The organism is Sulfurimonas sp., assembly GCF_018698455.1.
In the GTDB taxonomy this organism is placed as follows: Bacteria; Campylobacterota; Campylobacteria; order Campylobacterales; family Sulfurimonadaceae; genus Sulfurimonas.
In genome coordinates, this window is record NZ_JABIOQ010000023.1 from 1 (window position 1) to 55,854 (window position 55,854).

A 55,854-nucleotide genomic window follows, 5' to 3' on the forward strand; every position below is an offset into this window, starting at 1 on the left:
ACAAGATAGAAACATCGCTATAATGAATGCACATTTAGATGGATACTCACAAGCGAGTATCGCAAGTTATCTCAATCTTTCTAAATCTTTGATTAGCAAAGTTGTAAAAAGTGGAGATTCATTCACAGGGGTGTAGTTTTAATATGAAAAAGTCAATTTTAATTTTATTCGTTATTGTATTAATAACAGATTTGGTAGCAGATAATTCTTTAAAACAATATAGGTTTAAAGTAAAGGAACATAAAAATGGTGTGTTAAAGGTTGTAGCTTTCTTACGAAATAAGGAAGCATACAAAAATCCCAAATATTATGATTTTAGAAAAATTATTGTGAAATTAGGTGATGAAATTATTTACAATGTGTCGACAAATAATAAACAATCTTCCTCGAATCTATTATATTTTTATGCCTTAGATAACAAAAGCATCTCAGAAGTTGAATTTATTATTACTGAGAATAGGAAAATAGAACATTACTTTGTAAAAATTAGAAGAAAACAAATAGGAAGTAATAGATATCCAAAACTAACAAGTAATCCTATAAGCCCATTAATCACTACAAAGGCTAGTAATGATAAGGATATAAAAAAGAAGCTTTGGAATGCAACAAATTTTACAGATGCAACAGAAATGTTTTATCAAACAAAAAAAATAATAGATATTGAATATAAAGTAGATACAAAATTTGATGATGGAAAAGGTAGAACAATTATAGATCCTGTTAAGTTTACAGAATTTAGAATATTTTCTAAAAAAGATCTAGAGTCGGTAATGATATTAACAACAAGAGGTACTTATGTTGTTAAGGCAATTATGAAGATTCCAAAAAGACAAAATATAGGTTACAGTTATATAGAAAGATGCGGGAGCCTTATAACTGATTGTGGAACTTCATTAAGTAAAGAGGTTATTTCATTTGGGTTTCCAAATATTCGTATTATGCAAAATGATTTTGTGGATATTCTTTACAAAACTAGAGATGGAAAAATATATAGGCAAAAGATTAAGAACTTTTTAAGCACTACAAGTGAAGCTTATTCAGCTTTACCAATAAATATAGAATTATAAAATACTAAAGGATATAAACATAACAATAGATACATATATAAATAAATATAAATTACCAACACAACAAGCTGCTATTTTACGAGTGTTTGCCAATAATTATAAGATTAAAAATGGTGTGGAATTAACTATTCCTTTTAAAACACTATCATCTTCTTCATATGGAGGATCTTTTGGAGGTATTTCTAACTCAATAGTAACTATAAATCTTAACTTTCGCACCTAATATTAATCAACAAATAGCATAATAAAACCAAAACCACATACTACAGAGCAATTAAACTCATAACTCTATACAAAATAGTGAAAGATATGAAGGTGTAAATATATTTTCTATATTCATTCTCAATAAAATCCTATTAATAGGGGTTTAAGAGTATAATTCTACTTCTAAATCAAATCTAAAAGAGCCAGAAATGATAGCTGAACAACTGATAAATATTCTAGAGCTACACCCCAGTGAATGAATCTCCACTTTAAAAAGGAAAAGCCAAAAATGCAACCCCTGAAAAAAGCTGCTAAATCTAATCTCTCTAGAACACTGAAAACATTACAAAGATATGGCATAGTAGAACTTCATAAACAAAACAATGCTCTAGTTCCAGAGGTTAAAGCTACTCACTTTAAAGTTGAGTTTGGGCTTGATGCTGCTTAAAAGTTAAATATAAAATATCCGTAATATATTATAGAATTATCTATATTTATGCTATAATTCTTTAATATATTACGGAGTTTTTATTTTAAAGGAATTGCAGTGAACAAGTTATCAAATATAAACAACTATGAGTTTATGACATCTAATGAAATAGCTAAAGTAATTGGCAAGCGTGTTAAAACTGTTCGTAAAAAACAGTTCAGCTCTCAAAAGATATTTGCTCAACATATTGGAATGCCTGAAGAAACATATGCAAGGTTTGAAAGAACAGGACTGATTTCTTTTACAGGATTGATTTCTGTTGCAAGGGGTCTTGAAAATCTCGAAGAAATTATAGAACTATTTGCCAAAAAAAAAGAAGTTATACAATGGTAAGGAATAAAGGATGGAAATAACAGTAAAAGCATGGGGAGAAAGGGTAGCTAAACTAAAAGAAGTTGATGGGATTAGCTATTTTTCTTTTGCTCCAGATTGTAAACAAAATTTCTCGCCTATTAAGATGCCAACAAAAGGAAAAACATATGAGTTTTCACATCTAGCTTATCAAAGAGGATTACCAGGATTGATTAATGATTCTCTACCTGGTGTATATGGAAAAGAATTTCTTGATGAATTTTTCATGAAACACTTTAAATATACACCTAGTTATCTAGAAACCTTACAATTTCTCGGTGAAAATACAATGGGTGCTCTTAGTTTTGAGCCTGGGCTAGACATAAAAGAAAAAAGAAGTAATCTAATACTTGACGCTACAGAGCTATACAGCGAAACTAAAGCAGCTCTTAGAGGTGAAGCAGACTTCTCTATTAAAGAAGTTATAGCGATATCAAACTCAGCCGCTTCTGGAGCTAGACCAAAAGCAATTGTGGGCTATAATCCTAATAACGAGAAAATGTTTGTATCACAAAAGTATAAGTCACTTCCTGATGGATACAAACATTCAATTGTAAAGTTTGACAATTTACTTTATAAAAGTAATTTAAATAGTATTTCAAGTAAAGAGATTTATTCTCAGACAAAAGCAGAATACTTATATTCTTTAGTTGCAAAAAGAGTTGGAATTAAAATGCCTAATACACACTTAGTGGAATTAGATGGACATTCTCATTTCGTTGTTGAACGATTTGATATATCACTTGAGAACTCAGAATTAAAACGATACCATATGCACTCCTTGTCCGGATTAATGCACCAAAATCCAGCAGAAACAACTTTTGATTATACAAATTTGTTTAGACTTGGGGATAATCTCAATATACCCCATCAGGATAAAATACAATTCTTTAAAACAATGATATTTAATTGGATATTTGGGAATAAAGATGACCATACGAGAAATTTTTCTTACTTAATGGATAGTGATGGAAAATGGAGAGGATCCCCTGCATATGACTTAACTTTTTCTACTAATACAAAACATCAAATGATGTTTAACTATATAGATGGATACAGTTTAACCAGAAAGGACATTATAAATATAGGTCAAGAGTTTGGGCTTAATGGAGCAGAGGAAATCATAGATACAATGATAGATGCAAAACATACTTATCTTCTTGAACTTTGCATACAGTACAATATGAAAAACTGGTATAAAGATATACTGCAATCAACTAGTCATATAAAAAAAAATGCTAAATAAAAGACTACTGATGAGAAAAAGCCTTACTAGCATAGTTGTTTTTTTAGTAGTTATACTACTTGACTTAAGTGCCTCCACATATAAATGGAGTGCACAAGCAGATAAAAAAACAGCCTATGTAAATGAAGCAATTTTTCTCAACTATGTATGTGAGTTTAGTGATGCTACTGAGCTTTATACCATAGACTTTAATCCAGTACAAGATAATGAAGACTTTACTATAAAGCTTCTAAAAGAGAGCCAAGCAATAAAAAACTCCAAAAGAGTCAACACTTATGAGTATATGGCATATGTAAAAAGAGAAGGCCCAATCTCTTTTGATTTTGACATAGCTATGAAAAAGACGACACAAGAATCAATAGAGTCAACAACCAAGGGACATTATGATGATTCTGTACGTGCATCGTTTATCTCAGTTCCTATGAAACAGTTAGCTCTCTCCATAAATATTAAAGAGACTCCCTCAAAACTAGTTGGCGAGTTTGCTTTAGAGGTCAAACAAGATATACCTAAGCTTAACGCATACCAGCCTTATCATTTGGAGATAGAGATACAGGGAGTTGGAAACTTCTTTAATATAGCTCCTGTTAGTTATATTATCGATGGTGTGAAGGTATTTACCCAAGGGGTGGTTTTAAAGACTGACTTATCCCAAGGTGGAGAAAAAGGTGTTTGGAGCCAGAAGTTTGCCTTTGTGAGTGAAAAATCATTTGTCATACCTGAAGTAGCCATCGAGTACTTTGATGTAAAAAGTGGTAAATTAAAGGTACTTACAGTTGATGGAGTAAATGTTAGTGTAGAGAAGTCTGTGTACAAAAAAGAAGACCTACTTGATATAAAAGAAAAAAAATATTTATTCTATAAAAAAGAGTTCTTGTATTTCCCATTAATCTTTTTAGTTGGTTTCTTGATGGCAAAAATTAAATTAAAGAAAAAAAAACCACAGAACTCACAAGAAAAACTCTTTTTCAACAGTATTAAAGAGACGACTTCTTTAGCAAAACTATGTTTTCTTTTGGTGAATAAAGATGCAAAAAAGTATGAAGAACTAATCTCTAAAATAGACTCAAAAGAAATTACATCTTTAAAAAAAGCTAAAAATATAGTATCAAAAAGCATCTTGTAAACTTTTTTTCAAATTTACACCCCAATTTATACCCCTGTGAGTGAATTTCCACTTTTCTAAAAAATTCTTTCAAATTGTAATATTTTCCTAGGTTACTTTATTTTTATGAAATAATATAAAAAAGATAATATTGATTTTGCAACTAAAAAATGGTATCATATCGTTATGAGTAGAAAAGATAAACTGCTTCAAAGATTTTTACATATGCCTATAAAAAAAGATTTAACTTTTAGTGAGTTAGAAACTCTTCTTGTAACGTACGGATATGTAAAAATAGAGGGGAATGGCTCTGCCGTAAAGTTTTTCAACAGAGAAAAAGATAGTTTGATAAACTTACATAAACCACACCCGGGCAATATTTTAAAAATATATCTCATTAAGCAGATTCAAGAAAAACTGAGGGAGGTTTGTGATGGCTAACACTATAGAATACAAAGGTTACATCGGGAGTATAGAGTACTCTAGTGAAGATAAATGTTTCTTTGGAAAACTAGAGATGATAGACGATTTAGTTACTTTTGAGTCTGACAACGCCAATGACCTTGAAAAAAACTTTCATAACGCCGTAGATGGGTACCTTCAAACATGTAAAGAGCTTGGTAGAGAACCGCAAAAAGTGTACAAAGGTGTTTTTAATGTCAGAATAGACCCAAAACTACATAAAAAAATATATAAAGAAGCGCTAAAGTCTGGTATGTCGCTCAATGCCTTCATACAACAAACTCTAGCGAGTAGAGTTTTCTCAACTCACTAGCAATTGTAGATGAACCTCTCAAAATCCCTATACACCAAAGGCATCCAATGCCAAAAATTACTTTGGCTTAAAAAGTATAAGCCTTCTGTTCTCACTCCTCCAAATGCAGCGGCTTTGGCCGTGTTTGAAACTGGTAATGTCGTTGGTGACTTGGCTTGTGAGCTTTTTCCTGATGGCAAAGAGATCGCGTTTAGTAGAGACTACGACTCGATGATGGCCCAAACACAGGAGTATCTTGACTCTGGAGTTAGGTACATTTACGAGGCGACTTTTGCTTATGATGGCATTTTAGTTATGGTGGATGTTTTAGAAGTAAAAGCGGATGGTGTTTGCATTTACGAAGTGAAGAGTTCCACTTCGGTTAAAGACATATATCTGCATGACGTTTCCATACAGAGTTATGTTTTACAAAAGCTTGGCTTTAATGTATCTCACTCTTATGTCGTACATATAAACAACACTTATGTTAGAGATGAAGCACTCTCGCTCGAAGAGCTTTTTAGTGTAGTCGACGTCACTGAAGAAGCCTCACCTTTAGTAGATGGTGTTCCTCGCGTTTTAGCAGAGTTTGAAGAGTCTCTAAGTGACAAAGAAAGAGAACCAGACATAGACATAGGCAAACACTGTAACAAGCCTTACGAGTGTGATGCCAAAGACTACTGTTTCAAAGTTCAAAGAGACATACCTGACTACTCGGTGTTTAACATTTTCAACCTTGGAAGTAAAAAACAGTTAGAGTTGTACGAGATGGGAATTGTAAACATACAAGACATTCCAGAAGACTTTACCATGACTCAAAAACAAGCACAAGCGGTACAAAACTACAAGTCAAACGCTGTGCATATAGAAAAGAAAGCCATTGCTGCGTTTGTCGATACTTTGACTTATCCAATCTATCATTTAGATTTTGAGACGTTCCAGCAAGCTGTGCCTCAGTTCAAAGGTATAAAACCATTCATGCAGATTCCTTTTCAGTATTCACTTCACATAGAACACGAAGATGGAACACTTGAGCATAAAGAGTTTTTAGCAGAAGATGGCATAGACCCAAGAGAAGTACTCGTTCGCAGACTTTGCGAAGACATACCGACGAACGTAACGGTTTTAGCTTACAACATGAGTTTTGAGAAGGGTGTTATAGAAAAGTTGGCATTGCGGTACCCTGCGTTGAGTGAAACTCTCCTTGGCATTAGTGCAAACATTAAAGATCTTATGGTACCTTTTGCCAAAAAGAGTTATGTCACACCAAGTATGAATGGCAGTTACTCCATAAAGTACGTATTGCCCGCACTTGTTCCCGCAATGAGCGATGCTTATGCTGAGTTAGATGGTGTGCAAAACGGAAGTGATGCTATGAGTGCATATGCTACGATGTCAAAACTAGAGGCGCAAGAAAAAAAGAAGCTTAGAGAGTCGCTTTTGGCTTACTGTAAACTCGACACCTTGGCGATGGTAGAAGTGTTGAAAAAACTAAGAGAGGTTAGTGAATGATTGATTACAGTACGAAGATAACTACAGATAGAGAGTTAAACGCGATAGAAAACTTAGATGGTTCGGTTGAGAGCGATAGAGGTCGTATACTGTCTGCTCCTGCGTTTAGACGACTTCAAAAGCGAACACAAGTGTTTGCACTAGAGTTAAATGCTTCCATAAGAACGAGACTCACTCACTCTTTAGAAGTTGCTCAGAGCGCTCGTTACATCTCAAAGAGCATTCTTACTGAACTTAAACAAGAGGGGCTTAGTTCCTATGGACTAGAAGACATGGAAAATGCTTTCGTCTCAACATCTGAGATGACGAGTCTACTTCATGACATAGGAAACCCTCCTTTTGGGCATTTCGCAGAACAGACTATAAACAAGTGGGTACAAGTAAACGCCATTGAGATGTTAGAGTCGTTTGAAGGGAGTTCTGCTAAAAGTAAAGAGCTAAAAGAGATAGTGGCTAAAGACATAACAAACTATGACGGTAATGCTCAAGCCATCAGAGTTATAACGAAACTACAAAGACTCAACCTTTCATATACTCAAGTCCTTTCGGTGTTAAAGTACACAAGAGGTGCTTATGAAGACAAACCCAAAGAGGGCGACTTAGACTACTTAAAAAAGAAGCCTGGGTTTTACTACAGTGAAAAAGATTTTATTGAGAAGCTACAAGACACTTTAGGAGTAGAGCATGGGCATAGGTTTCCGCTGACTTACATCATGGAAGCTGCCGATGACATCTCGTACCTTACTGCCGACTTGGAAGATTCTGTGGAGAAGGGCATTCTCTCTTTAGAAAAAGTATATAGTCTCATAAAAACCGAATGCGAGAAAGAGGGCGAGACATATCTTCTAGAGCTTATGCAAAGCAGGTATGAAAAGGCTCAGCAGAATGAAGAAGCCTACCAGTTTAGTATGTTCTTTACTATCTTTCGGACTTCCATCGTTGGTGCTTTAGTTCGTCATGTTGTTGGCATCTATGTAGAAAATCATGAGGCAATTTTTGATGGAAGTTTTAACTCTGCATTACTCGATTATGACAAAGAGAGTAAGTACTACAAAGCTATTAAAATCTTAGAAAAGATATCTAGCAAGTACATCTACCAAAACTTAGAAGTGCAAGAGTTAGAGTTACAAGGTTACTCCATTGTAAATGGACTTTTAGACATCTACAAACCACTTTTAGAGTTAAGTCACAAAGACTTCGAGACATTGTTAAAAGACGAGAGAATAGGGTGCTTTATATCTATGAGACTTATAAAAAGAGTTTCTTCAAAACAGATAGTGGCATACCAAAACGATGTTAAAAACCTTGATAAAGACTTAGAAGAAGAGTATGTAATCATGGAGTGGTACTACAGAGTACGACTGCTCATAGACTATGTAAGCGGTATGACGGATGATTATGCTTTACATGAGTACCAGATGTTAACAGCGATGAAATAAAGACTTATTTTCTTATGTCAGAATCTATCGCGTTTATAGCAGCTTGTAGAGTCTTCTCTTTTGAAAAGCATCTTCTAATAGTACATGAGAGATAGTCATTGTACTTAGCACTTTTAGTCAAAGTATATGGGTACTTTATGGCTTTTATTTGTTTATATCCATCTTGTAGGTTACTTTTTTGACTTTTAAGTGTGGCTATGTTTAGTTTTTGCATTAAGTAGGCAGTTGCTAAAGCTGGTGCATCTGCTTGTTTTTCTTGGAGTTCTGACTTTAGGTTGTCTAGTGATTTCACAAGTAGTTTTTCATAAGTAAAAGAAGCTTTGAGCGAGGCTAGTTTGGCAATGTTTTGTAACATTTTTGAGAGTGCCGATGTATAGTACTTATCTTTACTCCCTGCTTTTATTTTCATGCTATCATCTGAAAGGTACCAAGTTCCTTTTTTATAAAACTTACTCTTTGCCTTAGCCAAAAGATACTCTGCAAAGTCAAGTTTTCTTTCATCATAGTTATACTCATACCCACTAATCAAAGCAGATATATAAAAGCTATAGTCTTCTAGTAAACCTTTTTGTTTTGGCTGTAAACCTAAGATAGTTTGATGGTACAACTCTCCTCTATAAAACATCAACTCTTCTAGTTTGGACAAATGTAACTCTGCTTGAAGTGCATACTTTTTATCTATATAGGCCGCATTATATAGTGCTTCTATGGCTAGTGAGTTCCATGCTGTGTTTATTTTCTTGTCAATAAATGGGTACTCTTTTGTAGCACGTACTTTTGAGAGTTTTTCACGGAGTTTATAGTAGCCATTTGGTCTTTCATCTCCATAGACATTTAGATGGATTTTTCCTTCAAAATTTTCATCAAACGCGAAGCCTGTTTTTGCAATCTCTTTTGAGGTGAAAGTAAAGTACTCACCTTCTATATGGTTAGTGTCAGCATCACTTGCTCCATAAAAAAGGTCATCTTTTTTATATCTTTTATTTAACATGTCTATAGTCTCAACAACAACATCTTTATATAGTTTTTTATTGCTATAAATATATGCTTTTGTATATACACTAATGAGTTCAGACTGAGAATAAAGCATTTTTTCAAAATGAGGAATTTCCCAAGCTGCATCAACACTGTATCGAAAGAATCCACCATCTATGTGGTCATATAGACCACGAAGTGCCATTGTGTCAAGCATTTCATAACTGTACTCTTTAAGCTCTTCATCACCTGCCACAAGAGTTAAAGCAACTTACTCAAAATAAAGTACTCGTAATCCTACAAGACAACGATGATAGCTTTAAAAGAATAGTGCCTGCAATTGAAGATTTTTTTTCTACATCCCTAGGTATTGTGATAATTGACTTTGAAAAAGTACTTGGTACAGAGTTGGAAAAAGGTTACGATTTTAGAGATTTCTGTAACCAAATTGCTGATGTACAAGAGATAAAAAATAAACTTATCCAGGAGATAAAAAATGGGTTTAGGACTTAAAGTAGAAGATATCCAAGGAGCTAAGGAAAAATTAGCTCTTGGTGGAAATGAGATACCAGTAGTGGGGACTATAGAAAATATTTCTAATGAGAATTATACAATAACTCAAGAAAATAGACCAGCCAATAATATGCTTTTAGGTAAAAAGTTCAATAAGGTTACCAATCCTCTAGAACTAATAGCATACATGTTGGATTCTCTTAGTGAAGTTGATTTGATTGCAACTTTAACAGAGAAAATTGGCGATGATTTAAATAAGTACCAGAAGAAGGTAGTGGACGAAAATGGCGTCGAAACAAGTGTTATAGATCCATTGAAAGTTCCCAGAAATTTATACATTGTAGCTGTTATTGAAGAGTTGAGAATTGCTGGTGAAAAGTTTGGCTGGTCGTTGGCTCAGCAAGATAACATGTTATATCTTTACAATGGAACATATTGGGTAAGAATTGAAGATTCTGTAATGAAAAATTTTATAGCTAAAGCAGCAATAAAAATGGGTTACTACTCTCCAGCAGATGCTATGACTTCTGGCTTTGAAGTTGCAGCTTTTAAGCAATTTCTGACATCTTCATACTTACCAAGTCCAGAGGTTGATAAATCAAAAGTATTGATAAACTTGCTTAATGGTACATATGAGGTAACTGAGAACGGTGGAGTTTTACGAGAACACAGAAAAGAAGATTTTATCACATACTGCTTAGGATTTGAGTATGATCCAACTGCTACAGCACCTCTTTTTACACGCTATCTTAACAGAGTCCTACCAGATACAAGTAGTCAAATTGTCTTACAAGAGTTTCATGGGTACATTTTCACTAAAAATCTCAAGTTAGAAAAAGCAATGGTTTTAAAAGGTAATGGCCAAAATGGTAAGTCTGTTCAGTATGAAATAACATCTGCAATGCTTGGGGAACATAATATTGCAACTAAATCTCTCGGTGACCTTGTAAACAACGATAGTGGGAATGATAGCCGAGCAAAACTAAAAGATAAGCTTGTGAACTATGGTTCAGAGATAAGTGCTGCTAACATGGAGATTGATATATTTAAACGATTAGTATCTGGTGAGCCAGTTGCTGCACGTGAAAAGTATAAAACTTCATTTGATTTGCGTAACAACTGTAAGTTTATATTTAACGCGAATAAGCTTCCTTCCAATGTAGAAAATACAGAAGCTTATTTCAGACGTTTTCTTATAGTTCCTTATGATGAGACTATAACTGAAGATGAAAAAGATCCTGAACTTCATATCAAGATAATAGCTAATGAACTTCCAGGAGTTTTAAATTGGGCGATTGAAGGCTTAAATAGAATACTTAAAAATAAAAAGTTTAGTGAATGTGCTGCATCTGAAGAGGCTCTTGATACTTACAAAAAAGAGAGTAATAGTGTTGCGATGATGATAGAAGATGAGTGCTTTGTTGATGGTCGTAAATATGATAAAGACTATCGTATACCTAATAAAGCCATATACAATATTTACAGAGAATATTGTGCAGGCAGTGGCATGAGAGCATTAAACAAAATAAACTTTTCTAAAGAGCTTAAACACTTAGGTTTTGAGCAATATCGTTCCGGTGGTGAGCGTGGTTTTCTTATTGCTAAAGTAACCCAATAAAATGTTCCATGTAGTGTCATAACTGTTATATCTGTCATTTATGTTGTGACATAAGTGACAGGTATGACGCTCCTGAAGAACTTAATTTAAGCAAAAACGATTTTTTTTACAATATTTCCCTTATAATTAGTACAGAAATCCAAGTTTTATTTCATTTAGCTAAAATCATACTATGCGAACAGTAGAGTACTATGATAAAAACTCTTTAACATTAATAAAAAGATATGATAGTGCTGATATGTCACTGCTGTATCAAGTACTTCTGAAGTATATTCCAAAAAAATCAATTGTTTTAGATATTGGGTTTGGTTCTGGTCGTGACTTGAGTTTTCTAAATAATGAAGGTTATGACATATGGGGCATAGATCCATCTAATAACTTTGTAATGAACGCAAAAAAAAGATTTCCAAGCATTCAAAATCATTTTCTTCAAGCTGCAGTACCATTTGATGCAAATACAATAGGGTCGGATAAGAAGTTTGATGCTATTGTTTGTATAGCTATGTGGATGCATCTTAATCGTGATACTTATGCTGATTCAGTTGCTAGTATAGTAAGTGTGGCTAAATCAAATGCAACAGTGGTTATTAGCTATTCTGAAGGTAGTAGGGTGGATGATGAAAGATGTTTTGAAGAGGTTGATTTAAAATATATGAATAAATTATTTAAAGATAATGGTTTTACTCTTGTTGAAACTATTGTAAATGGGGATAGTCTCAATAGAAATAGCCTATCTTGGGTTACGGTTGTATTTAAGCATGATTGATACTGAAGCGTTAAGACAAATCAATTATATTATTGAAAATGATTCAACTTCTAGCACTTACAAGTATGTATTATTAAAGAGTGTTATTAATGCTTCTCAAAAGTACGACCACCTCATAAGCATAGAAAACTCTAGAGCAAACATTCCTTTAGGACTTATAGTTGAGCAATGGATACTAGACTATATGCCATTTGTATTTAAAAACATCGCCCAGCAACATAACAAGACTGTTCTTGATAAGCCTATAACTACAATCTACAATAATATATTTATGCTTCTTAATCTAGACACATCAGTAGAGTGGACATATGCATATATACAATTCACTAAAGCACTGCAAAACCCAAATATGTCAGTAGAATTATCTAAAGAGTTTTTAAAACTATCAAAAAAGATAGCAGATAAAATTGTAAAGATGCCTATGCGTTTCACTGGAAAACTAGATTATGAGTTTTTTACTCCAAATCAACTTAATTTTGGAACAGTGAAACTTGCTAAAGATGAAGTTTATAATTCTAGCTTTTTAGTCAACAGTTTTGAGTATTTTTCTATATCTGAACAACACTATAATATTTTTAGATATTTAGGCCAGACTCTTTATGGTACATCAACAATTATGTCTAAATGGAAGCAAAAAACTATATCTTTAAATGCTGATCAGGAGATTACAAGAGATATTATAGATAAACTTTCAAGTGATACCTTAGAGATTAGAGAAACATCTTCTATAAGAAAGATACTTACTGGAGAAAAAGAATGTATTTGGTCTGGTAAGGAACTTAAAGATAGTAACTATGATGTAGATCATGTACTGCCATTTTCAGTATGGTTTAATAATGATTTGTGGAATATGTTGCCAACTGATAGAGTAGTTAACCAAAAAAACAAAAGAGATAAGATACCAACTAGAAAACTTATTGAAAATAGATCTGATGTGATTATCAAATATTGGGAAAGTTACGAGAAGGCTATGCCTTTACTATTTAAGTCTCAGGTTGAGGTTTCATTAGTGGGAACTGGCATACAAATAGATAAAATGTTTGATACTGCTATTGAATCACTATGTAGGAAAAGTGATTACTTAGTTTTTGATAGAGGACATGACAGTTTTAGTATATAAAACATGTATTACTATTCAGTAAGAAAAACTAACAAAAATAAACATAAAAAATATAATAGTTGTTTATATTATCTTTAACAATCTCTAGGGCATAATAAGTTAAAAATATTATTATGGGTAAGTATAAATGTCAAAATCTAACAAATCATATACACCAGGCCAAAGAGTAATTATCCGAGATACTGAATGGACAATACGAAAAGTTGATATATTAGCTGATGATGGTTATGAGCTGACATGTGATGGAGTTTCAAACTTTGTAAAAGGTAAAGAAGCGATCTTTCTGACTACATATGAAAAAGAGATTCAGGTAGTCGATCCACTTGAGACAAAATTTATCATAGATAAGTCTAGCGGATTTACTAAATCATTACTCTATATGGAATCACTTTTAAAAGATGTAGTTCCAACGGATAACAAAATTCACAGAGCTAATAAAGCTGCTATGGATACAGTTTCTTATCAATTTGAACCAGCACTACAAGCACTGAACCAACCAAGACAAAGAATCCTTATGGCTGATGCAGTGGGTCTTGGTAAAACACTTGAAGCTGGTATTCTTGCTACAGAACTTATTAAAAGAGGAAAGGGTAAGCGTATACTTGTTCTTGCAGTTAAAAGTATGTTAACACAGTTTCAAAAAGAGTTTTGGAACCGTTTCTCCATTCCTTTAACTAGGCTTGATTCTCAAGGTATTCAAAGAGTAAGAAATAAGATTCCTGCAAACATGAATCCATTTTTCTACTATGACAAATCTATTATCTCTATAGATACGCTAAAACAAGAAGCTCTTTATCGTTCTTATATTGAAGAGTCGTATTGGGATATTATCATCATAGATGAAGCACACAATGTTGCAGATAGAAACAGTGGTTCTCAGAAGTCAAAATTGGCGAAACTTATCTCATCGAGATGTGACACCTTAATGATGCTCTCAGCAACTCCTCATGATGGTAGTGCTAAAAGTTTTGCATCACTGCTTAATATGCTAGATCCAACAGCTATCTCAAATTCTAATGATTACAGTATAGATGATTTTAAAGATAAGGGTTTAGTGATACGAAGATTTAAAAAAGATATCGCTGATCAAGTAAGTGATGAATTTAAAACTAGAGAGATCTTTACAATAAAATCAAATGCCAGTATCGCTGAAGAGGCTGTGTTTGAGTTTATTTCTACTATAAGTTTTAAATCTATTGATAACAAAAAAAGAAAAGCAAGTGAGCTTTTTAAAACAACACTTACTAAATCTCTTCTCTCTTCACCTATAGCATGTATAGAGTCTATAAAAAACAGAATCAAAAAGATAGAAAAACTAGAAGATGATTATAGTGACGATATTGATACACTAGAGCTATTACTTGAAAAACTAGAAGATATAGATGAAAATAGCTTTTCAAAATACAATGAACTTGTAAACTTGATTCAAAAACAGATGAAATGGAAAAAAGCAACTGACGATAGAATAGTTATCTTCACTGAGCGTATTAAAACATTAGAGTTTTTAAAAGAACATCTTCAACGTGATCTTAAACTTAATGATAAAGCTATCGTTACTATGACAGGCTCTACTATGAGCGATATAGAGATAAACAAAGTAGTTGAAGACTTTGGTCAAGAAAACTCAAAAGTGAGACTTCTTATAGCTACAGATGTTGCTAGTGAGGGTATAAACTTACACTATCTATCTCACAGACTTATTCACTTTGATATACCATGGTCGCTTATGACATTCCAACAAAGAAATGGTAGGGTAGATAGATACGGACAAGAACAAAATCCAGAGATCTACTACATGCAAACACTCTCGCAAGATGAAGAGTTTAAGGGTGATAACAGAATCTTAGAGATACTCATCAAAAAAGATGAACAAGCCGCTGAAAATATTGGCGATCCAAGTGCATTTCTCAATGTATATGATGTAAATGAAGAGGAAAAAATAGTAGCTGAAGCTATGGTTAACGGTAAAGATGCTGAGCAGTTTAGTAAAGAGTTGGATGATAATGCAGGAGAGGCTGAGTTTGATTTTTTATCGAGTCTAAATGAGACAGAAGATGAAGGCAGTTCAACAACATCTACAAAAGAAGAGCTTATAGAAGCACTTTCTTTTTATGAAGATGATTTAAAATACACATCAAATGCACTCAGATTTTTACAAGAGTCTCAAACTATAGATGTACGCTATGAAGAGGACAGAATAGAGCTTTTTGCAAGTGAACTTGAAGATCTCAAATACCGATTTAAAATGCTCCCTCGTGAGGTTATTCCAGAAAACTGGCACTTTGAACTTACAAATGATATAGATGTAATAAATCAAGAGATAAAAAACTCTAGAAAAGATGAATCAGCATGGCCAAATATTCATTATTTGTGGGAACAGCATCCACTTTTAGAGTGGATTAAAGATAAGCTCCTTAGCAACTTTGACAGACTGCAAGCCCCAGTTCTAAAACTTACTACTCTAGGAGCTGATGAACTCATATATATCATTAGTGGACTCATTCCAAATAAAAAAGCACAGCCAATGATAAATGAATGGGTAGGGGTTAAGTTCAAAAACAACTCTTTCGACTCCATCTTAACCTTAGATGAAGTGTTTGAGCAAACACAGATAACAACCAAGAAGTTTCCCAACTCTGCAAATGATTATGAGTTATCAAGCATAGAACAAAACCTATCAGAAGCTATAGAAGAAGCGAAAAAGCATATTCAAAAACAAAGAGATGCTTTTGATGACGTAATGAGTACGAAAGTATTAGAACAACTCGAAGAGTTAGAAAAATTAAAAATAAGACACTTAGGGCAGTTAGAGATTGACTTTAACCAAGAGTCAAAAAGATTAGAAAAGCAAAGAGATATAGATAAAATATTTAAAGATTATCATAACTGGATCAAAGACTCTATGGAGATTGAGAATGAACCGTTTATTCAAGTTATATCTGTTTTAAAAGGGAGTGAATCATGAACTTAGTAGGAATCACTAATGAAAATGAGTTTTACACGAACCACTACCTTAACGAGATATTTGAAGGCGACATAAAAGAGCATATCACTTCATGGCAGGAAAAAGAGAATGAGAGTGAGACATATAAAACTCCATTTAAAAAATTACGTGGAATTGGTCCTGGCTACTTAGAGCTATTAAAAGATCTCGGCAAAAAGACAAATACTACTCAAGAGAAACTACAAAGCACAAGAAGGTTTTATAAAACTTTTCTAGATATATTTGGCTACAGTTTTTCATATGAGACTAAAGAACTAGATGAATTTTCAGTTCCACTCCTAGCTCAAGTAGATAAAAGTGATGGAAGTCCTTATCTGTGGATAGTGGAGAGTTATTGTGATGAAAGTTGTGATGTACTTACAAGCACTATAGTAAAAGAGCAATTGAGTGAACTAGATGTATGCAGTAGTGAGTTAAACTATGATGCCATAATTACTTCACATATATTTACACTGCCTGAGCCTCCAAGATGGATTATGTTAGCCAGTCCATATCAAATAGTTCTCATTGAGAGAGCAAAATGGGCTCAAAAAAGATATTTACGATTTGACATAGAAGATATCATTGCTAGAAAAGAAGATGCAATGCTAAAAGCAGTTTCTGTCCTTTTGCATACAGAATCATTAGCCTCAAAAGATGGATTGAGTTTACTTGACACTTTAGATGAAAACTCTCATAAACATGCATTTGGTGTCACAGAAGATTTAAAATACTCTCTAAGAAGTGCAGTTGAACTACTTGGTAATGAAGCAATCTATTATCATCAAAAAAATAATCCTGCCTTTTTACAAACACCAAACCTAGAGAGTGATTTAACAAGAGAATCATTACGTTACATGTATAGAATGCTCTTTCTCTTTTACATTGAATCTCGTCCTGAACTTGGCTTTATCCCCTCAAAATCACAAGCCTTTGTAAAAGGTTATTCCCTAGAGACATTAAGAGATTTGGAACTTATGCCACTGCTTACTGACAGTGATAAAAATGGATACTATTTTAGCGATAGTATTTCTCTTTACTTTGACATGATATACAATGGAAGAGTGAGCCATAAAGTAAATATGACGGGTAAAGATATTTTTTCCATATCTCCACTTCGTTCACACCTATTTGATCCAGATAAAACACCACTCTTAAATGAAGTCAAACTTCGTAACCATGTTTGGCAAGAGATTATCCAAAGTTTGTCTCTTTCTAGAGTGAAAAAAGGAAATAAAGGAAGAGGACGAATCTCTTACGCTAATCTTGGAATCAATCAACTTGGAGCTGTGTATGAAGCACTACTCAGCTATAAAGGCTTTATAGCAAAAGAGACACTTTATGAAGTAAAGAAAGCTGGAACTGAACCAACACCATTGGAGAATGCTTATTTTGTGACAGAAAATCAGCTTAGTGAGTACAAAGAAGAAGAGAGAGTTTTTAATAAAGAAGATGGAACTATAAAAGCCTATAAAATAGGTAAATTTATTTATCGTTTAGCAGGAAGAGATAGAGAAAAATCAGCCTCATACTATACTCCAGAGGTACTAACTAAATCACTTGTCAAGTATGCACTCAAAGAATTACTTGAGATAGATGATGATGGTCGTATCGGTAAAAATGCAGATGAGATACTAAACTTAACAGTATGTGAACCAGCGATGGGAAGTGCAGCTTTTTTAAATGAAGCGATTAACCAACTAAGTGAGGCTTATCTACATAAGAAGCAAATAGAAACTGGTAAAAAAATACCACATAGTAGTTATAAAGAAAAGCTAAAAAATGGTGAAGTAATAAAACATAAAGGTTATATAGAAGAGCTGCAACGTGTAAAGATGCACATAGCAGACAACAATGTATATGGAGTTGACCTTAATCCTACAGCTGTAGAGTTAGCAGAAATCTCTTTATGGTTAAATGCTTTGAGTGGCTCATTTGTACCGTGGTTTGGCTTCCAGCTTGAAAATGGAAACTCACTTATAGGTGCAAGACGTGAAGTGTATGAAACACATCAATTAACTGCTACAAAAAAAGCACTAATTTGGTATGAAGACGCTCCAAAAAGATTAACTCCTACAACAATTTTAAAAGGTTTTAAGAAAGAGACTCAACCTGAAAAACCAAAACAACAAAAATTTGATGTATTTACAAAACCAAAACAACAGAAACTTGATTTGGAAGAGACAAGAAGTGCAGGAAGAAAAAAAGATACTCAAATCTATCACTTCTTGGTTGGTGATAAAGCGATGGTTAACTATACTGATAAAGTAGTCAAAACTCTTAAAAAAGAAAAAATTGAGCATATCAACAAGTGGCGAAAAGAGTTTATAAAACCTCATGTAGATACAGAAGTAAATGTACTGTTAAAGCTCTCTCTAGCCATAGATAAACTTTGGCAGGAACAAACAAGACACCTAGACGATATGAAGAAAAAAACTACAGATACTCTGTATGTTTGGGGACAACCAAAAGCTAAAAAACAACAAACCAATATAGAATATAAAGATACTGTTTTTATGCAAGAAAAACTCTCGGCTGATGTAAAAAGTTCATCTCCATATATGAGACTAAAGATAGTGATGGACTACTGGTGTAGTTTATGGTTTTGGCCTATAGAAAAAGCTAAACTTCTACCAACAAGAGCAGAATTTTTACATGATATATCTCTACTTGTAGAAAAAAGAGATGACATCATCATGAACTTTGATAAAGACCTCTTTAGCGATACCATAGATGATGAGATAAGAACTACACAACTAACAGAACTAGGTTTTATAGATGTAGCAGAACAGATAGAGAAAAACCCACGACTTCAAGTAGTTCAAGATGTAAGTGCAAAACAGAAGTTTTTGCACTGGGAGTTAGAGTTTGCGGATGTATTTGCTAAAAAAGGTGGGTTTGATTTAATTCTTGGAAATCCTCCGTGGCTAAAAGTAGAATGGGAAGAAAAAGGAATAATGGGTGAAGTTAATCCACTTTTTGATATACGAAAATTTACTGCCAATAATTTGAACTTATTGAGAGAAGAGACTTTAGAAAATTATCCAAATCTTTTGAATGAATATATAAATGAATATGAAAGTGCATCAGCAACACAAAATTTTTTAGGTTCAAATTCAAATTATGCATTACTTGATGGAAAAGCAAATCTTTATAAATGTTTTTTGCCTCTTGGTTGGAATATAGCAAATACTAAAGGAATATGTGGATTTCTACACCCTGAAGGTGTTTATGATGATCCTAAAGGAGGACCATTACGAAGTGAAATTTATAAACGGTTGAAGTATCATTTTCAATTTGCAAATGGCTTATTTTTATTTCAAGAAGTACATGATCAAGTGCGATTTGGAATAAATATTTTTGCAAATTCAAATAAAGAAGTCGATTTTAAAATAATAGCCAATCTATTTTTGCCCCAAACTATTGATGGAAGTTTTGAAAATTTTTCTAATGAAGTAGTAGGTGGTATTAAAGATGACAACAATAAATGGAACATTGAAGGACATCAGAATAGAATTCTACGTATCAATAAAGAGACGCTTAAGCTGTTTGTAAAACTTTATGATGATGAAGGTACATTATACCTTCAAGCAAGACTTCCAGCACTTCATTCCATTGAACTCATAAGTGTACTTGAAAAATTTTCAAATTATTCACAAGTATTAGGGGGTATTAATGGTAAATATATCTCATCAGTAATGTTTGATGAATCAAAGTATCAAAAAGAAAATAAAATAGAAAAAAAATCACAATTTATTGATGATATTAATGATTTGATTTTAAATGGTGTTCAATTTCATATATGTAATATATTATCTAAAACACCTAGGAAAGTATGTACTCAGAATTCACACTATGATTCGATAGATATATCTAATGTAAATATTGATTATTTACCACGAAGTAATTTTGTTCCTACGGTTGACTTAGCAAATAATGTACCGAGTGTCCCTTGGGATTCAACTAGAAAGTTTGATTCATTTTATCGAGTTATTAATAGAGAAATGATGAGTAGTCCGGGTGAAAGAACCTTTATAAGTAGTATAATCCCTAAAAATACAAAGCATATTTTATCATGTGTCTCAACTGCATTTGAACAAAGATCTCACATGTTAGAATATATTTCGTTTGGAGCCTCAATAGTAGGGGACTTTTTTATCAAATCTACAGGAATGGGACATACTGGTACAAATCTTTTAAGAAAGTTAATTTTAGTAAAAGATAATATAACAGCTGATATGAAAGTTAGAATATTAATTTTAAGTTGTCTTACTTCTCATTATAAAGAACTATATGAAGATCAATATGAGAAATTTTTTATAAATAATAGTTGGACAAAAAAAGATGATCCAAGATTAAATCATAATTTTTTTACAAACCTCACAGCAACTTGGCAAAGGGATATAGCATTAAGAACTGACTATGAAAGAAGACAAGCATTAGTAGAGATAGATGTACTTGTAGCTCAGGAGCTAAAACTCACACTAGAAGAGCTAAAAACCATCTACCGCATCCAGTTCCCAGTTTTAAAACAAAATGAAAATGAAACATTTTACGATATGAACGGACGAATAGTATTTACAGTAAGTAAAGGCTTAACAGGAGTAGGCTTACCAAGAAAAGCAGTAAGAACTGCAGCCCCATATAAGATAGTAGTAAGTGGAGAAACAACCGAAGAAAAACCACTAGGCTGGGAAGACATAATAAACATGCAATCAGGAGAAATCCATAGAACTATCCAAGATGACACCATGCCAAACGGCCCAATAGAAAGAACCATAATCTACAAAGCCCCATTCGCCAAATGCGACAGAGAAAAAGATTATGAAGTAGCATGGACTGAGTTTGAGAAGAGAAACAACTCATGAAAAAAGCAATCTATTTACCCACCAACACAAGTATCATAATACTCAATGAGATAGATGAAAATTATGTAAATGTATTTTTAGATGGGGAAGAGAAAACTGTTTCTCGTAGAGATATTGAACTCAAGTCTGAAGCTAAAGGTATTTCATTTGATGCCATGAATGCAGCTGTATTTTCAACACTAATATCTAACCCTGTAACTGATCTTTTATACTCATATAACTCTAGTCGTTTAGTACCAAAACATTATCAATACCGACCACTTATTAAAATGTTAAACTCTCCAAACAACCGTCTTTTAATAGCGGATGAAGTTGGTTTAGGAAAAACAATCGAAGCAGGGATTATCTATAAAGAGATTGATAAAAGAGATGACGTAGAGATTGCTTTAATCGTCGTACCTTCATCTTTAACTCTCAAGTGGAGAGATGAGATGTATATGCGTTTTGGAGAAGAGTTTGAAGTTAAAAAAGTAAATGAATTTAGAGCATTTTTAAAAGAATATGATGCCTATAGCGATAGTAAACTCTTTACAAATAAAATCATTATTTCATATCATACCTTACGTGATGAAGTGATTACAAGTATGCTTCAAGATACTCTGCTTCATATAGATATGCTAATAATGGATGAAGCGCATAGTTTTAGAAACAATGAAACATCAACTTTTGAGGGCGCAGCACTAGTAACTGGATTATCTGAGAACATATTATTTTTAAGTGCTACACCAGTTCAAAACTCGATTCGTGATCTTTTTAATATTTTGTCACTGCTTGATGAAGACACTTTCCTTGACGAAGACTACTTTTTAAAAACAATCAAACCTAATAGTTTGATTCATGAGGTAGTAGCTAATTTAAAAAATGGGCAACCATTAGAAACATTAAAGTCTCTGATAGCTAAAAAAGATCTCAAAACTCTACATTTAAATCAACATCAAGAGGTTTTATTTCAAACTTTTTCTAGAGAAAATGAATTAACACAAGAAGAGCGAGTTGACTATATAAAGCAATTTACTGAAGCTGATAATCTAAGTTATATCATCAATAGAACAAAGAAAAAAGATGTAGGCATGTTTATACCTAGAGAAGCTGTCTCACAAACTATACCTGGTACTGAAGAAGAGATTGCTTTTTATGAAGAGGTTGTTGATTTTGTGAAGCTACTGTTTAAATACAGAAACCCTAAAATACCATCAGGGTTTATAACGATTATGCCTGAACGTATGGCTTCTTCATGTATGCTCGCTTCTATTGAGAGTTTTGAAAATATGCGAAAAACAAAGAAGTTTTTTGTAGGGGATATTGATGATCAAGATGATGAACTCATTGATGTTGATTTAGAAGAATTTTTACTTGCAAAGCTTGACATCTTAATTGCTAAAGGTAAAGAGATAGGAAGTGAGGACTCTAAATATAAAGCGTTTGAAAGCACTATTGATAAGTTAATATCTGAAGATGTAAATAAGATGATTGTGTTTTCTTTTTTCAAAAAAACATTGGCTTACCTTGAAGAAAAACTTATTAAAAAAGGTTTGCGTGTTGGAAAAATAGATGGAGACTTGACTCCAGAAGAACGTTATGAAAAAATCAATGAATTTAGAGATGATAAATTTGATATTTTACTATCAAGTGAGGTTGGTTCTGAGGGGCTAGATATGCAATTTTGTAATGTTGTATTTAATTATGATCTGCCTTGGAATCCTATGCGTGTTGAACAACGAATAGGTCGTATAGATAGAATAGGGCAGGTTGCTGAAAAGTTATTGGTATTTAACTTGTGTATAGAGGGTACTGTAGAAGATCGAATACTCAATAGACTTTATTCTAAACTAGATATTTTTGAGAGTTCTCTAGGGGAGCTTGAGCCTATTTTAGGAAATATACAAAAGACTTTTAATGTACAAAATATGATTAATCTTTCTGATGAAGAGTTAAAGAGAAAAATAGATTTAGAAGCACAATCTCTTATTAGACAGAAGAAAGATGTTTCTGAGCAGAACACTGCAATGGATGCAATGCTTAATGATGATTATAACTTTGATGAAACATATGAGAAATTTGCAAATAGCACAAAAGAAAAGTTTGTTGAAGTAGGAGTTGAAAACTTTGTATTAGGCTTTTTGAAAAAGAATAATATTAATTATTTGACAATGGCAAATGGAGTGTATAGGCTTAATGCTACAGAAGCTAAAGAGTTGTTTAATACCCTTAAACCATTAATGGCAGATTCAAGAGAAAAAAGTGCTTATATCACACAAAAGCGTGTATTAAATCGCTTACGAAAGTCTAAGTCATTTCATTTTACTTTTACTAAAGAAGAAAATCATGATTTTAGCCTTGAATATATCTCACTATCACATCCATTTTTAAAGTTGATGGAAAGTAAATCTGATGAAGTATGCTATTCAAGTGTAAATAACAATAGCTACAGTAATGGTTATGCAGTAGTATACAGAGAAGAGATATATGCACATAAAAAATTCACTACTCTTAAAACAGTTATCGTTGATGAGAATCTAAAGCTTGTTGATAGTTTAGATTATTACTCTTTTGCATCAAGCTGTAATAGCACAAGTGATATTGCTCCTGTAGATGATCTGGAGAAGAAAAAGAATGCAATAGAGTCACAAATAATTAAGCAATTAAGCATAAGCGTAGCATCTAAAACTTCAGAAACTGAACAGTTAATTAACCAGAAAATACGTGTATTACAAGAGCATTATGAAAAGAAGAAGGCTTATGCTCAAAAGATGGAAGCTAAGGTAAGCAATCTTGATGTGATTCGCATGAGACAAGCTCAAGTGGAGAATATAAAGCAATTAGAAGAACAAAAAGTCTCTGCGTTAAAAAAACAAATGGAAGTGAGTGGAAACTATAAGATACTTGGGATTGTGGAGTTAACTCATGGCTAAAGAAAAGTTTCTCAGTTACTTAAAGTATGACTATAACAAGTATATAAAAAAGCTTGATTCGCTTGAAGAAGAGATTGAAAAAGAAACAGCCACAAAAATAATTGCATCAAGTCCTGATGTGATAACAAGTAGCACTTGGCAAAATGCTCATAATGAAGAGAGTTATTCTGATGCTAAAGAAAGAATGGATGTTGTCACTGCTAAAAAGAAATCACAATATAAATCGAAAGATTTACAAAAGTGGATAGATGAAGGGTTATTTATAAGAAGGCTAACATTTGAAAATGGTGTTAGCTTTTATATTACCACTGCTCCCATAGAAGTTAATATGTCATTTGGAGATGATTTTATTATCTCTCCTTGGAATATAGAAAAAGAATGGACCGTAAAACAGTTTATGCAAATGGATTTAGGAAGTGATCCTTCTCCAAAGCACGGTGAGCTAGATATGTTAGGGTACTTTACACCATTAAAAGATGATTTAACAAAAGTTAGATACAAAAACTTAAATGGTAAAGAAGAATTTTTAAGTGCCAAGAATACATTGAGTGGAAAAGAGATAGTTGATAGTAATGAAGCATCATTAATAGACACCAGTAGTTTTTTTAGACTTGAATTTAAACTAGCAGAATTTGGAGATCAGTCTAGAGCTTTATATGATATGGACAATGCTATTATTGATGGTGCTGCAGGGACAGGAAAGTCAATAACAGCATTACAAAAACTAAAAGTTTTACATGAAAGTAAAAATATCATGCAAGACAAAATGCTTGTTGTTGTGAAAAACAGTGAAGCAATTAAAAATTTTGAAGGTTTGTTAAAAAGTGATGTACTAGCACTTGATGAAGTTAATATTTATCATGTAGATGAATTTTTTAATAGCTTAGGTATTGATTCTTCAATAAGTATTGAGCATTTAAATAGTTTGCAAAATAGTGCAGAATCTATTAAGAAAAAAATTGAAAGTATGATTCAGCTGATTAATCTAGAAAATATTCAACACCATTTCTCTATTTTAATTAATGACATTGGAAAAGAATTTTTTGTTAATACTATAGAGTCAATGATTGAAGAAATTGAAAATGACAAAGATAAAACTTTGCAAATCAGTGATCTGAGAATAGATCTAGAAGATATTAATAAAAGCTTACTAAATGAAGATGTAGATGATGAAGAAAAACTTGAACTGATAGAGTTGCTAAAATCAAAAACTAGAAAAATTGAACAGCTGAGTGGAGATAATTATAAAAAGGCTCTCAAAACTATTCATGAGGATATGGAAAGCATATCGACTTCATTGCTAACTGATATAGTTGGATACAGCTATAATTCAAAAGAACTGACTTCCTTAGAAGTGCTTCTTTGGTTAAAGACATATATAAACTTTCATTTAAATAAAATAAAAAATGAACAGCAACTTCAAGAAATTATTGAAGAGATGAAGTCCCTAAATCCAATTGCAGAAGATAAGTTAGAATTAGATGAGATTAAGAAAGAACTTGATGAAGTAGCATTTTATGCATCAGAGACTCCTAATGATAAAGAACTGCAAAAAGAGTTAAGGGCGTTAAAGTCCAAATATAAAAAGCAAACTGCATTAGTAAATAGACATGATGTGTTACCGAAAAAGAAAGTTGATCTTGAAGAGAAAACTCTTAAAACATTTACAATAGAACCTTCTGAAAAAAGGAAATATATAGGGCTTATACAAAAGATTTATTTTGCAAAAGCTTATATAATTAATACTTTTTTAGAAAGCTTAAGTGAGGCAGATAGGTATCTATCTTTATGTTATTTATTAGGTCAAGAACATGTTGTGGATACACTCATAGTGGATGAAGCACAGGATTATACTTTAGTGGAGTTAGAATTATTAAGGTTTCAGGCTAAAAGAATAATCCTTACTGGGGATATTTTACAAAACCTAGATCCTACGCATATGCAATCTTGGAAAAACATATTAAATGTTGACACTGTCTATGGCGTTGAAAATAATGTAGGCGATAAAATACTTAATATTTTTAATTTAAAGCATAACTTTAGGCAAACATACCAGTTGGCTAATGCAAGTTATAATTTTCGCCAGCTCTTGCTAGATAGTGGCTTAGAAGATATACAGCAGGAGTATTATCTAAGTGAAAAAGAGTTTAATGGAAAACCATATCGACTACCTACAATTAATCAAGTTAAGGATAGCGATAATTTATATAGTTTTATAGAAGAAAAAATTGAAAAAATTACTAATAGATATAGCTCAAAAATCCCAATAACAATTATATATAAAACAGATGTTCAAAAAGAAAGATATATGTCTGTTTTACATGATTACAAAATATCAGAGCAAAGTGATAAGCATACTGAGCTGGATATATTATTAGTTGATATATTTGATTCTAAAGGTAAAGAGTTCCCTCTTGTTATAAGTGATTTAGATTCGCTTACAGATAATGAAATATATTTAATCATGACCAGGGCTCAATTTGAACTCGATTTCTATACGGAAGAAGAAAGGTGTCCAAATAAAAATCTTCAAGCTTTAATTGATGAGAATTGGGTTGATGGGGGAAATATTTTAGACTTTGAAGCTAATAATATCGTTATAGAGGATTCCTTAAAAGAAGAAGATGTAGGCGAAAATGAGTCAAAAACTACAGCAAGCACTTCTGTCATTGATAAATTAAAAAATATAGTTAAGCACTACGGAAATGTTAAGCAAAAAAAAGATGAAATTGAACCTTCAATTATTAAAAACGAGCAGAAATACAAAAATGACTTTCTTGAGCAACTTAATAAACAACAGTTGTTACCTAGAAAAAAAGATGTTGTTTTTCTTAGAAAGGAAGTCGATAAAGATACTAGTAGAGTAAATAATGAAATTAAAGCTTTTCTATACAGCACTTACAAGGGATATTGTCAGTTATGTGGTTTTACATTTAGAAAAGTAAATGATGGAGAAAACTCATTTGAAAAATTTAATTGGAATGATAAAAGGGTTGTAAAAGTAAAAAAAGATTTTGTGTCATCAGCTGACTCATTATGTTTGTGTAGAAACTGTGCAGCCAATATCAAGTTTGGGGACTTTGAACCTATATTTGTAGATAAAATTAGTTCTATAAGCAACTTTGAAAGCCAAAGCTTTGAATTTATAATGCAAACTCTACACAGTGTAGTAGATGATGGTTTGCATGATATATTTAAAGATCACATTGACTTTGATGACATTTTTGCTTTAGAAATTAAGTTAAATCAAGAAAGTAAAAATCTGTGTTTTACACGAGAACATTTAATACAGTTTATAACATTTTTGCAGTTAGAAGAAAAAAATAGTGTAGAAAATTCTATGTATGGAGTTGATTAAATGGATATAAAAGATTTATATGAGAAAAGAAAAGCTTATGTTGATAGTGCTAGAGATAATAATTTTGAAGAGGGTTTATTAAATCTTCTCACAAAGTTATATCCAGACAACGCTCATTTTATATATGAACTTCTGCAAAACGCTGAGGATACTGGAGCAACTAAAATATTGTTCGAGCTAGATAAGGAACAATTGATCTTTTCGCATAATGGGCTAAGAGCTTTTAGTTTCAAAGATGTTGAATCAATTACTAGTATTGGAAATAGTACAAAAACAGATGATATTAATAGTATTGGAAAGTTTGGTGTTGGTTTTAAAGCAGTTTTCTCTTATACAAAAACACCTAAAATATACTCACAAGATATAAGTTTTGAAATACTTGACTTGTTTATTCCTAAAAAAATACCTTCGATCAATATAAATCAAGAATATTCTACGGTAATGGTTTTCCCTTTTGATCATAAAGATAAAACAGCCAAAAAAGCATTTGAAGAAGTTTCGAATCATTTAGATAATTTATCTGACGTAACTTTACTATTTTTAAGTAATATTAATGAAATTGCATGGGATATTGGCAATGGTATATCAAGTTTAAAGCGAGTAGATGATGTTGATAATAAAATACAAATTCATAACTCAAAGACTCTTAATACATCATATTGGTTGCAATATAAAAAGTTCTTAAATGGTAGTAGTAAGTTATATGTTGCTATTGCATATGAACTAAGACAAAATGAAGAAAAAGATATGTTTGAAATAGTACCCACTGATGGTACTGTTTCAATATTTTTTCCAGCGGAAAAAGAGACTAGTAAATTAAAGTTTCACATACATGCTCCTTTTGCTTCAACTGTTGCTCGAGATAGTATTATCAATTTGCCAGAAAACATTACTTTAATGCGTGATATAGCTGATTTAACATCAGAAAGTTTATTTGATATTAGAGATAAAAATATGTTAAATGTTGATTTCTTGCATGTATTGCCTTTCCCTGAAGATTATTTATCAAACTTGTATATTCCGATCCAAAAAAAGATTTATGAAGTTTTTCAAGAAGAAAAGTTACTTCCGACCGAATTGGGAGATTACGCTAGTGTAGAGTATTGTTACAATGTACCCAGTGATATAAAAAGAGTTCTAGCTGAAGAAGATTTAGCAACTTTAATTCAAAAGGATCCTAATCAAATATATTTTGTCAGAAGTCCATCAATGATAAATAGTAGAGCAGGGAAATTTCTTCAAAGTTTAAAGATAGAAAAATGGGAATGGAATGAATTAGAAAATTCAGTTCGTATATTAAATGATGAAATAAGTAGATTTGGTCCAGAATATATAAAATCAATTTGGCTTGAAAGTAAAGATATTGAATGGGTTCAAAAGCTATATGCATTGCTCTTAGATGCAATGAGAAAACATGATGCAAATTTTCAAGACAGAAACTATGATAAAACAGTTTATCCATTGACGTCATTAATTAAACTTGAAGATACTTTTAATTTTAAACAATTAGATATATATTTTTTAGATCATGAAAATAGACTTGATGGAATTAAATATGTAAATGACTTAGTTTATAATACTGGTACCAATAAAAAACAAAAAGAAAAAGCAAAGCAATTTTTAATTGAAATGGGTGTAAAGGAAATAACTGAATCTGAGCAATTAAAAATCTTATTAGAAGAACAATATACTTTTACCAGTTATGAAGAAGACTTTAATTTTAAGCAATACATAAACCATTTAAAAAGATTTCTTGCTTATCAAATTGCAGGTAATGATACTTCGTTTATTGGAAATTATAAAATCATTTTAGTCAAAGATGGAGATAGAAAAAAATGGGTTAAACCAATAGAAATATTTTTAGATGAACCATATGAGAAGACAGGAATTTCATCCCTTGCTGATACGTTAAATTTATATTCATTAGATGATCTTTATACTACTTTTCAAAATGATGAAGATTTTATTAAATTTTTAAAGTTGCTTGGTGCTAAGCATGAATTGAAAATAGATGAAGTGACTATAGATAATAATCTTAATTTTATGATGTTAACTGATGGAAAATCAATGAATAAGTTAACATCAAGAGCCATTAATATAGATTATACGATTAAGGATATTAATCAAATTTTAAAAAAAGCTACAATAGAAAAATCTTTACTTGTATGGAATACGATGTGTCATTCAGCACCATCTGCTCTTGAAGCTAGTTTTAGGCCCCATGGAAAAGCACCAGTTAAAACTACAAAATCTCAGTTAGTACAAGCTTTAATAAATACAAAATGGATACCTTCACTTAATGAAGAGTTTTGTTATCCAGCAGATATATCAAAAGATACTCTTCATCCACTGTTTAAGTATGAAAATAAAAATGGTTGGCTTGATGTAATAGAGTTTGGTAAAACTATAGAAAAAGAGAAAGCTGGATATAAAGAAAAAGAAGCAATTGTGCAAGAGCTTGGTTTTGAAAGTTTAGATGAATTAGACTTGTTAAAGCAATTAAAAGAGCAATATTCTATTGACCAATTGCAGAACTTAATTAGTAAGAAAAAAGCAACAGTTAAAGATGAGAAAAAAGTTCAAACATTAAAAGAAGCAATTACTTCAAAGAAATCAGATGGAGAAACGAAGCAATTTGTTGAATCTAATGATGTGGGAACTATTATTAAAGATGAAGAAAAGCATCAAGAGAATATCCATCAAGAAAATAAAAATTCTACCAATACTATTACCCAAGTTGATAGAGTGGTTAAGAAGCAAGACACTGAAGAACTTCACAAGATTGATACCTTCTTATATGAAGAATATGAAGGACATTGTCAGATATGTGGAGATACATTTGCTCATGGAAATAAAAATGTTTCTAAAAATAAATCATTAAACCTTGGAGCAAATCGTGATATTAATCGTAAAGGGAATACTATATCCCTCTGCCATAAACATTGGGAAATATTTAACCGAGATTTAGTAGGGCATTCGTATTTAGGGCGGCTAGAAGATCAAGAAAGCTTATCAATGCAATTTATAGAAGGAAGCTTTGAATCCTATGATTGGGTAACAAAAGAAGATATAAATGAAAGAGACGATGCATTTTATATGCTTGATGATGAAGATCCTTTTAGCAGGGATAATTTATATTTTCTACCTATTAAAATTTTTGGAAAAACTAAATATATGAAATTTACTAAAACACATATTATGGCATTTATTGATGTATGGAATCATAATTAATTATGGAGGTCGATAAATGATACCATCAGTCCTAGCATCGCAACTTATCAAAGGTACAAAAGACTTCCTTAATACAACCTTTCCAAGTAGCACACCAGCATTTTTTGAGATGATGGATAAGTTTGTAAGTGAAGAGGGGAAGCTTTTTAAAGGTCCCTATGTATCTGTAGCATTACCATTTAGAAAGGGTAATGAAAACACTCATTATTTCCCAGATATTTTAAGTGAAAACTTTAAACCATATTACCATCAAGAATTGGCATTTAAACGACTAGGTGGAGATGTTGCTAAACCTACACTCGTAGCAACTGGAACAGGTTCTGGTAAAACAGAAGCATTTATGTACCCTATACTTGATTATTGTTATAAAAATAAAGACAAGAAGGGCATTAAAGCTATTATCATCTACCCTATGAATGCTCTTGCAACAGACCAAGCTAAAAGGTTTGCTAAAACTATTTCGGGCACCGGGGCTTTATCAGATACTAGAGTAGGGTTATATATAGGTAGTTCTGAGCAGAATCCCCATAAAAGTATGTCAAAAGACTATGTTATTACTGATAAAGATATCTTAGGAGATAACCCTCCAGATATACTCTTAACAAACTATAAAATGCTTGACTTTATGCTTATGCGCCCTCGTGATCAAAAGATATGGAAACATAATATTGACACTGATGTTCTAAAGTTTATCGCAGTTGATGAGATACATACATTTGATGGAGCTCAAGGGACTGACTTGGCTTCACTCATGAGAAGATTAAGAGCTAAGCTAGGTGTTAAAAAGAATCATTTAGCTTGTATAGGTACATCTGCAACATTAGGTGGAGATGGCACACAAGAGATTAGAGGTTTTGCAACAAATATTTTTAGTGAAGAGTTTGATGAAGACTCTGTAGTACAAGAGTATAGAATAACACCAGAAGAGTTCTTTGAAGGTAATGAAGATGAGATACACTTTTATCCACATATATCACAACTCAAAGAGCTAAATTACAATAACTATAAAGATGTAAACGAGTATATTAAAGTGCAGTATTCGCTCTGGTTTAATGAAGAGATAGATGATGTTGATAATGATACTTTTAAAGTGGAACTTGGGGTTAAACTCAAAGAACTTTACTTTTTTAAACTATTACTTAAAACTTTAGACGGAAGTATAAAATCAAGAGATCAAATTATAGATGCCTTCATAAGAAAGATACCAGTGAAGAGTTCATCTGAGTATTTTGAGCATATGATAAATTCACTTTTAGCACTTACTTCATGGGCTAAGAATGACAAGGTAGGTAAAAGTTATCCTCCATTTCTTTTTGTAAGAGTGCAGCTTTGGCTTAGAGAATTAGCTCGTATGGTAGCTACTTTAGATGAGAAACCTATGCTTACATATTCGGATGATTTACAACCAAGTGAATTAGGTATGCATTATCCAGTTATGCATTGTCGTGATTGTCATGCTACAGGCTGGGGTGGTGTGAAAAAATCTGGAACTAGTGAGCTTCAAAGTGATCTAGATCTCTTTTATCAAGCTTTCTTTAGTCATGATCCAAGAGTAAAGTTTATCTTCCCTATTGATGAGAATCCTAAAAACCTAATAGGTCATATCTATTATATCAACAAAAGTGGTATGGAGATGCCAGATGGCGATAGTGATGGTTGTATCAAAGTGTATGAAAATGATAATATTAACAGTAGAGGTAAAAGTCATTCTAACTGCCCATTTTGTAATTCAAAAGACTCTTTAACTATTCTTGGTGCAAGAGCTGCGAGTCTTACAAGTGTTCTTATAGGTCAAAACTTCACAAGCTACTACAATGATGACAAAAAGCTTATTGCGTTTTCTGACAGTGTTCAAGATTCTGCTCAGCGTGCTGGTTTCTTTGGTGCAAGAAGTTATCAGTTTACTATCAGAGCTGCAATGCAACAAGCACTTGTAGCGTATGGTGGGACCGTTGGATTAAATGAATTCAGTGCTGTTATACACAAGTATTGGGAAAATATCTTTCAAGATGACAGCCAATATGTCTCTACACTTATAGCTCCAGATATGGAGTGGTTAAGAGAGTATGATAACTTAGTTAAAAACAATGAACTCAACTCTCCAGAAGAGTTAAAGTCTTTGATTAACAAAAGAATAGACTGGATGCTTCATAGTGAGTATGGATTTAAATCTCATATAGGAAGAACATTAGAGAGAAGTGCTGCTTCAACTCTATATGTTGATGGTCTTGAGAGTGTAATAGAGGCTATATTACCAATAATGAAAAATGAGATAGAGCTATTAAGAGATGTCACTAAAGAGGAACTAGAAAAGTTTGTATTAGGATTTGTGCTTTACTTGAAAGATTCTGGGGCTATTTATAGTCCTCATGTTGAGCCATTTATAAAGAGTGGTGGAGATAATGTTTGGGCTATTAATGAGCAGTATCCTAGAAATAAATATATGGCCAAATGGAATCCAAAGAAAGGGAATCCAAGGTTTTTAACAAATGGTGGTTTTAAGTCTTTTGATAAAGTAAGCAACAAGGGAAGAACAACTTGGTGTGATAGATGGCTAATGTATAACTTTATAGATAAAAGCACTTTAATCCCTGATACAGAGTCAGTTTATAAACCAATCATTGATGCTTTAATGAAGCAAAAAATTGTGTTAGAAACCGATGTTCAAGATAAATCGATTTGGGGTCTTAATCCCGAGAGATTATTTATCACTACTGAGACTAAACAGTTTAAATGTGACACATGTAATCACATAGTGTGTGTTGATACAAATCATGTAAATCAAGCTCTTGGAATGAAGTGTATGAGAAAAGAGTGTCCGGGAAGTTATGAGAACTATATAAGTGAAGAGAGTTATTATAATCTTCTCTATACTAATGGAGATCTACAAAGAGTCGTAGCACGAGAGCATACTGGACTTTTAGGAAGAAGTGCACGAGAAAAAGTTGAAACTGATTTTATTCAAAGAAAGTCCAATGAACCGTGGAAACCAAACCTCTTAAGTGCTACACCAACATTAGAGATGGGTATCGATATAGGGGATTTGAGTTCTGTAGTGTTGTGCTCTGTTCCACCTAATGGAGCAAACTATCTACAGCGTATAGGTCGAGCAGGTAGAACAGATGGAAATGCTTTTAATGTAACTCTAGCAAATGCAAGTAATCATGATCTTTATTTCTATGAAGAACCAAATGAAATAATGCAAGGCAGCATTGACGCCCCTGGTGTATATATAGATGCTTCTGCAATACTACAAAGACAGTTTTTAGCGTTTTGTATTGATAATTGGGTCACTAAACAAGCGGTTACTTCTCAAGAGTTACCTCATAAATTAAATACAGTGTTGAATAATATTGCTAAAAATAATAAAGATAGTTTCCCATATACTCTGTTTGAGTTTATTCAAAACAATACTAATGATCTACTGGAAGACTTCTTTGAACTCTATGAAGATAAATTGCAAACAAATTCTAAAAGTAAGTTGACTGAGTTTGTATTAGGTAGTGATGATTCTAATAGCTTAGTTTTTCTAGTGTTAAATAGACTTGAACTTGTACTTCAAGAACAGAAATCTTTGTCTAGTCAGATAAGTGCTTTAAAGAAAAGCTTGAAAAAACATGAGAATAAAGAAGCTAAAGATAAAGATCATGACGATGTAGCGAAGAAAATACAATCTGAACTAGATGGGTTAAAGTCTGTGTTACTACTTCTGAAAAGAAAAAAGACATTTGAATTTTTTGCAGATGAAGGTCTTTTACCAAACTATGCTTTTCCAGAGAGTGGAGTCATTCTTAAATCAGTTATATACAGAAGAAAAGATACGAAAGCTGATGAAAGTGGTGGGAAGTATGAAACCTACACTTACGAGTATGAAAGAGCTGGAAGTAGTGCGATAAGTGAGCTTGCACCAAACAATAGTTTTTATGCAGGTGGACGAAAAGTAACTATAGATCAAATAGATATGAGTGCTTCTGAAGTAGAGACTTGGATATTTTGTGATAAATGCTCATATACGCAAAGAGTTACTAATGAAGAGATAAGTTCTTGTCCTAAATGTTCTAGTGAGATGTTTTGTGATGATGGCCAGAAAAAAGAGATACTCAGAATGAAGCAAGTCCTCGCTACAAGTGATGATAAAAGTAGTAGATTAAAAGATGATAAAGATCAGAGGGATATAAAGTTTTTTAATAAACAATTGCTCATAAACTTTGATAAAAAGCATATTGAAGATGCTTATGCAATTATAGGAGATGAAACATCTTTTGGATTTGAGTTTATTGAAAAAGTAAACTTTAAAGAGGTTAACTTTGGAGAGACTACATTAATTGGTAATGACATTAGCATAGCAGGAAAATCAGTTCCTAGAAAAGGGTTTGTTATTTGCCGTAGTTGTGGAAAAGTACAGTTTGGAAAAACAACAGATGAAAAGTTTAAGCCAGAACACTCTTTTTCATGTGATATAGAAGATAATCTTGATCCATTAAATTACTTCGAGTCATTGTATTTATATCGAGAGTTTAATTCTGAAGCTATACGATTGATGTTACCAATATCATCGCTAGATATTGATGATGAAAAACTACACTCTTTGATTGCTTCATTTCAATTAGGACTAAAAGCGTATTTTCAAGGCTCTGTAGAGCATTTAAGGGTTGGTATCTACGATGAGGTTGATTCTATTGATGAAATGCCTAAACGCTACCTAATCCTTTACGATACGGTGCCAGGTGGAACGGGTTACCTCAAGCAACTCATGAGAGACGAGAAACCATTGTTTGAAGTGCTTGATGTTGCTCTTGAAAAACTACAAACTTGTAAGTGTAATGAAGATCATGAGAAAGATGGGTGCTACAAATGTATATATGCATATAAAAATAATTTTGATAGACCTCTCATCTCTAAAAGGAAGGCAATAGAGGTAATCAAAAATATCCTTTCTTCTCGTGAGCACATCTCAAAGGTAGAAAGTGTAAGTGATGTGAACTCTGATAGTCTGAGCGAGAGCGTACTTGAAGAGTTGTTTCTCTCTAAATTAAAAGATATTAGTCTTTCATGGAAGGCAGTTATAACTTCTAGAGGTCATAGCGGTTACTTTTTTGAATTATTAGATGAAAATAAAAATAAGTTTGCATATGAATTAGAGCAGCAGGTTGAATTAACCTCACAAGAAAATGTTGAAGTGTATTCTAAAGCAGACTTTGTGATATATCCAATTAAAAATAAAGAGTTAAAACCTATTGTTGTATTTACAGATGGATTTTCATACCATGAAGAAAGAATAGATGTAGATAGTGCACAAAGAATGGCAATTGTTCAAAGTAATAACTACATTCATTGGTCTTTAACTTGGGAAGATATTGAAGAGTTTGATAAAAAAAGACCTAGCTATAAGTATGAAAACTATTTAGAAGAAGGCTTTCTAGGTAAATATAAAGATGTCTATAAAACTGGAAGTAACTATTTACATAGTTCAAGTATGGAACTATTAGTAGAACTGTTATCATGTAAAGAGGCGGGTGTATGGACAAAAAGAGCCGAGACAATATCTACATCGATGATAAAAGGCCAATATAATATCAGTGATAAGATACTTATACAATCGCTAAATGAAGAACTATATGAAGACTTATTTGATGATGAAGCCACATATTATGCTGGAAAGTATGATAACGAAGATATTTCCATGCTTGCATTGTCGAATTTAGAATATTTAAAAATGAATGATTTCACAAAGAATATTTTTATTCTTCATATAAAAGACAAACATACAAAAATAAGTTTTAAGGCTTGGGCTGGAATACTTAGAATGTATAACTTACTTCAATTTTCTAAATTTACGTTCTTTACAACTACTAAGGCACTAGAGAATGTTTTATATGATGTAATTGACTTTAATTTAAAACCTAAAGATGTATCTGCTGATGATTGGTCTTTTGTATATGAAGAGGTATTGGATGAAGCAAAAGATTTAGTCAAGTCATTATCAAAGATAGCAGAGATTCCTATTCCAACTGTTGGGGAAGAGATTGTTGATAGCTCAAGTACAGTAATTTGTGAAGCAGAGCTAGTTTGGAATGAATTCAAAGTAGCTGTTACATTTGAAGAAAACATAACGATTGAAGAGTGGACAGTGTTGAGTATAAATGACGTAGAACAAATAATAGAAACTTTAAAAACAAGGACTCATTCATGAAAGTAGCAATATCATCTGATTTCTTTACAGCCTTATCAAAACTACCAAAAACGCAATTAAATAAGACTATAAAGTTAGTTGAGAAATTTAAAAGTAATCCAAAGTCTCCTGGATTAAACTATGAAAAGCTGCATTTTGCTAGTAACATGCATTCTATTAGGGTTGATGGTTCCTATAGATGTATTGTAATGAGTCCAGAGAAAAATGATGTATATCTGCTTCTTTGGGTGGATAATCATGATGATGCATATGATTGGGCTAAAAAGCATAAGTGTACAGTCAACTCTCAAACAGGTAGTTTAGAGATTATACAAGCTACTCATGATATTGAAGCTATATCAGTATCAGAACAACCTGCCAATGATGCATTTTTTAGTAAGTTTAAAGATAAACAATTATTAAAACTTGGTGTGAAAGAAGAGTTGTTAGAGCATGTAAAATCTATAAATGATGAAAATGAACTTGATGAGTTCAGAAAGTATATAACTGAAGAGGTTTATGAAGGGCTTTTTTATCTTTTATCTGGGGATAGTTACGAGGATGTATATAACTATTTATATGCTGAAAACAACACTGATGTGGCAGAAGATGATTTTACTAAGGCATTGGATAACAGTAGTTCTAAAAGAACTTTTTATGTTGTTGAAGAAAATGATACTGAGCTTATGAATATGTTAAATGCTCCATTAGAGAAATGGAGAGTGTTCTTACACCCATCACAAAGTAAACTTGTGGAAAAAGAATACAATGGGCCAGTGAGAGTATTAGGTGGTGCTGGTACTGGTAAGACAGTAGTAGCTATGCATAGAGCTAAACAACTAGCATCTAATGCTAGCTTGTTTGGGAACAAAAAAATACTCTTTACAACTTATACGAAGAACTTAGCAATTGATATACTTGAGAATCTTAAAAAGATATGCGATGAAGATGTTTTGTCAAACATAGAAGTGAAAAATTTAGATCAATGGGTATATGAATTTCTTACTAAGAATGGCTATAAAAATGAAATCGTTTATGCTGACAAAACTAAGGCTTTATGGGAACAGGCATTAACTTTAAAATCCAATGAATTGGATTTATCTGATGGGTTTTTTAAAGAGGAATGGGAAAGGGTTATCCAAGCAAACTCCGTAGGTAATTTAAATGATTATATAAAAGTTTCAAGGGCTGGTAGGGGTACAAGACTAAGTCGTGCACAAAGGAAACTAATTTGGGAAGTTTTTGAAGAATACAAGTTGTTATTATCTGCTAAAAATTATAAAGAACCTAGTGATGCTATGCGAGATGTTAGAACTTTATTGAAAAATAGTGAAACAGATAGTTTGTATGCCCATATTGTTGTGGATGAAGCTCAAGATTTTAATGCAGAAGCATTTAGGCTCCTAAGAGAGATAGTTCCAGAAGCAAAAAATGATCTATTTATTGTTGGAGATGCTCATCAAAGAATTTACGGCCATAAAGTTGTGTTAGGCCAATGTGGAGTTAACATTAGAGGTAGAAGTAAAAAGTTAAAACTTAATTATAGAACTACAGATGAAATCAGAAAATGGTCAGTTGCACTCTTAAATGGAGAGAAAATTGATGATATGGATGATGGTGTAGATACTAATAGTAACTATAAATCCTTATATCATGGGCCAAGCCCTTTAGTAGAAGGTTTTTCTAGTTATGAAGAAGAATTGCATTATATTGAAGAGTATATTAAAAATTTAAAAAAAGATGATGAGAATAGCAGGATTTGTATTGTAGCTAGAACACAGAAAATTATTGATAGTTATAGCAATTACTTTACTGATAGAAATGTTTCAACTATAAAAATATCTAGAAATACGAAAGATAATATTTCAAACAACGGAATAAGATTAGCAACTATGCATAGAGTTAAAGGTTTAGATTTTGATCATGTAATAATAGCTAGTATGAATAATGGAGTTGTACCATTAGAGTTTACTCAAAAGTCTGATGAACAGCAAATTGAAGATGAAAAACAATTAAAAGAGAAGTCTATTGTATTTGTTGCAGCTACTCGAGCTAAGAAGTCTTTATTGGTGACATATTATGGGAAAGGATCTTGTTTTTTAAATTCAAAGTAGAAAACTATAGATGAGTGGAAAATATTAGTTTAAATTTAGTGAAGATTTCAACAAGGAGAAGTTTTGTCAACAGCTACATTAGCAACTAGACTAGTCTTTATTATTCATAAGCTAAGTCATGGAGAAATTCTAAATATAAAAGAACTCTCAACAGAGTTTTTAATCTCAGAACGTCAAGCTCAAAAAGACATCTTATTATTTAGTACCATTTACGAGATAGAAAGCCTAGGACAGCAAAACTATCGCCTTAAGAGTGGATTTAAAGTCCTAGATGCAAGTAATGAAGACACAGAAATAGCATTAGCATTACTTAAAAGTTTACAGCACAGTGCACTCCCGCAGATGAATGAATATATTGATGAAGCAATACCAGAAACAAGAGAGTATAAAAATATATTTGTTCTTAGTATTGATTATGAAGATATCTTGCACAAAAAAGAGTTTTATAAACTCCTTCAAGCGATAAAAACTCAAGAAAGTTGTTCATTTAACTATACGAAAAAAGATGGATCTTCTAAAAAGGTTCACATACATCCTTACAGAATTGCTAACTTTTCAAACTTTTGGTATCTATTAGCATATGATGTAGAAGCTCAAAAGTTAAAGAGCTACCATATCAATAGCATTGAATCAGTGGAGTTCGCAGGAGAAAACTATATAAGTAATGTAGCTATAGAAAAAGAGATAGAAGATACCTTTGCAAAGTTCAACTCTGTATGGTTTGATGGTAACTTGAAAAGTGTTGAACTAGAATTAGTTGCTAATGCTAAACTATATGCACAAAGAAATCTATCAAAGAACTCTACGGTTATTTCACAAGATGATGAAACATTGACAATCAGTTTTGAATATTACAACTCAGCAGAAGTGCTGTCATTTGTGAAGGGATGGCTTCCTGATATTAAGATTATAGATAATAAGCCACTTGAAGATGAACTAAAGGAGCTTATGCAGAGATACTTGCAAAGCATATGATCAAATAGTGCGAACTCATAGGTCGTAAAATAGTTATAGAATTCAATAAACAGTATAAAAGGGAATATATGTCAATACACTTTATGTTAGTCTCAGATGCCCAGAGTGGTGCAACTATACGAGATGAGTTTGCCAAAATTAGTGCGACAAATATAAAAGTAGGTACTTTTGATATTTTGTTAGACCTTTTAATGGAGTATTGGCTACTACCAAGCCTTGATGATAAGAAATGGAAAACAAAGCTAACTCATCAAGCGATAAGAATGAAGGAAGCCTTTTGGGCTAAGAGTATACAAGTTGATGAAAAAAGCGTTATAGATGACTTGGATACAAGTTTACAATTGCTTTTAAATACACTCTCAATAGAAAATAAAATACTTCCTACAATCAACAAAGATGATACTCGTTATAGTAAATATTATAATGATCTGTGTGACTTACATGAAAAAATGGATTATATATTTCCTATGAGTCTTGAAAAGTCTCGTCTTTGGAATACACACTCTCATTTAAAACCCTTAGAAGAGGTATTTATTTATGCAGATGATTTACTTAACTTAGAAGTGTGGCAAAAAGAGATTGTTGCTAAACTGCAGCCAAAAACTGAAAATGAATATTCTAGGATATATAAACAATCTTTTCTAGCAGAGCTAGATACTAAAAATGAGGATCTTAAGCATCTTCAAAATATGTTGTTTTCTAGTGAACAGGCTAAAGGTATTCCAGTCATAAAGAATCTTCAATGGCTTGTTGCTAGAGATGTGCAGCAAGAGGTTGAAGTTTTAGCTGGCATGGTGCAAAACACTGGAGTTGATTTTAAAGAGATGGCGATTGTTATCCCTAAAGATGGTTGGTATAAAGAGTTTTTAATTCAAACATTTAATACTTTTAATATACCTTTATCAAGAGCAGGGCAGATTGAGGAGTATTCCGATATTGGAACTCAATGGATTTTTGATGCCCTGCAAGCTCAAGAAGTATTTGCACCACCTATGGTGTTTGCATCGCTTCTATCATCCCCATTGATGCCACTTTCTAATTATCATAGACAGAACTTAGCTTCTATCGCACTTGATAATAACTGGAGAGATAAAGAGGGGAATATAAAAGAGGGTATTTTAAAAGACTTGAGTGGAAATGCCCGGGATTTAGTAATGATAATAGTTTCGTGGCAAGAGATGAAAAATGAGCAGCCTGCAAGGGAGTTCCTTGATGAATTAGAAGAACTTTACTCATTGATAACTTATAGAGAAAATATACAACTACACAAAGAGAGATTTAAATCCTTAGTTCAAGATTTAAAAGTATATTTTGAAAGTTTCCCTGAGACTAACTTTAGGACTTTACTTAATCAAGTTCAGCCATATGCGTTGCAAGAAAACTCTAGTAGAGAATCATATTTAAATAGTATTCATGTTGTTCATGAAGATGATTGTATGATCCAAAAGGTAAAACATCTTTTTGTATTGGGTTTTAATGATGGGCATTATCCACGAAAACTTGAAAACGTGGGTGTTTTCTCTCGAAGCAATTGGCATTTGTTGGGTCAAGAACTAAATCTAAAACTAGACCATCAAGAGCAATTTTATGAAAAGGCAAAATCAGTATTTAAAAGGCAGCTGCAATGTGCACAAGAGAGTATCACATTTTTATCTTCAGCTTTAGATTTACAGGGCTCTTCTCAAAGTCCATCAAGTAGCTTGAGTGATATAGCATTTTGTTTTTATAATGGAGAAGGGGAGTTTGAACCAGAGGAGTTGCTTATATCCCTTGAAAAAGAGGATACTGCCCCTTTCTTTTATGCTACAAATAATGAAGTTCAAATGAAAGAGTATAAAGAGCTCATTTCAGATGATCTACAGTTCTCTCAAAATATTTTTGAGCTAAGAAAGAATAGTGATGGTAGCTTAAGACCAGAATCACCAAGTAGTTTGGAGAAATTGATGATATCCCCATTAGGATGGTTCTTATATAGACAAGGATTAGAGCCTAAAACTTGGGATGTCGAAGAGTTAAGTGTGGCAACACAAGGGACAATTGCTCACGGTGTATTTGAAGATATGTTTTCACCAGAGAACCCTACATACGATTTGTCTAATATTGATGCTTGTATAGAGAAGAGAATTCAAGAGGAAGCAATATTTTTAACTAAAGCACATAGAAAATTAGATTATGAGCAGTTAAAATCGAGTATTTTAAAAGCAGCAGATGAGTTTAAAGCATTACTGGATAATACCAATACAGATGTAAAAAGCACCGAAGAGAAGTTAACTGGAGAGATTTTTGGGATACCAGTAGCAGGAAGAACAGATGCTATATTGACTATTCTAGGAAAACAGCTTGTTCTTGATTATAAGAAGTCTGGTTCTAAGGGTCGTATTAAAAGAATGGAATCAGGTTATGATCATCAACTGTTTTTATACAGAGTAATGCTAAATGATAGCAGTGCGCTTACAGCTTACTATACAATGAATGATGCAACTCTTGTAGTAGATGAAAATATTACACTAAAAAGTGGAGATAATTATACCATTGTGGGTTTAGATAATGATTGTACTGGTAGTGCTTCAGCGTTAATACAAGAGAGAGTTGATGAAATTTCTAATGGAGAATTAAAGCTCAATTGTGAAGATGATAATAAAATATGGGAAACTAGGGGTGTAACAGCCTCATATACCTTGGAAGGTTCGCCTCTTATTGGCTTGTTTATAAAACCAGAATGCGAGGAAGTATAGATGTCAGAAATAGATTTTACAAACCTAAATGTTATATCTGCAGGTGCTGGTTCTGGTAAGACATATACTATACAGCATACATTAGCTAGCTGGTTGCAAGAATATCCTGACACTATTAGACCAGATAAGATTTTAGCAGTAACTTTTACAAAGATGGCTGCTAGTGAGATGCAATCAAGAATTCGAGCTGCATTACTTAGTTCTGGTAACATAGAAGCTGCAAAGAAAGTAACATCATCACAAATCTCTACAATACATAGTTTTGGACAAAACATTATTCATTCTTTTGCATATGAATCTGGGATGTCACCAAAAGTACGTCAACTAAGTGAGGCTGAAGAGAAAATATTATTACAATTATCGCTAAGTGGACATAAAGAGATTAATACTATTCTGCAAAAGCTAGAAGTTTTAGGTTATAAAGGAAAGTATAACGGTAAAGAGTTCTCAACAGCACTAGAGCAATTACAAAAAAAAGTTCTTCAGTTAAGTAACTCTTTAAGAACAATAGGGGCCACTAAAGAAAAGCTCGATCAATATATAGAACAATTATCACATGAAATACGATTAATATATGGAACACCTCTTGAAGCAAAAAGCTTAAATGAGGATTTGCATAACGCAGTAAAAGCGATGCTAAGTAGCTATCCAAATAATATGAAAGATGAATTTGGTGGAAATGCAACAGCAGATAAAGCATTAAATGCTGACTATAAAGCGCTAAAAAAAGCATTAGATATCAATACCATAGAGAATGATTGGAATTTATGGAAAACACTACAAACACTAAGAGTTACTTCTGTAAAAGATGATGATTATATTGCTTTGGCCCAGGAAGTAATGGAAGCTGCTAAAAAACTTCATTTACACCCAGGGCCTCTAGAAGAAGCTCTTTTTCATATAAAAATGTTGTTGCAAATTAGTATAGATACATTAGAAAACTACAATGAAGCGAAGCGTGAAAATGCTCTTATAGATTTTTCAGATATGGTTCATTTGTCAAATTCGATTATGAATAACGATTCATGGATAAATGAAATGGCTGAGACTTATGACTGTTTAGTTATTGATGAGTTTCAAGATACAAATCCTATCCAGTTTGCTTTGCTGTGGAAGTTTAAAGAAGCAGGTTTGAATACCATTATAGTTGGAGACTTGAAACAGTCTATTATGGGCTTTCAAGGAGCTGATTCCTCTTTGTTTGAATCGTTAATTAGTGGAGATAATGCTACACAACATCAATTGGAGAGTAATTGGAGAAGTACACCAGCACTTATGGAGTTTATTAATGCAATGGGAAATAGCTTGTATGGAGAAAAATATACTCATTTAACTCCAATGGCAAAGTTTGATTCCATGTTGACACCATTACAAATAATTGACTTTGATGATGGCAACTGGAGTGCCAATGGTAGTGCTAAGAGTGGTAAAGAGAGTTATTCAAAAGAGCATACCAGTGTTATCAGTGTGCATATTAAAGATCTCATTGCTTCAAAAACAGTTATTTATGATAAAAATACAAAAGAAAATAGAGCTATTCAAGCTTCGGATATTGCTGTTTTAGGACCAACGCATTCTGGACTAGGAAAAATGGCAAACTCACTCAGAGAAAGTGGACTAGAGGCTCAAATTAAACAAGATGGATGGTTTAATTCAAGGATAGTTCAGGTTGCATTTTATGCATTATCATACTTAGCAAACCAACAAGATAAACATGCTGCACTTTATATCTTAGTGACTGAATTAGGGGATGTGAATCTACAAGAAGCTTTAGATATGTATATAAAAGATAAAAAGTTTTCTCATGATTTACTTCAAAAATTAGATAGTTTAAGAGAAAATATATCAATGTTAACGTTATCTGGACAGCTTATAGCAATGATAGAAACTTTGGACTTGTGGAGTTATGTAGTTGAGTATAAAGATGGTTTGCAGCAACGTGCTAATCTTTTAAAATTTATTGACCTATGCTCTGAATTTGAATCATTACAATATGAATCACTTAATGCTTTGGGAATCTATGGGAGAAACATCAATAGTTTTTTAGCATGGTTGAACTTGAATGAAAACGATGCTCAGCCTAAATCAAAGTCTATCAATTCTCAAGCAGTACAATTACTTACTTGGCATGCGTCAAAAGGTTTAGAGTGGCCAGTTGTTATCGTACTTGGATTAGATAATGATAAAGCACCAACTTTGCCAGATATATCGCTAGGTTACACAGATTCATCTCGAGATAAGCCACTTAATAATACTTATATACAGTTTTTTCCAGAATTTAAAGATAGTAATACTAATGAAGCTTTTATTAAAATACTAGATGCATCTGCACATGCAACAGCAGAAAACCTTTTATATGTTGCAATGACTCGAGCAAGAGAACAGCTGATATTACCTTGGCCATCTTTTAAAGAAGCCAAAGTTGGAGAGTTTAGTATTATGCATAAATTAATGCATAAATGTAAAATGCAAGTGAATAGAACTGGTATTACTATGAAAGCTTTAGAAGAGGATTTATTTAAGTCATCAGTTGTATTAGCAAATATTGTAGATGAAAGCAATGAAGGAACTCAACACTCTTTAATTAATTATGGACGAATAGCAATAAAACACTTAGAAAAAAAAGCTCAAATACCTGCACAAATATCTCCATCAAAAATGCAAGAAGATATTTCCATAGACCAAACCAGTGTTTCTATACAAGACTATGGAGCAAAAGTTGATTTATCTAAAATCACTATGAAAGCATCTGAATTAGGGACTATTTTACACCATTGCTATCATGCATTTTTAGTAGATATTGATATGAAGGAAAGATTATTTTCCCATTTATCTGCATCTATGCCCCAAGAAATACTTGAGCAAGTATATGCTCAAACTAGGGAGTTTGAAAAATTTGCACAGAATAATTTGGCAATGAGAAGTATCAAATGTGAAGTACCAATTCTTGGTAAAACACAAGAAGGCAGTGTTGTTAGTGGTAGTATAGATTTATTAATTGAGACAGAACAAGGCTACTGGGTAATAGATCATAAAAGTGATAAGGTAGATGATGATGGTTTTACATCACAGTTTACACATCACTATCCTCAACTAATGACGTATGTAAAGCATACAAAGTTAGATAAGCCTATTTTAGGGGTTGGAATAAACTGGATTAGATATGGGATGATGAATTTAAAGGAAGTATCTTATGATTAATATGTCTTTTTTGACATTACCAGATCCAAGAATTAAGCCATCTGGATCACGGGATCCATTGGGGTTTCAAACTATTTGGGTTAAATTGGGTCGTGAACTTGTGGGTAGTAATTTAACTACAATCACATCTTCTATTGATAATTTTATCATAGCACTTTTAGCTAGTCATTATTCTTTCCAAGAAATAGATGAAGATAAAAAAATGGAAGTATTTTTTAAAGTTGAACAATTAGGGGCTTATTTTAGAATTGCAGGTAATTATAAAAATAATATTATGGGAATTACTCAGGCTCAGAAAAACTATACTACGAATAATATAGTTCTTGGGGATGATGGGCAAATATTTGGTAACCAAAAAACATCTGGCTTATGGGGATATTATTCAAGTGCACTAATGATGTCTGGTTTAGTTAATAAGGATAAGGATCAAGTACAAGAAGAAGGTAGCGAAATTGTAAATAAGTTCTTAAAAGTTTTCTCTTTTGATGATTTTTTAGAGTTGTCATTTATTGGGACTGATACTTTAGAAAAGCATGCTGGCAGCTTCATAAAGGCACTTGGATTCGTATATAAAGATATGGTGCATTTTGTACTTCAAAAATCTAAATTCGATATTTATAGTAAAACAGAGCTTTTTTTTCAATCAAGTGTAGATAATACAACTTATCAATTATTTTATGACTGGATGCAAAGAAACTATACTAATGATCCAATAACAATCAAGTTACTTGAAATAAAAGAAATAGATAAAGCATTATGGATAGCAAGTAAAATTTTTGAATATTGTAGAACACAAAAAGGTAAGACAGTTAATGAAGTGGCTAAGAGTATTGAAGAATCAACATTGGCAATGATTAAACTATCTTCATCTGATTTAAAAATAAAAAAATTTATTGAATTATGGAATAGTAAGCAGTTTAAAGAAGTTATTTATGAACTAGAGTTTATTCATTCAGAATCTATGAAAAATAGATCGAGTGCGAAATGGCTGACAATAAAAAATGATAAACTAAATGTTACTGTTGCAGCAAAGATGAGCTTGCCAAAATCAATTGAAAAGATACCTTGGCAATATAACTATTTTTTGCACTCATACATTAGTGTTGCCTTTCAGGTTTATACAGAAGGCAAAAGTCATGAATAATGCAGTAGTTACTGATAGTTATATAGAAGCTCTAAAAGGCAAAAGAGTCATTGAAGCAATATTTACTACATATACCTTGGATATAGATTTTTTTGAAGCAGAAGTATTATGGACTTTAACAGGTAAGGAAATGAATAAGTTTTCACCAAATAATGATGTTCGAAGAAGAGAACTGGCACATTACTATCAAAAAAATAAATTACCAATTAGTGTTTTTTTTGATAGAAAGGTCAATGACTGGGATACTGAAGAATCTGAACAAGCAATTAGTCCACTTATCGAATACTTGTTAGTACCAGTTCATAGCGGGAATCATGCTTTCCACCCAAAAATTACATTGCTCTTTTTAGAGGATTCTATCACAAATGAAAAGAGTATTTTATATGTTAATGGCTCTAATAATCTTACATATTCTGGTTGGTGGGAAAATGTTGAATGTGTAAATATGGGTTTGCTGTCTGAGAAAGAGGCAGTGTCTCGATCATTATTGGAAGAATGCCAAAAAAGTATCGAATATTTATCTGAGAAAAGAAAAGAAATTGATAAAGACGATTCATTTTTATTATTTGATGAATTTTTAGTAAAAGAATATCGTTTTGACAACAATAGGGACAAATACTTTTCTTCTTATAAAAATAATACTACTTTTTCTGAGTTTATTAAGAGTGTAGTTGCACTTGAAAACTATGATGTATTAGAAGTGATTTCTCCATATTTTGCTGAACAGGAAACAACAGTTATAGAGTTACTTTCACTAATATCTAATCAAGGATGCAAAGTTAAACTTTTTTTACCAAAGAATGAACAACATGAACTTCTATGTAATGAAATACTCTTTGATAAAATAAATGAGCAAAAGAATATCTTCTGGGCTGACCTTGATCAAAACATACAAGAAGAGTTACAAATAAAAACAGTGATTAAAACTGATAGTGAAGAGCATAATAAAATAAGAAATGTACATGCAAAAGTTTTTCATTGGCACAATAGTGAGACGAAAGAGTCAATTTATTTTACTGGATCTCTAAATTTGAGTTACAAGGCATTTAATGAAAATGAGGAAGCTGGAAAATTATTTTTTGTAGATAATGGGCAAGAGCACTTAATAAGTATTAAAGAAGATAAGCCTGTTTTTGCAGATGATTTGGATATTTTTGAGAAAAATATAGATTCTACAAATCAGACAGTTTATATGTTTTCTTTTTTATCTTTAATCTATGATTGGAAACTAAAGACACTAGTTGCAAGTGTTACTCTCGATACAGTCAATATATATGATTTTATTTTGTTATTAGAGAGTCAAGAAATAAACCTCAAGAAAAGTATTGAATTTGTTGATTTCAATACAATTGAGAAAGTGATTAGTTCTAATCCATATCTTGATATTAAATATGATAACAAGATACAGAAAGTATTTGTAAATCAAAAGAATTTTACACATAAGCCATTAGATCTTGGAAGTTTGTCTGTGAAAGAAATATTAGATATATATTCAAAATTTGAAATACATAATAAATCTAGTGAACTAATACAAAAAGCAATACAAAGAGCACTTAATACGAAGGGTATAGAATCTGACATTGACTTTTTAAATGATGATATAAGACAAAAAAACTTTTTCTCAGAATATTCAGAAATTTTCTATGGTTTAAGGCACTTAAAAAAGCTATTACAAGAAGATTCAGCCAAGCAAGAGTATTTTTTAGATGAAACTACAAAGGCTATGGATAGCATACCTATACTTATACAAGAAACTTCAGAAGATAAAAACATGGATATTGTGTCAAAGTATATAACATTTTTATATATAAAACAGATGTATGATGAATTTGGTAGAAATGTAGAGTTTCTTGATAAGTTTATATCAAGACTTAAAGAAGAAAACAGTACACAATTCACAGAAAATAAAGACTTTATAGAGTGGTTTGAGTCTGCATTTATTATGGAGTTTTCTAGTGGAGCGTCAACTTGAATAAGCTGTCAACACAATATAAAGAAGAATTTATTGATTTTAGTGCTGGTAATGCAGAATTTAATGATTTAGCAAGTATTCAGCAAGAGGGATCAATTGCTTTATATAATATTTTAAAAGAAAATACTGAAAGCATTGCTTATTTAGCAGATGAAGTGGGCATGGGAAAAACTTTTATCGCATTAGGTACAGTGATGCTCATGAGGTATTTAAATCCATCCCTTCGAGTATTATATATTGCACCAAACAGGCAATTAAAAGATCAATGGATAGATGAGTACCGTCGATTTATTAAAAACCATGTTAAATTGTCTCATGGACATATTAGATCGTTTTCTGGTAGTAGTGCTGTTCCTTATACAGACTGCAAGTCTTTAGCAGAATTAATTAAAAATACTTCAGAAGGTTATTTTGCTGATTATTTTGTTCAGATGAATAGTTTTAGTTTTGCAATGGATAGTAAACAAGAAAATGATCATGATTTTTATGCGAAAAAATTGAAATTGTTAAAAGAGTATATTCCTGCATATACAGAAAGCATATTATCTGATGAGAAAAGTATTGAAAATAATGAAGAAGTAAAACAGCACTATGCTTTAGCACTAAACTATGTATTACCAAGGTTTGATCTCATTGTAGTTGATGAATCACATAAGTTTAAAAATGGTCTCAGATCTTCAACAAGAAATCAAATGCTTGCTTTGATACTAGGTACATCTGATAAAGGAATTGGAAAAACAACTTTGAGTGATGAGCAAAAAAGAATTCAAAAAAAGTTAACTTCCAAAACATTACTTTTGTCAGCTACTCCATTTGATAGAAATTTGGGACATATAAGAAACCAAATAGAATTGTTTTCTGGAGAGAAACTTGCACAAAAATATTTTCCAGTGGATGATAAAGGAAACATAGAGTTTTCAATAAAAGATAAAGAAAAGCTCAAAAATACTTTGAGAAATTTTTTAGTAAGAAGACTTAATAGAATTAAGATAGGTAAAGATACAGCTACAAGGAATATGTATAGGTTAGAACACAGAGACAATGCTGTAGATTTGAAAGGTTTTCAAAATAAATTAGTTATGGCATTGGTACAAAAACATGTTGGTGATTTAATTGAAGATAAACAAACAAGTAGCCCTTCTTTTCAAATGGGTTTATTGGCTTCTTTTGAAAGTTTTGCTGATTCTGCTGGTGTTAAAGTCTTTGATGGGGATGAAAAAGTTGATGATGGTAAAGATCAAGCAAGAGATGCTAATTTAATACAACAATTAAATAATAGTTATAAAGAGGCTGGTTTAGGGTTTATTATGCCTCATCCAAAAATGGATGAAGTAGTCAATAATCATAGCGGAGAGAATTTTGCAAATGGAGAAAAGCATCTTTTTTTTGTTCGTAGGGTAAAAAGTGTTTCTGAGTTAGTACAAAAATGGAACCACCAATACAATCAATGGTTAATTAACTATTTAAATGACAACAGTAAGTATATATGGAATGATTTGTATGAGGAATATAAGCTTGCTAACCCTAATAAACAATATAGTAGTAATTCTGATTTAGCAAATGAAGATACTGATATAGAACCTGAAGACTTAAAAACAGATACCTTCTTTTCTTGGTTTTATAAGGGAAAGCATTTAGGGGAAGCCAGCTCAATTGCTGATAATATTCCAAATAAAGACTTCAAACTTAAAATGACAAAAAAAGAGGATCCATTTTCTCTTTATTTTGAACTAAACTGGGTCCTATATTTTGTTGAAAAGTATAACTTGAAAATTAATCTAGACAGTAGTATATTTCAAAAATCATATTTATCATATGTAAAAAAATATAACTTCAATGATAAAAATAAGACTAACTATTTTAATAGATACCATGCAGCACAATACGCAGCTCTAAACTGTATTGAATGTTATGAAGCAAAGATAATTATGGATACTATGTATGAAAATATTGAAATTCATAATGATGTAGATATGAATCTGTTTAATAAAGAAGTCATAAATAGTGATCTAAATTCAAGATCACTATTTAATGAGTTGGATCTTATTAATGATAATAACTGTATTGAAACTTTTATTTTAAAAGAATTGATATTAACTCAATTTCGACAAGATCATTTAATGGTGGATTTGTATTTAGCATTATTAGTAAGTGAAAGTATGGACGATTCTTTTATAGATAATTTTATAGACTTATATAAAAAGCAAGCTGAATATAATAGTGATATAACATCTTTCTCTATTATTAGAAATGTTAAAAATAATATATCATTAATATGTGAAACAAGTTTACAAAGCTATTCAAGAGAAATACACGGATTAGTGTACAAGGGATTAGTTAATGTATATAATAGAAATAAAAATCGTATAAATTTAAGTCCTTTAGACCCAGTTGTAGGTGTTTCGGGCGCTACTGGAAATAAATCGGAACCTGCAAGAAAATTTCGTTTACCAGGTTATCCAATTGTAATGGTGGCTACTGATGTAATGCAAGAGGGGGTAAACCTACATACATTTTGCAGAAGTATTACCCATTATGGTCTTTCTGGTACACCAATACATATTGAACAGAAAAATGGTAGAGTAGATAGGATTAATTCACTTACTCACCGAAAAATACAAAACAATAAATATGCTTCATTATTAGATTTTCATAGTGACAAAATTCAGGTTAGATTTCCATTTGTCCGACAAAGTTATGAATCCTTTCAAGTTAGAAGACTATCGCATAACCTTAATGAATATTTAGAAAGTTTACATGATATAGAAGTCGCAGGCTCTTCCGATGAAAAACTTTATATTGATAAAGAGTTAAATAATAACTTGCCTATACCCGAAGCATATACTAAGTATTTAGAAACACCTTTTGAAATCATGGAAAGTCAAAAATGTATTCCTGGTAATCTTTTTCATTCCATAGAGCTCAAAGCTAATGAAACCTTTAATCTTTTAAAGCTTTTATCAATGCATATAGAAGATATTTTTAATGAAAACGAAACATTAAATAAGTTACAAAATGGCGAAAAAATACTTCTTAGCTATTTAGATTATGATAATTTTTATATTGAACTTAAACCTGCTAAAGCTAATGGAGAGTTTTTACTGGAGTTTACCAAAGAAAAAGATGAAGATAGTTTAATTGAATTACTAGTTGGAAGTGAGACTTATATTGATAGTGATGAACAACTGACACATAAAGAAGAAATTATAGGTGCAGTAGAAAGGTTATTCACAAAAATAAATCTTAATGAAAAAAAAGAACTTAGTCCATTAGAATTAACAAATATTATTAAGTATTGGAAAAAAGAAAAAAGAATTCCTTTTGCAAGGTATGAAAATATTAGTTTTGAGTTTAGTAACAAGAGTATATTATTTCATATTGGGCAGAAAAGGCGTCATAGAATTGATATATATTCGATTGAGGTTTGTAAGAGAAAATATATTTTATTTTATACTAAAGTAGCACTAAAGACTTCGATAAAACAGGAGCTTAAGAAGGATATCGATATAGTAAAGTTTATAAATGAAAATGATCATATCATTGGTTATGTATTGCACGACTTTAAACATATACAACCGAAAGAATTTATGTATAGTGCATATGTTTTGGCAATGGAAGCTGATTTTTATGAATATCAATTATCTATCGAAGATCAGTTTTAAATGCTTATAAAACCACTGTATATAAATTAGTTTAAATCTTTTTTGTTTTATTGCGAATTGACAGTTCGTATAATCATAATACACTTTTACAAATAGAGTAAAAGGATTTATTATGACAGCTACACTTCATGCATCAGAGCGTTTACTTCAAAGAGCTTTTAAAATGAGCGAGTATACATTTCAAGATATCCAAAGAGCAGCAAAGCTTTTAGAAAAAGAGTTCTCTAGCATACATACGTCTTGTATACATACAAAAATATCTCTCCCGTCTTTTCCAACAATGGTAGCAGTAGTAAGAGAAGGAATGATAGTAACAATAAAATCAAAACTAAAATCTCCTGGTATGGATGAGAAAAAGAGAAAAAGACTATTTCTTAGAAATAAATACAGTAACTAGAAGGGAAAGGTATTATGCCAATACGACAAATAGAAGAGATCCATTCAGAAGCCATGCACTATCAAGAGCTACATTTTAAAATAGCTCATATATTTGTAAAACATTTAAAAGATTTACTAAAAAATAATAGCGATAAATATGCAAGACTTTCTAAAAGAGATCTCTATAAAAATATTATATTTCCAGAGAGCTTGCTGGAGAGAATTAAGTGGCATGATATGGAAGAAAACTCTAAGGCACACGAGTATGCAGTTGAACTAGGACTTGTTGATATGGACACATCTACAAGACCGTATGGGTATAAACTGATTGAAAATACGATGCTTCTAAGACCCTATCAAAGTGATATTGTAAAAATTGTAAAAAATTCAGCTGGTTCTGTTCTAGTTGAAGCACCTACAGGAGCAGGGAAGAGTGTAATAGCATCACAAATAGCTAAGAATGAGACCATGAATGGTGGTAAAGTTTTAATAGTAGCACCTAAAATAATTTTATTAGAACAACTCCAAGAAACTTTTATAGATTTGGAACCTCAAATAATTCATGGTCCTAAAGATTATGATGCCACACATAATGTATTCATATCTACTATTCAAACTGCACATAAACGTGAACTTGGCTTTGAGCCAACAATGATTATGATTGATGAAGTACACTTTGGATTCAGTGGAAAGATGATCAAGCAGCTTTTAGAGGATTTCAATGGTAGACTTATTGGACTATCAGCAACACCATATGATCAAAACTCTAAGCCTATAGAGGGATTCGATAAACATATTAATCAATATGATCTTAAATATATGTTTGAATATGAATACTTAGTACAGCCAATATGTTATGCACCAGTAAAAGTAGATTTGTCAGGTATTACAATTCAAGCAGGGGACTATAATCAATTAGAGTTAGATAGTTCTTTTAATAACTTTGAAAATATTACTCAAATTGTAGAAAATACTAGAGAGCTTATTGAGAGGCAAAATTCTGCATTGATATTTTGTATCAATATTGCTCACGCAAAAGCTGTAGCAATTGCTTTTAGTGATGCTGGTATTCCAACAAAAGCAATACACTCTAAACTCTCAAAGCAAGAGCAAAAAGATGTAATGCAAGAATATAAGCAGGGTAAAATAAAAATGTTGGCTAACCCTATGATGTTAACAACTGGCTTTGATGATCCTGCAACAGACTGTATTGTATTAGCACGTGCTACAAAAAGCCAAAACCTTTACCGTCAAATGATAGGTCGTGGTCTTCGACTCTTTAAAGATAAAACGCATGCAAAAATTATTGATTGTGCAGGTGTGATAGATAATTTAGGATTACCAACGGAGCCTCAAAAGCCAAATGAAAAGCTATTTTCAAAAAGGGAAGTTGTATGTCCAGTTTGTGAAAGTACAAGAATCTATAGAGTGAAAGACTACTACAATGATTTTGTTCGAAAATGTGCTGATTGTGGATATTCTGAAGAGATTAAGAGACGAGGTTGTGAATGTGAATCTTGTGGAGCAATTAACGACTCTAGTGCTAAGTATTTTACAATAGAGAATTCGCTTTATCTAGAGTGTAGCAACTGCGAACACCATACACTTGTAAGCACCACTTCTTCAGCTGAAGAGCTTAGGGAGGTATTTAGCGAAAAACAGATTAAAGACCTTCAAGCAAAGTTTACAATAGCCTATATAAAGCCCCTTTACACAAAAGGGCCAGTTGATCTTCCGTTTGAAGAAGACGTGGCACGACATATTATTGCATTTCAATACTATATAGCGCAAAACGTTCCTGATTTTATGACTGAGAAGTTTGAGTACATTAGAAAAATGTATAGACCTTTTAGGGAATCTAAAGAGAATGATCCAGATGATTATCAGTCGGATTGGTTCGCACCATGGGAATGGAAGAGAGAAGGGCGTTTATTTGGCTTAGAACTAGAAGCAAAACTTCTTGGAACTGATGTGAATGATATAAAAGAGCAATTAGATACTACAAAAGATCCATTTGAAGCTCTAGAATTGATACATACCTTACTAAGTTCTAAAGGGGAAGAAGTACTTGATGGAAAGCAAAAGCAACTACTACATCAACAACTAAAAGATACAACGTTAAGTAATGTAGATGCAATGTGTGTGAAGCGTTTAAAAGATATCTACTACAACAATGAACCTATCGAGGATATATTGAAGTTTATTCCTATGATGCAGAGTGTAATGAGTTAGTGTTGATTTTTGCGAACTGATAGGTCGTGTTTTCTAGTTATACTTTTTATAAATAAGGAGCAATAAATGAATAACAAAGTTGCATATGCAGAGGTAGAACAAGACGATAACAATGAGAATATTTTTCCATTTTGTCCAGTGTGCGGTAAGGCTACAATGGAATTAGATGAGGAAGAAAACGGCAAAGTTACTGGATGTAAACATTTAGAATTTATTTACGTTCAGGAAGTAAACGAATTCGAGTATAAGTCTGATCAATTTAAGGATAGGTTTAATAGTATTGACTTTGATGAATTTGAACTGGATAACTTGAAAACGACATTAGAAACTATAGGGTATACGAATAGTCTTTTGGCCTTAGAGGTTACTACTAATTCTATAGCATGTGGCCCATCTGCTTTTACTAGTGTTTTTGGTTTTAATTATACGAATTAATATATATTTATAATAGAAAGGAAGAGATATGGAATTATTAGGAGCAGCATTTATAACTATTGTTGTATTTTACTATGTATCTAAAGCATTTGTATCTCTATTTTGGTAACTAATTATGAAAAATAGCTGGATACTATCTAAACCACTACAAGGGAAGCATAGACATAGTTATTATTGCAAGTGTGCAAAAAACGGAGCAAATCGGACACCTATGACACTTCAGTTCGGACACCCATGACAGTTTCATTCGGACAGTGATAACGGAAATGAATCGGACGCTTTGGTCTAAAAACCGTCAAGAAAGAAAAATTTAAGAAAGGGA

31 protein-coding genes are annotated in these 55,854 nt (G+C 32.0%); 30 read left to right on the top strand and 1 reads right to left on the bottom strand.

The window, feature by feature from the left end:
* Nucleotides 1-22 precede the first annotated feature (22 nt).
* From HOG88_RS11890 to dgt, 10 genes are all read left to right on the top strand, one after another.
* The gene (locus HOG88_RS11890) at nucleotides 23-136 is read left to right on the top strand and encodes a helix-turn-helix domain-containing protein (RefSeq protein WP_367234477.1); all 114 of its coding nucleotides are present in this window, start codon (nucleotides 23-25) and stop codon (nucleotides 134-136) included.
* Nucleotides 137-143: 7 nt separating this feature from the next.
* The gene (locus HOG88_RS03365) at nucleotides 144-1,067 is read left to right on the top strand and encodes a hypothetical protein (RefSeq protein ID WP_295003181.1); all 924 of its coding nucleotides are present in this window, start codon (nucleotides 144-146) and stop codon (nucleotides 1,065-1,067) included.
* A 493-nt stretch (nucleotides 1,068-1,560) separates the two neighbouring features.
* Entirely contained in the window at nucleotides 1,561-1,719 is a 159-nt protein-coding gene (locus HOG88_RS03370; protein WP_295003184.1) for a hypothetical protein, read from the top strand.
* A gap of 99 nt (nucleotides 1,720-1,818) precedes the next feature.
* Nucleotides 1,819-2,094 (top strand): hypothetical protein, encoded by a 276-nt coding sequence (locus HOG88_RS03375; protein ID WP_295003186.1) that lies wholly within the window; start codon nucleotides 1,819-1,821, stop codon nucleotides 2,092-2,094.
* Between the two features lie 10 nt (nucleotides 2,095-2,104).
* Nucleotides 2,105-3,358 carry a type II toxin-antitoxin system HipA family toxin gene (locus tag HOG88_RS03380; protein ID WP_295003190.1) on the top strand — a complete coding sequence of 418 codons (1,254 nt, stop codon included), beginning with the start codon at nucleotides 2,105-2,107 and terminating at the stop codon, nucleotides 3,356-3,358.
* Nucleotides 3,359-3,368: 10 nt separating this feature from the next.
* The gene (locus HOG88_RS03385) at nucleotides 3,369-4,484 is read left to right on the top strand and encodes a hypothetical protein (protein ID WP_295003193.1); all 1,116 of its coding nucleotides are present in this window, start codon (nucleotides 3,369-3,371) and stop codon (nucleotides 4,482-4,484) included.
* A 165-nt stretch (nucleotides 4,485-4,649) separates the two neighbouring features.
* Nucleotides 4,650-4,904, top strand: a complete 255-nt coding sequence (locus HOG88_RS03390; protein ID WP_295003195.1) for a type II toxin-antitoxin system HicA family toxin — start codon at nucleotides 4,650-4,652, stop codon at nucleotides 4,902-4,904.
* A complete protein-coding gene (locus HOG88_RS03395) occupies nucleotides 4,897-5,238 on the top strand; it encodes a type II toxin-antitoxin system HicB family antitoxin (protein WP_295003198.1) in 342 nt (113 codons plus the stop codon). The genes HOG88_RS03390 and HOG88_RS03395 overlap by 8 nt, the downstream gene beginning before the upstream one ends.
* A 9-nt stretch (nucleotides 5,239-5,247) precedes the next feature.
* Complete coding sequence (locus tag HOG88_RS03400) at nucleotides 5,248-6,729, top strand: DUF2779 domain-containing protein (RefSeq protein WP_295003201.1); 1,482 nt, start codon at nucleotides 5,248-5,250, stop codon at nucleotides 6,727-6,729.
* A complete protein-coding gene (gene dgt / locus HOG88_RS03405; protein ID WP_295003203.1) occupies nucleotides 6,726-8,168 on the top strand; it encodes a dGTPase in 1,443 nt (480 codons plus the stop codon). The genes HOG88_RS03400 and dgt overlap by 4 nt, the downstream gene beginning before the upstream one ends.
* A 4-nt stretch (nucleotides 8,169-8,172) precedes the next feature.
* Here the strand turns inward: dgt and HOG88_RS03410 are convergent, their stop codons facing one another.
* Nucleotides 8,173-9,399 (bottom strand): hypothetical protein, encoded by a 1,227-nt coding sequence (locus HOG88_RS03410; RefSeq protein WP_295003204.1) that lies wholly within the window; start codon nucleotides 9,397-9,399, stop codon nucleotides 8,173-8,175.
* A gap of 74 nt (nucleotides 9,400-9,473) precedes the next feature.
* On the opposite strand from HOG88_RS03410, the gene HOG88_RS03415 reads away from it, so the two are divergent.
* From HOG88_RS03415 to HOG88_RS03510, 20 genes are all read left to right on the top strand, one after another.
* Nucleotides 9,474-9,656, top strand: a complete 183-nt coding sequence (locus HOG88_RS03415) for a hypothetical protein (RefSeq protein ID WP_295003205.1) — start codon at nucleotides 9,474-9,476, stop codon at nucleotides 9,654-9,656.
* A complete protein-coding gene (locus tag HOG88_RS03420) occupies nucleotides 9,640-11,274 on the top strand; it encodes a phage/plasmid primase, P4 family (RefSeq protein ID WP_295003206.1) in 1,635 nt (544 codons plus the stop codon). Before HOG88_RS03415 ends, HOG88_RS03420 begins: the two co-directional genes overlap by 17 nt.
* Nucleotides 11,275-11,446: 172 nt before the next feature.
* On the top strand, nucleotides 11,447-12,040 hold the full coding sequence (locus HOG88_RS03425; RefSeq protein WP_295003207.1) for a bifunctional 2-polyprenyl-6-hydroxyphenol methylase/3-demethylubiquinol 3-O-methyltransferase UbiG: 594 nt from the start codon (nucleotides 11,447-11,449) through the stop codon (nucleotides 12,038-12,040).
* A complete protein-coding gene (locus HOG88_RS03430; RefSeq protein ID WP_295003210.1) occupies nucleotides 12,033-13,160 on the top strand; it encodes an HNH endonuclease domain-containing protein in 1,128 nt (375 codons plus the stop codon). Before HOG88_RS03425 ends, HOG88_RS03430 begins: the two co-directional genes overlap by 8 nt.
* 127 nt (nucleotides 13,161-13,287) lie before the next feature.
* Nucleotides 13,288-16,125 carry a DEAD/DEAH box helicase gene (locus HOG88_RS03435; RefSeq protein ID WP_295003212.1) on the top strand — a complete coding sequence of 946 codons (2,838 nt, stop codon included), beginning with the start codon at nucleotides 13,288-13,290 and terminating at the stop codon, nucleotides 16,123-16,125.
* The gene (locus HOG88_RS03440) at nucleotides 16,122-21,011 is read left to right on the top strand and encodes a hypothetical protein (RefSeq protein ID WP_295003214.1); all 4,890 of its coding nucleotides are present in this window, start codon (nucleotides 16,122-16,124) and stop codon (nucleotides 21,009-21,011) included. The genes HOG88_RS03435 and HOG88_RS03440 overlap by 4 nt, the downstream gene beginning before the upstream one ends.
* Complete coding sequence (locus HOG88_RS03445) at nucleotides 21,008-23,923, top strand: DEAD/DEAH box helicase (protein ID WP_295003216.1); 2,916 nt, start codon at nucleotides 21,008-21,010, stop codon at nucleotides 23,921-23,923. Before HOG88_RS03440 ends, HOG88_RS03445 begins: the two co-directional genes overlap by 4 nt.
* On the top strand, nucleotides 23,916-27,281 hold the full coding sequence (locus tag HOG88_RS03450; RefSeq protein ID WP_295003219.1) for a hypothetical protein: 3,366 nt from the start codon (nucleotides 23,916-23,918) through the stop codon (nucleotides 27,279-27,281). Before HOG88_RS03445 ends, HOG88_RS03450 begins: the two co-directional genes overlap by 8 nt.
* Nucleotides 27,282-30,512, top strand: coding sequence for a hypothetical protein (locus HOG88_RS03455; RefSeq protein ID WP_295003221.1), 3,231 nt, complete (start codon nucleotides 27,282-27,284; stop codon nucleotides 30,510-30,512).
* Between the two features lie 16 nt (nucleotides 30,513-30,528).
* Nucleotides 30,529-36,705: a DEAD/DEAH box helicase gene (locus tag HOG88_RS03460; RefSeq protein ID WP_295003223.1), complete on the top strand. Its 6,177-nt coding sequence runs from the start codon at nucleotides 30,529-30,531 to the stop codon at nucleotides 36,703-36,705.
* The gene (locus HOG88_RS03465; RefSeq protein WP_295003225.1) at nucleotides 36,702-38,798 is read left to right on the top strand and encodes a UvrD-helicase domain-containing protein; all 2,097 of its coding nucleotides are present in this window, start codon (nucleotides 36,702-36,704) and stop codon (nucleotides 38,796-38,798) included. The genes HOG88_RS03460 and HOG88_RS03465 overlap by 4 nt, the downstream gene beginning before the upstream one ends.
* Before the next feature lie 63 nt (nucleotides 38,799-38,861).
* Complete coding sequence (locus tag HOG88_RS03470; protein ID WP_295003227.1) at nucleotides 38,862-39,773, top strand: WYL domain-containing protein; 912 nt, start codon at nucleotides 38,862-38,864, stop codon at nucleotides 39,771-39,773.
* 68 nt (nucleotides 39,774-39,841) lie between these two features.
* Nucleotides 39,842-42,508: a PD-(D/E)XK nuclease family protein gene (locus HOG88_RS03475; protein WP_295003229.1), complete on the top strand. Its 2,667-nt coding sequence runs from the start codon at nucleotides 39,842-39,844 to the stop codon at nucleotides 42,506-42,508.
* A complete protein-coding gene (locus HOG88_RS03480) occupies nucleotides 42,509-45,709 on the top strand; it encodes an exodeoxyribonuclease V subunit beta (RefSeq protein WP_295003231.1) in 3,201 nt (1,066 codons plus the stop codon).
* The gene (locus tag HOG88_RS03485; RefSeq protein ID WP_295003233.1) at nucleotides 45,702-46,853 is read left to right on the top strand and encodes a hypothetical protein; all 1,152 of its coding nucleotides are present in this window, start codon (nucleotides 45,702-45,704) and stop codon (nucleotides 46,851-46,853) included. Before HOG88_RS03480 ends, HOG88_RS03485 begins: the two co-directional genes overlap by 8 nt.
* Nucleotides 46,846-48,825: a phospholipase D-like domain-containing protein gene (locus HOG88_RS03490; RefSeq protein ID WP_295003235.1), complete on the top strand. Its 1,980-nt coding sequence runs from the start codon at nucleotides 46,846-46,848 to the stop codon at nucleotides 48,823-48,825. Before HOG88_RS03485 ends, HOG88_RS03490 begins: the two co-directional genes overlap by 8 nt.
* Nucleotides 48,822-52,487 carry a DEAD/DEAH box helicase family protein gene (locus HOG88_RS03495; protein WP_295003237.1) on the top strand — a complete coding sequence of 1,222 codons (3,666 nt, stop codon included), beginning with the start codon at nucleotides 48,822-48,824 and terminating at the stop codon, nucleotides 52,485-52,487. The genes HOG88_RS03490 and HOG88_RS03495 overlap by 4 nt, the downstream gene beginning before the upstream one ends.
* A gap of 112 nt (nucleotides 52,488-52,599) precedes the next feature.
* On the top strand, nucleotides 52,600-52,884 hold the full coding sequence (locus HOG88_RS03500; RefSeq protein WP_295003239.1) for a hypothetical protein: 285 nt from the start codon (nucleotides 52,600-52,602) through the stop codon (nucleotides 52,882-52,884).
* A gap of 14 nt (nucleotides 52,885-52,898) precedes the next feature.
* Nucleotides 52,899-55,097 (top strand): DEAD/DEAH box helicase, encoded by a 2,199-nt coding sequence (locus HOG88_RS03505; protein ID WP_295003241.1) that lies wholly within the window; start codon nucleotides 52,899-52,901, stop codon nucleotides 55,095-55,097.
* Between the two features lie 66 nt (nucleotides 55,098-55,163).
* Nucleotides 55,164-55,532, top strand: coding sequence for a hypothetical protein (locus HOG88_RS03510; protein WP_295003243.1), 369 nt, complete (start codon nucleotides 55,164-55,166; stop codon nucleotides 55,530-55,532).
* Nucleotides 55,533-55,854: the final 322 nt, after the last annotated feature.

Bases quoted from the DNA above. Each gene is read 5' to 3' on its own strand.
- HOG88_RS03505 (WP_295003241.1), top strand. From the start codon at position 52,899: ATGCCAATACGACAAATAGAAGAGATCCATTCAGAAGCCATGCACTAT.
- HOG88_RS03370 (WP_295003184.1), top strand. From the start codon at position 1,561: ATGCAACCCCTGAAAAAAGCTGCTAAATCTAATCTCTCTAGAACACTG.
- HOG88_RS03510 (WP_295003243.1), top strand. From the start codon at position 55,164: ATGAATAACAAAGTTGCATATGCAGAGGTAGAACAAGACGATAACAAT.
- HOG88_RS03435 (WP_295003212.1), top strand. From the start codon at position 13,288: ATGTCAAAATCTAACAAATCATATACACCAGGCCAAAGAGTAATTATC.
- HOG88_RS03430 (WP_295003210.1), top strand. From the start codon at position 12,033: ATGATTGATACTGAAGCGTTAAGACAAATCAATTATATTATTGAAAAT.
- HOG88_RS03390 (WP_295003195.1), top strand. From the start codon at position 4,650: ATGAGTAGAAAAGATAAACTGCTTCAAAGATTTTTACATATGCCTATA.
- HOG88_RS03490 (WP_295003235.1), top strand. From the start codon at position 46,846: ATGAATAATGCAGTAGTTACTGATAGTTATATAGAAGCTCTAAAAGGC.
- HOG88_RS03500 (WP_295003239.1), top strand. From the start codon at position 52,600: ATGACAGCTACACTTCATGCATCAGAGCGTTTACTTCAAAGAGCTTTT.
- HOG88_RS03465 (WP_295003225.1), top strand. From the start codon at position 36,702: ATGAAAGTAGCAATATCATCTGATTTCTTTACAGCCTTATCAAAACTA.
- HOG88_RS03365 (WP_295003181.1), top strand. From the start codon at position 144: ATGAAAAAGTCAATTTTAATTTTATTCGTTATTGTATTAATAACAGAT.
- HOG88_RS11890 (WP_367234477.1), top strand. From the start codon at position 23: ATGAATGCACATTTAGATGGATACTCACAAGCGAGTATCGCAAGTTAT.
- HOG88_RS03445 (WP_295003216.1), top strand. From the start codon at position 21,008: ATGAAAAAAGCAATCTATTTACCCACCAACACAAGTATCATAATACTC.
- HOG88_RS03460 (WP_295003223.1), top strand. From the start codon at position 30,529: ATGATACCATCAGTCCTAGCATCGCAACTTATCAAAGGTACAAAAGAC.
- HOG88_RS03475 (WP_295003229.1), top strand. From the start codon at position 39,842: ATGTCAATACACTTTATGTTAGTCTCAGATGCCCAGAGTGGTGCAACT.
- HOG88_RS03420 (WP_295003206.1), top strand. From the start codon at position 9,640: ATGGGTTTAGGACTTAAAGTAGAAGATATCCAAGGAGCTAAGGAAAAA.
- HOG88_RS03485 (WP_295003233.1), top strand. From the start codon at position 45,702: ATGATTAATATGTCTTTTTTGACATTACCAGATCCAAGAATTAAGCCA.
- HOG88_RS03385 (WP_295003193.1), top strand. From the start codon at position 3,369: ATGAGAAAAAGCCTTACTAGCATAGTTGTTTTTTTAGTAGTTATACTA.
- HOG88_RS03425 (WP_295003207.1), top strand. From the start codon at position 11,447: ATGCGAACAGTAGAGTACTATGATAAAAACTCTTTAACATTAATAAAA.
- HOG88_RS03395 (WP_295003198.1), top strand. From the start codon at position 4,897: ATGGCTAACACTATAGAATACAAAGGTTACATCGGGAGTATAGAGTAC.
- HOG88_RS03380 (WP_295003190.1), top strand. From the start codon at position 2,105: ATGGAAATAACAGTAAAAGCATGGGGAGAAAGGGTAGCTAAACTAAAA.
- HOG88_RS03480 (WP_295003231.1), top strand. From the start codon at position 42,509: ATGTCAGAAATAGATTTTACAAACCTAAATGTTATATCTGCAGGTGCT.
- HOG88_RS03450 (WP_295003219.1), top strand. From the start codon at position 23,916: ATGGCTAAAGAAAAGTTTCTCAGTTACTTAAAGTATGACTATAACAAG.
- HOG88_RS03400 (WP_295003201.1), top strand. From the start codon at position 5,248: ATGAACCTCTCAAAATCCCTATACACCAAAGGCATCCAATGCCAAAAA.
- HOG88_RS03440 (WP_295003214.1), top strand. From the start codon at position 16,122: ATGAACTTAGTAGGAATCACTAATGAAAATGAGTTTTACACGAACCAC.
- HOG88_RS03455 (WP_295003221.1), top strand. From the start codon at position 27,282: ATGGATATAAAAGATTTATATGAGAAAAGAAAAGCTTATGTTGATAGT.
- dgt (WP_295003203.1), top strand. From the start codon at position 6,726: ATGATTGATTACAGTACGAAGATAACTACAGATAGAGAGTTAAACGCG.